This window comes from Streptomyces gottesmaniae, from assembly GCF_031845845.1.
GTDB lineage: Bacteria > Actinomycetota > Actinomycetes > Streptomycetales > Streptomycetaceae > Streptomyces > Streptomyces akebiae.
Genome location: NZ_JAVRFJ010000033.1, coordinates 56,444 through 111,972, shown reverse-complemented (window position 1 = coordinate 111,972; position 55,529 = coordinate 56,444). Strand labels below are relative to the sequence as shown.

At 71.8% G+C, this 55,529-nt stretch carries 58 protein-coding genes and 2 pseudogenes (2 of these 60 running past the window's edge); 34 read left to right on the top strand and 26 right to left on the bottom strand.

Annotated elements, in window-relative coordinates; translation table 11 throughout:
* The 7 genes and pseudogenes from RM704_RS31645 to RM704_RS31615 all read left to right on the top strand — a co-directional run.
* Positions 1-992: the 3' portion of an MFS transporter gene (locus tag RM704_RS31645; protein WP_052146504.1), read on the top strand. 643 nt of this gene lie to the left of the window's left edge; 992 of the gene's 1,635 nt are visible here — the last part of the coding sequence; its start codon lies beyond the left edge, outside the window; the stop codon is at positions 990-992.
* A 204-nt stretch (positions 993-1,196) separates the two neighbouring features.
* Positions 1,197-1,952, top strand: a pseudogene (locus RM704_RS31640) (DeoR/GlpR family DNA-binding transcription regulator); the annotation flags it as partial.
* A 176-nt stretch (positions 1,953-2,128) separates the two neighbouring features.
* The gene (pfkB, locus tag RM704_RS31635; RefSeq protein WP_033531910.1) at positions 2,129-3,076 is read left to right on the top strand and encodes a 1-phosphofructokinase; all 948 of its coding nucleotides are present in this window, start codon (positions 2,129-2,131) and stop codon (positions 3,074-3,076) included.
* A gap of 172 nt (positions 3,077-3,248) precedes the next feature.
* Positions 3,249-5,363, top strand: a complete 2,115-nt coding sequence (locus RM704_RS31630; protein WP_033531911.1) for a PTS fructose transporter subunit IIABC — start codon at positions 3,249-3,251, stop codon at positions 5,361-5,363.
* Positions 5,364-5,578: 215 nt separating this feature from the next.
* Positions 5,579-6,016, top strand: a complete 438-nt coding sequence (locus RM704_RS31625) for an NfeD family protein (RefSeq protein WP_033530402.1) — start codon at positions 5,579-5,581, stop codon at positions 6,014-6,016.
* Between the two features lie 52 nt (positions 6,017-6,068).
* Positions 6,069-7,178, top strand: coding sequence for an SPFH domain-containing protein (locus RM704_RS31620; protein ID WP_033530401.1), 1,110 nt, complete (start codon positions 6,069-6,071; stop codon positions 7,176-7,178).
* A gap of 318 nt (positions 7,179-7,496) precedes the next feature.
* A complete protein-coding gene (locus tag RM704_RS31615; RefSeq protein WP_052146335.1) occupies positions 7,497-7,946 on the top strand; it encodes a hypothetical protein in 450 nt (149 codons plus the stop codon).
* 214 nt (positions 7,947-8,160) lie between these two features.
* On the opposite strand, the gene RM704_RS31610 is transcribed toward RM704_RS31615, so the two are convergent.
* A complete protein-coding gene (locus tag RM704_RS31610; protein ID WP_033530400.1) occupies positions 8,161-9,507 on the bottom strand; it encodes a hypothetical protein in 1,347 nt (448 codons plus the stop codon).
* Between the two features lie 115 nt (positions 9,508-9,622).
* Here RM704_RS31610 and RM704_RS31605 point away from each other — a divergent pair, with 115 nt between their 5' ends.
* Complete coding sequence (locus RM704_RS31605; protein ID WP_033530399.1) at positions 9,623-10,933, top strand: molybdopterin-dependent oxidoreductase; 1,311 nt, start codon at positions 9,623-9,625, stop codon at positions 10,931-10,933.
* Positions 10,934-11,264: 331 nt separating this feature from the next.
* Here RM704_RS31605 and RM704_RS31600 read toward each other — a convergent pair whose 3' ends face one another.
* The 3 genes from RM704_RS31600 to RM704_RS31590 form a co-directional block, all read right to left on the bottom strand.
* Entirely contained in the window at positions 11,265-12,185 is a 921-nt protein-coding gene (locus tag RM704_RS31600) for a class I SAM-dependent methyltransferase (protein ID WP_078937349.1), read from the bottom strand.
* A 343-nt stretch (positions 12,186-12,528) separates the two neighbouring features.
* Positions 12,529-13,146, bottom strand: a complete 618-nt coding sequence (locus tag RM704_RS31595; protein ID WP_033530398.1) for a TIGR04282 family arsenosugar biosynthesis glycosyltransferase — start codon at positions 13,144-13,146, stop codon at positions 12,529-12,531.
* A complete protein-coding gene (locus RM704_RS31590) occupies positions 13,143-13,892 on the bottom strand; it encodes a glycosyltransferase family 2 protein (RefSeq protein WP_078937348.1) in 750 nt (249 codons plus the stop codon). The genes RM704_RS31595 and RM704_RS31590 overlap by 4 nt, the downstream gene beginning before the upstream one ends.
* 116 nt (positions 13,893-14,008) lie before the next feature.
* Here RM704_RS31590 and RM704_RS31585 point away from each other — a divergent pair, with 116 nt between their 5' ends.
* Positions 14,009-14,881 (top strand): response regulator transcription factor, encoded by an 873-nt coding sequence (locus RM704_RS31585; protein ID WP_078937347.1) that lies wholly within the window; start codon positions 14,009-14,011, stop codon positions 14,879-14,881.
* A 2-nt stretch (positions 14,882-14,883) separates the two neighbouring features.
* Positions 14,884-15,996 (top strand): sensor histidine kinase, encoded by a 1,113-nt coding sequence (locus RM704_RS31580; protein ID WP_033530396.1) that lies wholly within the window; start codon positions 14,884-14,886, stop codon positions 15,994-15,996.
* A gap of 99 nt (positions 15,997-16,095) precedes the next feature.
* On the opposite strand, the gene RM704_RS31575 is transcribed toward RM704_RS31580, so the two are convergent.
* Positions 16,096-17,223, bottom strand: coding sequence for an NAD-dependent epimerase/dehydratase family protein (locus RM704_RS31575; protein ID WP_078937346.1), 1,128 nt, complete (start codon positions 17,221-17,223; stop codon positions 16,096-16,098).
* Positions 17,224-17,444: 221 nt separating this feature from the next.
* Here RM704_RS31575 and RM704_RS31570 point away from each other — a divergent pair, with 221 nt between their 5' ends.
* Positions 17,445-18,011, top strand: coding sequence for a DM13 domain-containing protein (locus RM704_RS31570; RefSeq protein WP_033530395.1), 567 nt, complete (start codon positions 17,445-17,447; stop codon positions 18,009-18,011).
* Positions 18,012-18,114: 103 nt separating this feature from the next.
* On the opposite strand, the gene RM704_RS31565 is transcribed toward RM704_RS31570, so the two are convergent.
* Positions 18,115-18,486, bottom strand: a complete 372-nt coding sequence (locus tag RM704_RS31565; protein WP_033530394.1) for an ArsR/SmtB family transcription factor — start codon at positions 18,484-18,486, stop codon at positions 18,115-18,117.
* A gap of 126 nt (positions 18,487-18,612) precedes the next feature.
* Between RM704_RS31565 and RM704_RS31560 the strand changes: the two genes are divergently transcribed.
* Both RM704_RS31560 and RM704_RS31555 read left to right on the top strand, forming a co-directional pair.
* Positions 18,613-19,980 (top strand): NAD(P)-binding domain-containing protein, encoded by a 1,368-nt coding sequence (locus RM704_RS31560; protein WP_033530393.1) that lies wholly within the window; start codon positions 18,613-18,615, stop codon positions 19,978-19,980.
* Positions 19,981-20,008: 28 nt separating this feature from the next.
* On the top strand, positions 20,009-20,473 hold the full coding sequence (locus RM704_RS31555; RefSeq protein WP_033530392.1) for an ArsI/CadI family heavy metal resistance metalloenzyme: 465 nt from the start codon (positions 20,009-20,011) through the stop codon (positions 20,471-20,473).
* A gap of 45 nt (positions 20,474-20,518) precedes the next feature.
* Here the strand turns inward: RM704_RS31555 and RM704_RS31550 are convergent, their stop codons facing one another.
* The 6 genes from RM704_RS31550 to RM704_RS31525 form a co-directional block, all read right to left on the bottom strand.
* Complete coding sequence (locus RM704_RS31550) at positions 20,519-20,833, bottom strand: SCO5918 family protein (RefSeq protein ID WP_033530391.1); 315 nt, start codon at positions 20,831-20,833, stop codon at positions 20,519-20,521.
* A gap of 6 nt (positions 20,834-20,839) precedes the next feature.
* On the bottom strand, positions 20,840-21,145 hold the full coding sequence (locus RM704_RS31545; protein WP_438828965.1) for a CBS domain-containing protein: 306 nt from the start codon (positions 21,143-21,145) through the stop codon (positions 20,840-20,842).
* Positions 21,146-21,246: 101 nt separating this feature from the next.
* Positions 21,247-22,683, bottom strand: coding sequence for a DEAD/DEAH box helicase (locus tag RM704_RS31540; RefSeq protein WP_033530390.1), 1,437 nt, complete (start codon positions 22,681-22,683; stop codon positions 21,247-21,249).
* Positions 22,684-22,861: 178 nt separating this feature from the next.
* Complete coding sequence (locus RM704_RS31535) at positions 22,862-23,065, bottom strand: cold-shock protein (RefSeq protein ID WP_033530389.1); 204 nt, start codon at positions 23,063-23,065, stop codon at positions 22,862-22,864.
* A 296-nt stretch (positions 23,066-23,361) separates the two neighbouring features.
* Positions 23,362-23,778 carry an ATP-binding protein gene (locus tag RM704_RS31530; protein ID WP_052146334.1) on the bottom strand — a complete coding sequence of 139 codons (417 nt, stop codon included), beginning with the start codon at positions 23,776-23,778 and terminating at the stop codon, positions 23,362-23,364.
* A gap of 231 nt (positions 23,779-24,009) precedes the next feature.
* Positions 24,010-24,354 carry a hypothetical protein gene (locus RM704_RS31525; RefSeq protein ID WP_033530388.1) on the bottom strand — a complete coding sequence of 115 codons (345 nt, stop codon included), beginning with the start codon at positions 24,352-24,354 and terminating at the stop codon, positions 24,010-24,012.
* 486 nt (positions 24,355-24,840) lie between these two features.
* On the opposite strand from RM704_RS31525, the gene RM704_RS31520 reads away from it, so the two are divergent.
* Positions 24,841-25,257 carry a DUF5994 family protein gene (locus RM704_RS31520; RefSeq protein ID WP_033530387.1) on the top strand — a complete coding sequence of 139 codons (417 nt, stop codon included), beginning with the start codon at positions 24,841-24,843 and terminating at the stop codon, positions 25,255-25,257.
* On the opposite strand, the gene RM704_RS31515 is transcribed toward RM704_RS31520, so the two are convergent.
* On the bottom strand, positions 25,252-25,812 hold the full coding sequence (locus RM704_RS31515; protein WP_052146333.1) for a DUF5994 family protein: 561 nt from the start codon (positions 25,810-25,812) through the stop codon (positions 25,252-25,254). The two genes, RM704_RS31520 and RM704_RS31515, sit on opposite strands and share 6 nt — an antisense overlap.
* Before the next feature lie 156 nt (positions 25,813-25,968).
* Positions 25,969-26,220, bottom strand: coding sequence for a hypothetical protein (locus tag RM704_RS31510; protein WP_033530386.1), 252 nt, complete (start codon positions 26,218-26,220; stop codon positions 25,969-25,971).
* Between the two features lie 186 nt (positions 26,221-26,406).
* On the opposite strand from RM704_RS31510, the gene RM704_RS31505 reads away from it, so the two are divergent.
* On the top strand, positions 26,407-26,898 hold the full coding sequence (locus RM704_RS31505; protein ID WP_033530385.1) for a DUF5994 family protein: 492 nt from the start codon (positions 26,407-26,409) through the stop codon (positions 26,896-26,898).
* Between the two features lie 15 nt (positions 26,899-26,913).
* Here the strand turns inward: RM704_RS31505 and RM704_RS31500 are convergent, their stop codons facing one another.
* Positions 26,914-27,696 (bottom strand): hypothetical protein, encoded by a 783-nt coding sequence (locus RM704_RS31500; RefSeq protein ID WP_033530384.1) that lies wholly within the window; start codon positions 27,694-27,696, stop codon positions 26,914-26,916.
* 204 nt (positions 27,697-27,900) lie between these two features.
* Between RM704_RS31500 and RM704_RS31495 the strand changes: the two genes are divergently transcribed.
* The 5 genes from RM704_RS31495 to amaP are packed head-to-tail and all read left to right on the top strand — an operon-like array spanning position 27,901 to position 30,360.
* Complete coding sequence (locus RM704_RS31495) at positions 27,901-28,332, top strand: Asp23/Gls24 family envelope stress response protein (RefSeq protein ID WP_033530383.1); 432 nt, start codon at positions 27,901-27,903, stop codon at positions 28,330-28,332.
* A 38-nt stretch (positions 28,333-28,370) separates the two neighbouring features.
* A complete protein-coding gene (locus RM704_RS31490; RefSeq protein ID WP_033530382.1) occupies positions 28,371-28,598 on the top strand; it encodes a hypothetical protein in 228 nt (75 codons plus the stop codon).
* Positions 28,595-29,041, top strand: coding sequence for an Asp23/Gls24 family envelope stress response protein (locus RM704_RS31485; protein WP_033530381.1), 447 nt, complete (start codon positions 28,595-28,597; stop codon positions 29,039-29,041). The genes RM704_RS31490 and RM704_RS31485 overlap by 4 nt, the downstream gene beginning before the upstream one ends.
* Entirely contained in the window at positions 29,038-29,757 is a 720-nt protein-coding gene (locus RM704_RS31480) for a DUF6286 domain-containing protein (RefSeq protein WP_033530380.1), read from the top strand. Before RM704_RS31485 ends, RM704_RS31480 begins: the two co-directional genes overlap by 4 nt.
* A 9-nt stretch (positions 29,758-29,766) precedes the next feature.
* Positions 29,767-30,360 (top strand): alkaline shock response membrane anchor protein AmaP, encoded by a 594-nt coding sequence (amaP, locus tag RM704_RS31475; RefSeq protein WP_033530379.1) that lies wholly within the window; start codon positions 29,767-29,769, stop codon positions 30,358-30,360.
* 42 nt (positions 30,361-30,402) lie between these two features.
* Here the strand turns inward: amaP and RM704_RS31470 are convergent, their stop codons facing one another.
* From RM704_RS31470 to RM704_RS31460, 3 genes are all read right to left on the bottom strand, one after another.
* Complete coding sequence (locus RM704_RS31470; RefSeq protein ID WP_107072405.1) at positions 30,403-31,614, bottom strand: HTTM domain-containing protein; 1,212 nt, start codon at positions 31,612-31,614, stop codon at positions 30,403-30,405.
* Entirely contained in the window at positions 31,604-32,287 is a 684-nt protein-coding gene (locus tag RM704_RS31465; protein ID WP_311591496.1) for a DUF5819 family protein, read from the bottom strand. Before RM704_RS31465 ends, RM704_RS31470 begins: the two co-directional genes overlap by 11 nt.
* 222 nt (positions 32,288-32,509) lie before the next feature.
* A complete protein-coding gene (locus RM704_RS31460; RefSeq protein ID WP_438828964.1) occupies positions 32,510-33,550 on the bottom strand; it encodes an ice-binding family protein in 1,041 nt (346 codons plus the stop codon).
* Positions 33,551-33,750: 200 nt separating this feature from the next.
* On the opposite strand from RM704_RS31460, the gene RM704_RS31455 reads away from it, so the two are divergent.
* A complete protein-coding gene (locus RM704_RS31455) occupies positions 33,751-33,975 on the top strand; it encodes a hypothetical protein (RefSeq protein WP_192829808.1) in 225 nt (74 codons plus the stop codon).
* Positions 33,976-34,172: 197 nt separating this feature from the next.
* Here RM704_RS31455 and RM704_RS31450 read toward each other — a convergent pair whose 3' ends face one another.
* The 5 genes from RM704_RS31450 to RM704_RS31430 form a co-directional block, all read right to left on the bottom strand.
* A complete protein-coding gene (locus tag RM704_RS31450) occupies positions 34,173-34,676 on the bottom strand; it encodes a hypothetical protein (RefSeq protein ID WP_033530378.1) in 504 nt (167 codons plus the stop codon).
* A gap of 425 nt (positions 34,677-35,101) precedes the next feature.
* Positions 35,102-35,935, bottom strand: a complete 834-nt coding sequence (locus tag RM704_RS31445) for a PIG-L family deacetylase (protein ID WP_033530377.1) — start codon at positions 35,933-35,935, stop codon at positions 35,102-35,104.
* A 319-nt stretch (positions 35,936-36,254) separates the two neighbouring features.
* The gene (locus RM704_RS31440; RefSeq protein ID WP_052146332.1) at positions 36,255-37,988 is read right to left on the bottom strand and encodes a SpoIIE family protein phosphatase; all 1,734 of its coding nucleotides are present in this window, start codon (positions 37,986-37,988) and stop codon (positions 36,255-36,257) included.
* Positions 37,989-38,012: 24 nt separating this feature from the next.
* A complete protein-coding gene (locus RM704_RS31435) occupies positions 38,013-38,183 on the bottom strand; it encodes a hypothetical protein (RefSeq protein WP_157856769.1) in 171 nt (56 codons plus the stop codon).
* 36 nt (positions 38,184-38,219) lie between these two features.
* Positions 38,220-38,576, bottom strand: coding sequence for a PRC-barrel domain-containing protein (locus RM704_RS31430; RefSeq protein WP_033530376.1), 357 nt, complete (start codon positions 38,574-38,576; stop codon positions 38,220-38,222).
* 293 nt (positions 38,577-38,869) lie between these two features.
* Here RM704_RS31430 and RM704_RS31425 point away from each other — a divergent pair, with 293 nt between their 5' ends.
* The 8 genes from RM704_RS31425 to RM704_RS31390 all read left to right on the top strand — a co-directional run bounded on the left by RM704_RS31425 (position 38,870) and on the right by RM704_RS31390 (position 46,941).
* Positions 38,870-39,493: a DUF5994 family protein gene (locus RM704_RS31425; protein WP_033530375.1), complete on the top strand. Its 624-nt coding sequence runs from the start codon at positions 38,870-38,872 to the stop codon at positions 39,491-39,493.
* Between the two features lie 5 nt (positions 39,494-39,498).
* Positions 39,499-39,774, top strand: a complete 276-nt coding sequence (locus RM704_RS31420) for a hypothetical protein (protein WP_033530741.1) — start codon at positions 39,499-39,501, stop codon at positions 39,772-39,774.
* A gap of 650 nt (positions 39,775-40,424) precedes the next feature.
* Positions 40,425-40,514, top strand: a complete 90-nt coding sequence (kdpF, locus tag RM704_RS31415; protein ID WP_033530374.1) for a K(+)-transporting ATPase subunit F — start codon at positions 40,425-40,427, stop codon at positions 40,512-40,514.
* A gap of 32 nt (positions 40,515-40,546) precedes the next feature.
* Positions 40,547-42,211, top strand: coding sequence for a potassium-transporting ATPase subunit KdpA (kdpA, locus tag RM704_RS31410; RefSeq protein ID WP_033530373.1), 1,665 nt, complete (start codon positions 40,547-40,549; stop codon positions 42,209-42,211).
* Entirely contained in the window at positions 42,208-44,343 is a 2,136-nt protein-coding gene (gene kdpB, locus RM704_RS31405) for a potassium-transporting ATPase subunit KdpB (protein WP_192829785.1), read from the top strand. The genes kdpA and kdpB overlap by 4 nt, the downstream gene beginning before the upstream one ends.
* Positions 44,344-44,348: 5 nt before the next feature.
* Positions 44,349-45,020, top strand: coding sequence for a potassium-transporting ATPase subunit C (locus tag RM704_RS31400; protein WP_033530739.1), 672 nt, complete (start codon positions 44,349-44,351; stop codon positions 45,018-45,020).
* Between the two features lie 97 nt (positions 45,021-45,117).
* Entirely contained in the window at positions 45,118-45,801 is a 684-nt protein-coding gene (locus RM704_RS31395) for a response regulator (protein ID WP_033530372.1), read from the top strand.
* 423 nt (positions 45,802-46,224) lie between these two features.
* Positions 46,225-46,941, top strand: a complete 717-nt coding sequence (locus RM704_RS31390) for an aggregation-promoting factor C-terminal-like domain-containing protein (protein WP_033530371.1) — start codon at positions 46,225-46,227, stop codon at positions 46,939-46,941.
* On the opposite strand, the gene RM704_RS31385 is transcribed toward RM704_RS31390, so the two are convergent.
* On the bottom strand, positions 46,935-48,500 hold the full coding sequence (locus RM704_RS31385; protein ID WP_078937344.1) for an MFS transporter: 1,566 nt from the start codon (positions 48,498-48,500) through the stop codon (positions 46,935-46,937). The two genes, RM704_RS31390 and RM704_RS31385, sit on opposite strands and share 7 nt — an antisense overlap.
* Before the next feature lie 243 nt (positions 48,501-48,743).
* Between RM704_RS31385 and RM704_RS31380 the strand changes: the two genes are divergently transcribed.
* A complete protein-coding gene (locus RM704_RS31380) occupies positions 48,744-49,631 on the top strand; it encodes a helix-turn-helix transcriptional regulator (RefSeq protein WP_033530737.1) in 888 nt (295 codons plus the stop codon).
* A 962-nt stretch (positions 49,632-50,593) separates the two neighbouring features.
* On the opposite strand, the gene RM704_RS31375 is transcribed toward RM704_RS31380, so the two are convergent.
* Positions 50,594-51,046 carry a DUF5707 domain-containing protein gene (locus tag RM704_RS31375; protein ID WP_033530370.1) on the bottom strand — a complete coding sequence of 151 codons (453 nt, stop codon included), beginning with the start codon at positions 51,044-51,046 and terminating at the stop codon, positions 50,594-50,596.
* A gap of 400 nt (positions 51,047-51,446) precedes the next feature.
* Between RM704_RS31375 and RM704_RS31370 the strand changes: the two are divergent.
* A pseudogene (locus RM704_RS31370) lies at positions 51,447-51,800 on the top strand (ArsR/SmtB family transcription factor).
* A gap of 78 nt (positions 51,801-51,878) precedes the next feature.
* On the opposite strand, the gene RM704_RS31365 reads toward RM704_RS31370, so the two are convergent.
* Complete coding sequence (locus tag RM704_RS31365) at positions 51,879-52,976, bottom strand: DUF1152 domain-containing protein (RefSeq protein WP_078937343.1); 1,098 nt, start codon at positions 52,974-52,976, stop codon at positions 51,879-51,881.
* A 249-nt stretch (positions 52,977-53,225) separates the two neighbouring features.
* Here RM704_RS31365 and RM704_RS31360 point away from each other — a divergent pair, with 249 nt between their 5' ends.
* From RM704_RS31360 to RM704_RS31350, 3 genes are all read left to right on the top strand, one after another.
* Positions 53,226-53,810, top strand: a complete 585-nt coding sequence (locus RM704_RS31360) for a TetR/AcrR family transcriptional regulator (RefSeq protein ID WP_033530368.1) — start codon at positions 53,226-53,228, stop codon at positions 53,808-53,810.
* Between the two features lie 78 nt (positions 53,811-53,888).
* Positions 53,889-55,235, top strand: a complete 1,347-nt coding sequence (locus tag RM704_RS31355; RefSeq protein ID WP_033530367.1) for an MFS transporter — start codon at positions 53,889-53,891, stop codon at positions 55,233-55,235.
* A 25-nt stretch (positions 55,236-55,260) separates the two neighbouring features.
* Positions 55,261-55,529 carry the 5' portion of an SDR family NAD(P)-dependent oxidoreductase gene (locus tag RM704_RS31350; RefSeq protein ID WP_033530366.1) on the top strand. 490 nt of this gene lie beyond the right edge of the window, so 269 of the gene's 759 nt are visible here — the first part of the coding sequence; it begins with the start codon at positions 55,261-55,263; its stop codon lies off the right edge, out of view.

Genomic DNA, 55,529 nt, shown 5'->3' with positions numbered 1-55,529 from the left:
GGGCGATCTTCCTGATCAACCTGCCGGTCGGCGTCGCGGGCATGGTCCTGGGCCGCCGTTTCATCACCGAGTCCAAGGCCCCGCAGGCCCTGAAGCTGGACCTCGTCGGCGTCGCGCTCGTCACCGGCGGACTGCTGATGCTGCTCTACCCCCTCACCCGGGGCCACGAGACGGGCTGGCCGCTGTGGGGCCACGTCTCGATGGCGGGCTCGCTCGGCGTGTTCGCGGCGCTGGTGGCGTACGAGCGGCGCAAGTCGGCGCGCGACGGCTCCCCGCTGATCGAACTGTCCCTGTTCCGGGTCAAGAGCTTCGCGGCCGGTATCGCCGTCCAGACCGTGTTCGGCATCGCCCTCGGCGTCTTCTTCCTCGTCTGGACCCTCTACCTCCAGACCGGCCTCGGCTGGAGCGTCCTGAAGGCCGGCCTCACCGGCATCCCGTTCTCCCTCGCCGTGTCGGTCGCGGCCGGGCTGTCCGTCCAGAAACTCGTCCCGCGCTTCGGCCGCAAGGTCCTCCAGGCGGGCGCGCTGCTGATGGCGGCCGGTGTGCTCCTCTACCTGGCGGAGTCCGAACGGTACGGCCTCGCCCTCACCCCCTGGCAGATGGCGCTCCCGCTGACCGTGATGGGCGCGGGCATGGGACTCATCGTCGCCCCGCTGACCGACGCGATCCTCTCCGGGGTGCCGCGTGAGCACGCCGGTTCCGCGTCCGGGCTGATCAGCACGGTCCAGCAGATGGGCAACGCCCTCGGGCTCGGTCTGGTCGCCGTGGTCTTCTTCGGCGTCATGGACGACCGTCCGGCGCCGTCCGACCTCGGCCCCGCCTACGTCGACGCCTTCGAGTACGCGCTCGGCTGGGTGGCCGCGGTCCTGATCGCGATCTTCCTGCTGATGTTCGCCCTGCCGGGACGTTCCGCAGCGGACGCGGACGCGGGCACGGGCACGGGCGCGGGCACGGGCGCGGGCACCGAGGAGCCGGCCGTCGCGGCCGACTAGACCGGCCGGCGCGAGAGTGGGGCCCCGTACCTTCGTGGGTGCGTGGCCCACTCTCATGCCGTAGGGGCGAGCCGGAGGATCTCCCGACGCCCGATCATGTCCGAGTCGGCCCGAGTGTTGCCCGAACCTGTTTACTTTTTGGAAATCCGGGCGTAGCCTCCGAGCGAAACCACAGAATCGGGCATCAGTCGGAGGTGAACGGACATGTACGCACCGGAGCGGCAGCAGGAGATCCTCCGGCTCGCCCGTGACGGCGGCCGGGTGGACGTGGTGTCGCTGGCGGAGCAGTTCCAGGTCACGGCCGAGACGATCCGCCGCGATCTGAAGGCCCTCGACCGCGCCGGCCTCGTCCAACGGGTGCACGGCGGCGCGATCCCCGCCGGCCGCCTGGACTTCGAGCCCGACCTCGCCGAACGCGAGGGCACCGCGACCGACCAGAAGGACCGCATCGCACAGGCCGCCCTCGCCGAACTCCCGAACGACGGCACGGTCCTCCTCGACGCCGGTACGACCATCGCGCGCCTCGCCGCCGCCATCCCGCTGGAGGCCACGCTCACCGCGGTCACGCACAGCCTGCCGATCGCCGCCCGCCTCGCCGACCACCCCGGCATCCAGCTCCACCTCGTCGGCGGTCGCGTCCGCCACCGCACCCGCGCCGCCGTGGACGCCTGGGCGCTGCGGGCCTACGGCGAGATCCGCGCCGACGTCCTCTTCGTGGCCGCCAACGGTTTCTCCACCGACCACGGCCTGACCACCCCCGACCTCGCCGAGGCCGCCGTGAAACGGGCGGCGGTGGCCGCCGCCCGCCGCGTGGTGCTGCTCGCCGACTCCTCCAAGCACGGCCAGGAACACTTCGCCCGCTTCGGCGACCTGAGCGACGTGGACCTGCTGATCACCGACACCGGCCTGAGCCCCGAGGACGCACTCGCCATCGAACGCAAGGGCACCGAAGTGCTGCGCGTCCCCGGCACCGAGTCCCCCGGCGGCTCCGGCACGAGCCGGACCGCCGACGGGACCCACGACAGGACCCACGGCGCAACCCGCGGCCGGACCGACAGTCGGCCCGACGGTCGGCCCGACAACCGGACCGCCGACGCGATCAACGGCCGGACCGACGGCCGGAAAGAGCACCTCGCATGATCCTCACCGTCACCCCCAACCCCTCCCTCGACCGCACCTACGAGGTCCCCTCCCTCGACCGCGGCGAGGTCATCCGGGCCACCGGCGAACGCATGGACCCGGGCGGCAAGGGCGTCAACGTCTCCCGAGCGGTCGCCGCCGCGGGGCGCCGTACCGTGGCCGTACTGCCGCTCGGCGGCGCGCCGGGCGCACTGGTCGCGGACCTGCTCGACGCGCAGGGAATCGAGGTCGCACGCGTGACGGTGGCCGGGGCCACCCGTTCCAACATCGCCCTCGCCGAGGCGGACGGTGTCCTGACGAAGATCAACGCGCCCGGCCCCGAGCTCTCGGCCGCCGAGCGGGAACTCCTCCTGGAGACCGTCCACGCCCAGTCCGCCGACGCCTCCTGGATCGCCTGCTGCGGCAGCCTCCCGCGCGGCCTCGCCCCCTCCTGGTACGCCGCACTCGTCGCCCGCGCCCACGCCGCCGGCGCCCGCATCGCCCTGGACACCTCCGGCCCGGCCCTCCTCGCCGCGCTCCGCGAACGCCCCGACGTCGTCAAGCCCAACGCCGAGGAACTCGCCGAAGCGGTCGGCCGCCCCCTCGCCACGGTCGGCGACGCCGTCAAGGCCGCCGAGGAACTCCGCGAGATGGGCGCCGCCGCGGTCCTGGCCAGCCTCGGCGCCGACGGACAACTCCTCGTCAACGCCTCCGGCACCTGGTTCGGCACCGCCCGCGTCGACGCCGTCCGCAGCAACGTCGGCGCCGGCGACTCCTCCCTCGCCGGCTTTCTCATCGCCGGCGGCCACGGCCCCGAAGCCCTCGCCTCGGCCGTGGCCCACGGCGCCGCCGCCGTCCAACTCCCCGGCAGCGTCATGCCGACCCCCGGCGACCTCGATCCGGCAGCGGTGACGGTGACGGCGGAGGTACCGGCGGATCGTGCGCTGAGGGAGCCGGTGTCATGAGGGCCGTGAGCGGGCGGCCGCGAACGACCCTTCGTTTTTCCTTCCCCCTCGCCCCCCGTCCGCCCCTCCCCCCCCACCCTCGGTCGGCCCCCGTGGCCCACGCCCCCCACACTACCGTCCCCACCCCCGCCCACCCCAGCACCCGGGCGATACGCGTGCGAAGGAGCCCGCGATGAGCGAGATGATCACCGCGGACCTGGTCGACCTCGACCTGTCCGCCGATACGAAGGAAGCGGCGGCGCGTGCCCTCGCCGAGCGCATGGTGGCGAAGGGCCGGGTCACCGACCTGGACGGCTTCCTGGCCGACGTCGCGGCCCGTGAGGCGCAGATGCCGACCGGCCTCGACGGCGGCATCGGCATCCCGCACTGCCGCAGCGAGCACGTCACCGAGCCGACCCTCGCCTTCGGCCGCAGCGCGGCAGGCGTCGACTTCGGCGCACCCGACGGCCCCGCCGACCTGATCTTCCTGATCGCCGCCCCGGCGGGCGCGGACGACGCGCACCTGACGATCCTCTCCTCCCTCGCCCGCCAGCTGATGAACACCGAATTCACGGACGCGCTGCGCGCCGTGGACGACGCGGCCCGCGCCGCCGCCCTGATCCGGGGCGACGCCGCGACCGACGGCACCGACAGCACCGACAGCGGCGAAGCCACCGAGGGCACCGAAGACTCCGCGGCGGCGTCGGGCGGAACGGCCTCCCCCGACGCCGCCGCGGGCAGCACGCCCCCGGCGACGCCCGCCCCGGCGACCCCGGCCCCGACGGCGCCCGAAGCGGCGGCCCCCGCCGAGGCCCGTCCCTTCCGCATCGTCGCCGTCACCTCCTGCCCCACCGGCATCGCGCACACCTACATGGCCGCCGAGTCGCTGGAGAACGCGGGCCGCGACGCCGGTGACGTCGAGATCGTCGTCGAGACACAGGGCTCGGCCGGCTTCACCCGCCTCGACCCGGCCGTCATCGCCGCCGCCGACGGCGTGATCTTCGCCCACGACGTCCCCGTACGGGAGAAGGACCGGTTCGCCGGGAAGCCCACCGTCGACGTCGGTGTGAAGGCGGGCATCAACCGCCCCGCCGAACTGATCTCCGAGGTCCGCGGCAAGGCCGAACGCGGTGAGACCACCGCCGCCGCCCGCCCCGGCACCCCCGTCGACCGCGCGGGCGACTCCGGCGACGGCTACGGCACCAAGCTGCGCAAGTGGCTGATGTCCGGCGTGAGCTACATGGTCCCGTTCGTCGCAGCGGGCGGCCTCCTCATCGCCCTCGGCTTCGCGATCGGCGGCTGGGAGATCAACAACGCCAAGCCGGTCACCGAGCACTTCGACTGGCTGCAGGTCGACAGCTGGGCCGCCCTGCTGTTCCAGATCGGCGCCGTCGCCTTCGGCTTCCTGATCCCCGTCCTCGCCGGTTACATCGCATACGGCATGGCGGACCGGCCCGGCCTCGTCCCCGGCTTCGTCGGCGGCATGATCGCCGCCAACATCAACGCCGGCTTCCTCGGAGGCCTGGCCGCCGGTCTGATCGCCGGTGCGGTCGTCCTCGGTATCCAGCGGATCAAGATCCCGCCGGTGATGCGCGGCATCATGCCGGTGGTCGTGATCCCGCTGGTCTCGTCGATGGTCGTCGGCTTCCTGATGCTGGTGGTGATCGGCAAGCCCATCGCCGAGGCGCAGAAGGGCATGACGGACTGGCTGAGCGGCCTCTCCGGCAGCAACGCGATCCTCCTCGGCGTCCTCCTCGGCCTGATGATGTGCTTCGACCTGGGCGGCCCGGTCAACAAGGTCGCCTACGCCTTCGCCACCGCCGGTATCGCCGTGCAGGACCCCAGCGACTCCGCGATGAAGATCATGGCGGCGGTCATGGCGGCCGGTATGGTCCCGCCGCTGGGCATGGCCCTCGCCACCACGATCCGCAAGAAGCTGTTCACCACCGCCGAGCGCGAGAACGGCAAGGCGGCCTGGGTGCTCGGCGCCTCGTTCATCTCCGAGGGCGCGATCCCGTTCGCCGCCGCCGACCCGCTGCGCGTCATCCCCGCCTCCATGGCCGGCGGCGCGGTCACCGGCGCGCTGGCCATGGCCTTCGGCTCGACCCTGCGCGCCCCGCACGGCGGCATCTGGGTCACCCCGCTGATCGGCAAGCCGTTCCTCTACCTGCTCGCCATCGCGATCGGCACCGCGGTCACGGCCGGCCTGGTCATCGTCCTGAAGGGCATGCGCAAGACCCAGCCGGGCGCCGCCCCGCAGTCCGCTCCCGCCGCCACGGCGGAGACGAAGGAGCCGGTCGCGGCCTGAACCCGGGACCGGTACGACGGCCGCGGGGCCCCCCCCCCCGGGGGGGGGGCCCGACGCGGTCGCCACGCACCGGCCCGGGTGGGACGCGGTCGCGGCGGTGGGGTCCTCGATCAGGCCATGCGCTCCACCCGGCGAGAACCACGGTCGCCGTGTCTGTCTGCCCGGTGTTCCGGGAGGTAGCTTGGTGAGGAAAGCCCCTGAAGGAGGGCGATGCGATGCCGTGGTTCCTGTGGCTGCTCGCCGCCGCGGCGCTGGGCGCCGCGGAGTTCTTCACCCTGACACTGGTCTTCGGGCTGCTGGCGGGTGCCGCGTTGGTCGCCGCCGTGGTCGCCGGCCTGGGCATCGGCCTTCTCGGCCAGCTCGTGGCCCTCGGCGCGGGGGTGGTGGCGGGCCTCTTCCTCATCCGCCCCGTCGCGCTGCGGCACATGGCCCAGCAGCCCCTCGTACGAGAGGGCAGCGACGCCCTGATCGGCAAGCGGGCCGAGGTCATGCAGGAGGTCACCGGGACCCGTGGCCTGATCAAACTCTCCGGTGAGGAATGGTCCGCCCGCGCCCTCGACGAGAGCCTGGTGATCCCCGTGGGAGCGTTCGTCGACGTCATGGAGATCGAGGGCGCCACGGCCATCGTCTACCCCCGCGAACTCCTTCCGTGACCCCCCGCGAACTCCGTCCGTGACCGGCTGAACACACACCAACGGAGGCACTGTGGATCCCGTCGTCATCCCCCTCCTCGTCGTGGCCCTTGTCGTGGTCTTCCTCGTGGCCTCCAGCGTGCGGATCGTGCCCCAGGCTCGCCGCTACAACATCGAGCGGTTCGGCCGCTACCGCCGGACCCTGCAACCCGGGCTGAACCTGGTCGTGCCCGTGGCGGACCGGATCAACACCAAGCTCGACGTGCGCGAGCAGGTCTATTCGTCCGACCCCAGGCCGGTGATCACCGAGGACAACCTCGTGGTGAACATCGACACCGTCCTCTACTACCAGATCACCGACCCGCGGGCGGCGGCCTACGAGGTCGCCGACTACCTCCAGGCGATCGACCAGCTCACCGTGACCACGCTGCGCAACGTCATCGGCAGCATGGACCTGGAGGAGACGCTCACCTCGCGCGAGGAGATCAACTCCCGGCTCCGCGCCGTCCTCGACGACGCCACCGGCAAGTGGGGCATCCGGGTCAACCGCGTGGAGATCAAGGCCATCGACCCGCCGGCCACCATCAAGGAGGCGATGGAGAAGCAGATGCGGGCCGAGCGGGACAAGCGCGCGGCCATCCTGCACGCCGAAGGGGAGCGGCAGGCCAAGATCCTCACCGCGGAAGGCACGAAGCAGAAGGACATCCTGGAGGCCCAGGGCGCGCAACAGGCCATGATCCTGCGGGCGGACGGCGAGGCCAAGGCGGTGGAGCTCGTCTTCCAGGCCGTCCACCGCAACAACGCCGACCCCAAGGTCCTGGCCTACAAGTACCTGGAGACGCTCCCGCACCTGGCGAACAGCGACAACAACACGTTCTGGGTGATCCCGGGGGAGCTCACCGAGGCGGTTCGGACCGTCACCCGAGCCTTCGGCGACGAGACGACGGCAGGCCCTCCCACGCCTGGGCGACCCGCGGAAGCGGCCACCGCCGACGGTGACGGGACCTCGGGCGAGGCCGGGATCCCGCAGCTGGAGCGTGGCTCGACGGCGTCCCTCGACGCGGCCGCCGCCGCGGACGAGGCCGGGAAGCAGGCCGCCGCGGCGGTGAGCGACGCCAAGGCGGAGGCCGAGGCCGCGAAGTCGGCCCAGCTGCCGCGCCGGGCGCGGACGTCCGACGACTGAGCCGACTCTCCGCCGGCACCCTCACCCGTCACGTCGCCCGCATCGGCTGTCACGCCGCCCGGCGTGCGTGGCCCGGACCGTCGAGGGCGACGCGACGCCCTGACGATCTCCTGACGCCTTCTTGACGGGACACCGGCATGGACGCCCGGGTCAAGACTGCCGGGATCCGGCAATGCGGCGAGGCGCGGACGCGGGCAGCATGGGGGCCGAGGGGAGCACACGGGGGAGGCCTCGATGCCGGGCACCGGCAGGTGTCCGGCATCGAGGCCGCCGAGGCGTGCCGAGGCCGTCGTGTGACGGGTCGATCGGGGGTTGGGCATGCGGACGTTCCTGGAGGCCGCCACAGGCTTCCCGACCTTCCTGTTCACCGTCCCCCTGCTGGCGGCGGCGGGCTTCTGGCTGCTGGTCGCGATGGGCGTCGTCGGCTCACGCGCCTTCGACGAGGACGCCGACCTCGGCGCGCTGGGGCTGGGCGGGATTCCGGTCGCGGTCGCCTTCTCGCTGTGGACGGGCTTCTCCTGGGCCGGCAGCCTCGGCGCGGCCGTCCTGCTGGAGCCGTCGGCACCCTCCGGGCCGACGCGCGCGCTGACCGGACTCGCCGTCCTCGTCGTCGTTCCGCCGGTCTCCTGGTGTGCGACCCGGGCACTGGTACGGCTGCCGCGACGCCTTCGTCCCGATGCGCCGCCTGCTCACGGTCCGCGAGACGGTGCCGGCGGTGAACGCCGCGTACATCGCCGACAAGATGCCGGCGCGTCCAGCCGGTCATGAGCGACTTCGAGCCGGCCGCACCGATCGACGATCCCTACGCGGCCGAGGCCGCCCTGCCGACGAACCCGAACGCACGGCACACGGCCCACCCGGTGCGCGACACCGTGGGCCACTGACGCAGCCTCTGTCTCGCGGTCGCCGGGACGGTTCGACTGGCCGACGCAACCCCTCTGACCCGGCCCCGGCATGTGGGTGCGGTGCGCTCCGCCCCAGTTCACCACCCGGTCAGCAGCAGGTGGTTGAGGAGCAGGGCCAGGACCGCCTGGGCGGTCAGCCAGGCGCGGGGGCGGTCCAGGAACGCGCCGGCGCAGAGGAGCCAGAGCGCGAACGGCAGCCAGATCCGTTCCGTTTCCGCCTTGCTCATCCCGGACAGGTCGGCCGCGAGCAGCATCGTCAGGGCCGCGCAGAGCAGGAGTCCCAGTCGGCGCTCGGCGACGGGCGTCGCGTGCCGTCGGGCGAGGCGGGTGCCCGCCCTGCGGAGCCCCGCCACCGTGGCCGGTCCCACGACGAAGACCGTGCAGGCGAGGTTGGCGAACAGCCAGTAGCCGTACGGCCGGAAGCCGCCCGCGCCCTGGTGGTAGCGCTCGACGAGCAGGTGATACGCCTCCCACCAGTCGAACCCGGCCACGGTGAACGCGACCGGGACGACGAGGAGTCCGGCGACCGCGTAAGGCAGGACCGGCAGCCGTCGGGAGCCGAGCAGCAGGACGGTCGCGGCCATCGCGGCGAAGAGGGTGAGGCCGTACGACAGGTAGACGGTGAGGCCGAAGAGGAGTCCGGCGGTGAACGCGGTCGCCGCCGGACGGCGGCCCGTCACCGCCGCCGCGAGGAAGGCCGTGGCCCAGGCGGTGACCGCCGCGAAGTATCCGTCCGCCGACGTGCCCGCCCAGACCGCCGCGGGCGCGAGGACGAGGAACGGGGCGGCGCGGCGGGCCAGGGCCTCGCTCGCCAGCGTCCGGACGGTGAGCAGGACGGCGACCGCGGCGCTCGCGCCGACCGCGATGACGAAGACACCCGCCCACCCCCCGCCGCCCAGGCCGATCCGGTCGAGGAGGACGAAGGTGAGGGTGGCGCCCGGCGGGTGGCCGGCGACGTGCGGGGGCCAGTGGTCGGGGGAGCCCAGCAGGATGTGGTCGGTGAAGCTCCGCAGGGTGGCGGGGATGTCGTCGAAGCGGTCGACGACCTGGAGGTACTCGTACCTGGTCGTCAGCCGGCGGGCGATGCCGCGGTGCCAGCCGTCGACCAGGGCGAGGGAGAAGGTCCATGCCAGGGCGGTGGCCCACGCGCTCCACAGCAGTGACCGCCAGGGCAGTCCGGCGGCCAGTGGGGGGCCGTACGCCACGACGGCGGTGGCGACGGTGATCGCGGCGGGGGTGCCGGGGCCGACGTGGGGCAGCCAGTTGGCGTACAGGGGCGGCCAGCCGACGTGCAGGACGTCGTCGGCGCGCTTGATGGCGATGCCCACCGACGCGGTCACCACCACGAGCAGTGCGGCGGCCGAGACGGCGTAGAGGTCGCGGCGGAGATCGCGGCGCGGATCGTGGCGGAGATCGCGGTTCACGCTCGGAGACGTTAGGCCGGGTGGTGGCCCGCGGACTCCCGACAGGCGCGGACGTCAGCCTTTCGTCATGAGTCGCGCCCCCTCCCACCGGGTGCTCCGGGCCTAGCGTCGGGACATGGCACGGTCTCCTTCCTCTCCCGCCTTCTGGCGCAGCCCGCTGCGCGGCCCCTGGTTCACCTCCGTCCTCGGCGTCGCGCTGCTCGCCGGGATCACGGTGCTGTTCGTGACGGGGCTGCTGTCGTACGCCGCCTACAACCCGAACCTGTCACCGGTGAACGACAAGACCGGGGACAAGGGGATCCTCGGCTTCTACCTCTTCGCCTGGCCGACGGATCCGCCCTGGCTGTACCGGCTCACCCAGGGCGTCCACGTCACGCTCGGGATCGCCCTGGTCCCCGTGGTGCTGGCCAAGCTGTGGTCGGTGGTGCCGAGGCTGTTCCAGCTGCCTCCGGCGCGCTCGCTCACCCACGCCCTGGAGCGGATCTCGCTGCTCCTGCTGGTCGGCGGAGTGCTGTTCGAGTTCGTGACGGGTCTGCTGAACATCCAGCTCGACTACGTGTTCCCCGGCTCCTTCTACCCGCTGCACTTCTACGGGGCGTGGGTGTTCTTCGCGGCGTTCGGGGTCCATGTGGCGCTGCGGGCGCCGACGGCCGTCCGCAACCTGCGCCGGATGCGGGGGAGCGGGGAGGAGGAGCGGGGCGAGGACGCGAATGCGGGCTCGCGGCCGGCGGCCACGGAAGCGATTCCGCCACCGGTGTCCGCGGAGGAACCCTCGCTCGTGGCGCCCTACCCGGCCGAGCCCACCGTGTCGCGGCGCGGTGCCGTGTGGCTGGTCGGGGGCGGCTCGCTGCTGCTCCTCGCCACGAGCGCGGGGCAGAATTTCGACGGGCCGTTGCGGCGTACGGCCCTGCTCGCCCCGCACGGCGGTGCCGAGCCGGGCAGCGGGCCCGGCGGCTTCCAGATCAACAAGACGGCCGCGTCCCGGGGGATCGACCCGGCCGAGACGAGCGAGGACGCCTGGCGGCTGACCGTCACCGGTCCGTCGGGGACCGTCCGGCTGAGCCGCGCCCAACTGCTGGAACTGCCGCTGCACAGCGCGGCGCTGCCGATCGCGTGTGTCGAGGGCTGGTCCACCTCCGACCAGTGGTGGCGGGGCGTACGGCTGCGCGACCTCGCCGCGCTCGTCGGGTACGAGCCGGGGGCGGCGCCCGACGTCCTGGTGGAGTCCCTGCAGCGGCGCGGCGCCTTCCGCCGGGCCGCGCTGCGCGACAACCAGGTGCGCGACGCGCGTTCCCTGCTCGCCCTGGACGTCAACGGCGAGCCCCTGACCCCCGACCACGGCCACCCGGCGCGGATCATCGTGCCCGCCGCGCCCGGCGTCCTCAACACCAAGTGGGTGGCCCGGATGACGTTCGGAGACCTGTGATGAGAGCACCTGGGACGACAAGGCTTCGAGCGCGGGCCGGCAGTCCGTTCCAACTGCTGCTCCTGGCCTGCTCGTTCGCGCTGGCCGGATACGCGGGTGTGCGGTTGGTCTCCGACGACTGGTTCGCGGTCGCGCTGTGGTTCGTGGGCGCGGCGGTGGTGCACGACCTCGTGCTGCTGCCGCTGTACGCGACCGCCGACCGCGCGCTCGTCCGCGCGTCGGGCGAGGCCGGCCACCGGGAACTGGTGGCGTACGTCCGCGTGCCCGCCGTCCTGTCCGGGCTGCTGCTGTTGGTGTGGTTCCCGCTGATCAGCGGCCGGGTGGCGGACCGTTACGAATCCGCCACCGGCCTCTCCGCGCACGGCTTCGCCGCCCGCTGGTGGCTGATCACAGCCGTGCTGTTCGGCGGTTCAGCGCTGCTGCTGGCGCTGCGGGTGCGGCGGCGGGCGCGGCTGCGCAGCACGACGAAGGAGCGCCCGCCCGCCGTCCACTGATCGACCACGCGCCAGCCGAGCCGACGGGCGTGCCGCGACAGCGCCGGCGTACCGAGCCGGGCCCAGGGGAACACGCCCTCGTCCGCGTCCGCGACCTCGGCGCCGCTCACGAGGCGGACCTCGACGCGTTCGTCCACGTCCACGGGGACGGTCTCGGCGATCAGGAGGCCGCCGGGACACAGCAGTTCGCCCACGCGGGAGAGGAGGGCGTGGGGGTCGCCGCCGATGCCGAGGTTGCCGTCGAGGAGCAGGGCGCTGTTCCAGCGGCCCTCGCCGGGCAGCGGTTCGAACACGGAGCGCCGCAGCGCCTGGCCGCCGAGCCGCAGGGTGTGGGCGACGGCGGCCCGGCTGACGTCGATGCCGAGCACCGGCCGCCCCCGGGCGGCGAGTTCCGCGACCAGCCGCCCCGGCCCGCACCCCACGTCGAGGACGGCGCCCTCGCACCTCCCCAGGGCCTCCAGATCGACGGCGTCGGCACGGGCACACCAGCGCTCCACCTCCAGCGGCAGCAACCAGCCGTCACGGCGGCGCAGATAGAGCGGCCCGCGGCCGGTGCGCAGGGCGTCGGCGTACGGATCGTAGGGATCGTAGGGATCACTGGACCAGGTCCACGGGGTCTTCTGCCGGGTGCCGCTTGTCGGTGGGGTGAGTGCCGTGGGGCTGCGTGTGGGCGGGCTTGTGGGCGGGTCTTCCGTCGCGGGTCCGCTTGTCGGCTGGTCGACCGCCGTGGGCCTGCTCGTGGGCGGGTCTTCTGTCATGGGTCCGTTGAGCGGTCGGCCTTCCGTCGTGGGTCTGCTTGTCGGTGGGGTGAGTGCTGTGTGCCTGCTCGTGGGCGGGCCTTCCGCCACGGGCCCGTTGAGCGGCCGATCTCCCGCCACAGGCCCGTTCATCGGCCGGTCTCCCGCCAGGAGCCCGTCCACCAGCCGGTTCCCTGTCGCGGACCGACCGACGGCCGAGGCCCGTGCATCGGCCGCCCCCTCTCCCCACCACTCACCGGTGCTGTCCCCTCTCCCCTTCTCCCCGTCTCCCCGTGTGTGCCGTTCACCGGCGCTCCCCCTCTCCTGCCGCTCACCGGCGCCGCCCCCTCCCCGCATGCGCCGCTCACCGGCCACTGACCGCCCGCAGCCGGGCCAGTTCCGCCGCGAACCGGGTCCGGGGCGCGAGTGCGGCGACGGCCTCGGCGTCGGCTGCGGTGTCGACGTCTCTCAGGCGCGGCAGGTCGCGAACACGCAGCCCGGCGGCGACCAGACGGGCGCGCTGGACGGCTCCGGTGACGGGCGTCGACATGGGCACCCCGCGCAGCAGGGCCGGGTCCGGCTCGGCGAGTCCGAGGGCCCAGAAGCCGCCGTCCTCGGCCGGACCGAAGCACGCGTCGCACCCGGCGAGGTCCACGGTCAGCAACTGGGGGGTCACCTGCGGGGTGTCCATGCCGATGAGCAGGGCCGGTCCGTCGCAGCCGGCGAAGGCGGCGGCCAGCCGTTCGTCGAGGCCGCCCGCCACCTGCGGTACGACGTCGAAGCCGGGCGGCAGCCACGGACCGGGCCGGCCGTCCAGCACCAGGACGCGCCGCAGGGCGGGCGTAGCGGCCACCGCCCGCAGGGTGTCCGCGAGGGCCGCTTCGGCGAGCGCCGCCGCCCCCGACGGGGTGAAGGGCGGGGTGAGCCGGGTCTTCACCCGGCCCGGCCTCGGCTCCTTGGCGATGACGAGAAGCGTGGTCATCGACGGACCCCTCCCGCCGCGCCGTCCTGCCGTACCGCTGGTTCGTGCAGGACGCGGCTCATGTCCCGCACCGCCTGCCAGGTGCCCCGCCAGGTGCCGGTGACCTTGGAGGCGCCGGTGCGCGGCAGGTACGGCACGTCGTGCTCGGTGACGCGCCAGCCCGCGTCGGCCGCGCGCACCACCATCTGCAACGGGTAGCCGCTGCGTCGGTCGGTCAGCCCGAGGGCGAGCAGCGACTCACGGCGGGCGGCGCGCAGCGGGCCGAGGTCGCGCAGCCGCAGGCCGGTGCGGCGGCGCAGCATGCGGGCGAGCGCGAGATTGCCGGCCCTGGCGTGCGCGGGCCACGCGCCCCGCCCTTGGGGGCGGCGCCTGCCCAGCACCAGATCGCTGCGCCCGTCCGCCACTTCGTCGACGAAGGGGACGAGGAGCGACGGATCGAGTGAGGCGTCACAGTCGCAGAAGGCCACGATGTCGGCCGTGGCGGCGGTCAGTCCCGCGTGGCAGGCGGCGCCGAAGCCGCGGCGCGGTTCGTGGACCACGGTCGCGCCCAGCGCGCGGGCGATGTCGGGCGAGCCGTCGGTGGAGCCGTTGTCCACGACCAGGGCGCGCCAGCCGGCCGGGACACGGGCCAGCACCCAGGGCAGGGCGTCGGCCTCGTTCAGGCAGGGGAGTACGAGGTCGACGGAGGGGTGGGGACGCACGGCGTCGACGTCCGATGGGGGAGGAGAGGTCGTCACGGCTTTCACCCTACGAGGACGAAATTCGCAATTCGGCCAGAGCGTCCTTACGGAACGCGGACGTCTGGAGCCGGGGGTGTCCGCCGGGCGGCGCGCGGGCCCGGCTCGGTGCGACGCTGGGCCGCATGGAACAGCAGCCACACGAGCCGGGGCGACGGACGGCGGCGCGCGTCCTGGTGGTCGACGACGACCCCACGGTCGCCGAGGTCGTCGCCGGATACCTCGACCGCGCCGGACACGTCGTCGACCGGGCGGGGGACGGCCCGACCGCACTGGCCCACGCCGCCGAGCACTGGCCGGACCTGGTCGTGCTGGATCTGATGCTGCCCGGCATGGACGGCCTGGAGGTGTGCCGCCGCCTGCGGGCACGGGCCCCGGTCCCGGTCGTCATGCTCACCGCGCGCGGTGACGAGGACGACCGCATCCTGGGCCTGGAGGTGGGCGCCGACGACTACGTGACCAAGCCCTTCAGCCCCCGCGAACTGGTCCTGCGCGTCGAGTCCGTACTGCGCCGCGCACGCCCCACGTCCGGAGCGGCGGCTCGCGGCCCACTGCGCTCGGCGGGCCTGACCGTGGACCCGTCCGCTCGTCGCGCCACCAAGGACGGCGTCGAACTCGCCCTGACCCTGCGCGAGTTCGACCTGCTCGCCTTCTTCCTGCGCAACCCCGGCCGTGCCCACAGCCGCGAGGCCCTGATGCGTGAGGTGTGGGGCTGGGACTTCGGCGATCTGTCGACGGTGACCGTTCACGTCCGCCGCCTGCGCGGCAAGGTCGAGGACGACCCGGCGCACCCCCGGCTGATCCAGACGGTCTGGGGAGTCGGCTACCGCTTCGACGCCACCGCCACCGCCACCGCCACCGCCGCCACCGTCACCGTCACATCGGCCTCCACCTCCACCGACGGCGACCTCACCCGCCTCCGGACCGACGCCGCCCCCACCCGAACCCCGCTCGTCGCACCCGAACCGCCCGCCCCCCACCGGCTCGGGGAGGCGTGATCATGCGGGACACCCTGCTCATCGCCCTCATCGCGCTCGTCGGCGCCGGTGGGGCCGGGCTGCTGGGCGCGGTCGCGCTCCGGCTGCTGCGGAGCCGCTCGCTCACCGCGTCGCTCACCGTGGTGGCCGCCGTCGCGGTGACCGCGATGCTCGCCGGCACCCTGGCGGTGGCCTGGGCGATGTTCCTGTCGCCGCACGACCTGTCGGTCGTCACCACGGTCGTCGCGATGGCCGCGGTCGTCTCGCTGGCCACCGCGCTCCTGCTCGGCCGCTGGGTCGTCGGCAGCAGCCGCGCCCTCCAGCTCGCCGCCCGCTCCTTCGGCGACGGCGGTTCGTTCGACGCCCCCGCCGGCCCCGCCACCGCTGAACTCGCCTCCCTGAGCGCCGAGTTGGCGGCGACGAGCGCGAAGCTCACCGAGTCCCGACAGCGGGAGCGCGCGCTGGAATCCTCGCGGCGCGAACTCGTCGCCTGGATCTCCCACGACCTGCGTACCCCGCTCGCGGGGCTGCGCGCGATGGCCGAGGCCCTGGAGGACGGCGTCGCCGCCGACCCCGCCCGCTATCTGACGCAGATCCGCACCGAGGTCGAGCGCCTCAACGGCATGGTCGGCGACCTCTTCGAACTCTCCCGCATCCACGCCGGCGCCCTCGCCCTCACCCCGTCCCGGGTATCCGTCTACGACCTGGTCGGCGACGCCCTCGCCGGGGTGTCCCCGCTGGCGCACGAGCACGGGGTGCGGCTGGTCGGCGACCGCGTCGAGCCCCTGCCCGTGGAGGTGGACGGCAGGGAGATGAGCCGGGTGCTCGGCAACCTCCTCGTCAACGCGATCCGCCGGACCCCCGCCGACGGCACCGTCATGGTGGCCGCCGAACGGTCCCCCGAGGGCGTGTTGCTCTCCGTGTCGGACGGCTGCGGAGGCATCCCCGAGGAGGACCTGCCCCGCGTCTTCGACACCGGCTGGCGTGGCACCCACGCCCGTACGCCCCCCGCGGGCGCCGGGCTCGGCCTCGCCATCGTCCGGGGGATCGTCGAGGCCCACCAGGGCCGCACCACGGTCCGCAACATCCCCGGCGGCTGCCGGTTCGAGGTGGTGCTGCCCGCGGCCGCTTCCTGAACAGGGACGGCATCACCGGTACCTGAATGCGGGCGGAGGCGCCGTCGCGCCGGCCCACGCGCCCCCAACCCCCCGGCCTGCGCGTCCCTACACCCCGTTCTAGGCGCCCCGCATCCCGCCCTCCACGTCCCGCATCCCGCCCTCCACGTCCCGCATCCCGCCCTCCACGTCCCGCATCCCGCCCTCCACGTCCCGCATCCCGCCCTCCACGTCCCGCATCCCGCCCTCCACGTCCCGCATCCCGGCCTGCGCGAACTCCCGCATGCCCTCCGTGAACCCGACCTCCGGCTTCCACCCCAGCTCCGAGCGCAGCCGCGACGAGTCCGCCGTGATGTGGCGTACGTCCCCGAGCCGGTACTCCCCGGTCACGACGGGCTCCGGACCGCCGTACGCGTCGGCCAGTGCCGCCGCCATCTCCCCGACCGTGTGCGGCTCACCGCTGCCGGTGTTGTACGCGGTGAGCGCCCCGGGCCGGACGTCGGCCTCCAGAGCCATGACGTTGGCACCGGCCACGTCCCGTACGTGCACGAAGTCCCGCCGCTGTCGCCCGTCCTCGAACACCCGGGGCGCCCGGCCGTCCGCCAGGGCCGAGCGGAAGAAGGAGGCCACCCCGGCGTACGGGGTGTCGCGGGGCATCCGGGGCCCGTAGACGTTGTGGTAGCGCAACGACACCGCCGCCCCGCCCGTCGTCCGCGCCCACGCCGCCGCCAGATGCTCCTGGGCGAGCTTGGTGGTGGCGTACACGTTGCGCGGGTCGACCGGCGCGTCCTCCCCCACCAGCCCCGGCGCCAACGCGTCCCCGCACACCGGGCACAGCGGTTCGAAGCGGCCCGCCGCGAGATCGTCGAGCGCGCGGGGCCCGGGCCGCACCACACCGTGCCGCCCGCACTCGTACCGCCCCTCCCCGTACACGACCATCGACCCCGCCAGCACCAGCCGCCGCACCCCCGCGTCGGCCATGGCGGCCAGCAGCACCGCCGTACCCAGGTCGTTGCGGGAGACGTACTCCGGCGCATCCGCGAAGCCGGTCCCCAGACCCACCATCGCGGCCTGATGGCACACGGCGTCCACCCCGGCCAACGCCCGGTCGACCGCCCGCCGGTCCCGTACGTCCGAGCCCGGGTCCACGGCCACGTCGAACACGACGGGTTCATGCCCGCCCTCCACCAGCACATCCACGACATGGGACCCGATGAACCCGGCACCGCCGGTGACCAGTACACGCATACGGCCACGCTAGGGCGCACCGGACCGGCATCCCGCGCCCACGCCCGGCACGTCAGGCTTCCGTAAGAGTGTGCGAGAGCGAGAGCGAGACCGGGACGTAGATCGAGACCGAGACCGGGCGGACGTAAGGATTTCGTCATCGGCCCTTCCCACCCGAAGGGCCGCCCCTTGCGTTGAATGGAGGGAACGACACAGGCTCACGGAACGGGAAGAGGGACGACATGGGGCGCGGGCGGTGGGGGCCGTTGGCCGTAGGAGTGCTGGTGACGGTGGTCGCGGGGGTGGGCGTGAGCCTGTACTGGTTCCAGCCGTGGAAGCTCTGGCAGGACGAGACGGTGACGGAGTCCCTGCCCGCCGCCGTGGAACCCGCCGAAACCCCGGCAGCGACCCCCGGCACGGGGTCGTCGCCGTCCCCGTCGGCACCTGCCGCCGGGCCTGTGACGCTCGCGAGCGGTGAGCTGATCAGCCACGAGCACACGACCTCGGGCAGCGTGAAGCTCGTCCGGCTGGCCGACGGCGCCCATGTGGTCCGGCTGGAGAACCTAGACACCAGCAACGGCCCCGATCTGCGCGTGTGGCTGACCGACGCACCGGTGAAGGAGGGCCTCGCCGGCTGGCACGTCTTCGACGACGGCGCACACGTCAGCCTCGGCAAGCTCAAGGGCAACAAGGGCAGCCAGAACTACGTCGTGCCCGAGGACGTCGACCTGTCCCGCTACAGCAGCGTCAGCATCTGGTGCGACCGTTTCGACGTCTCCTTCGGCGCCGCCGAACTGGCCGACGTCTGACGGATCGCCCTCACGGGCGTGCGGATCTCACGGGCGTGCCGACCTCACGGCTGCCGGGGAGGTCGGCCGACCCGGATCTCGTCCCGGACGGGGCGGCCGGGCGTCACACCGCGGCCGGTGCGACGGTGAGCAGCCTGCCCATCGCGGCCAGGACCGACGGCTCGACCCGGTAGTAGACCCAGGTGCCGCGCCGCTCGGAGGTGAGCAGGCCGGCGTCCTTCAGCTTCTTCAGGTGATGGGAGACGGTCGGCTGGGAGACGCCGACGTCGGAGATGTCGCACACGCACGCCTCGCCGCCCTCGTGCGAGGCGACCGCGGAGAACAGCCGCAGCCGTACGGGGTCGCCGAGCGCCTTGAACATCCGGGCGGCGGTCTCGGCCTCCTCCGCCGTGAAGGGACGCTCGGTCAGTGGCGGGCAGCAGGGCGCCGCGGTGTCGGCGGGTTCCAGCAGCGGGAGCAGCTCGGGATTCGACATACATCTATGTTGACACATGTCGAAGCAGCTCACTGGATTCGATAGATGTCTATATTGACGCTCGCCGAATCAAGTGCCAAGCTGGCCCCACAAGCCATCGACACATGTCGAAGCAAGGGAGTCACCGTGAGCGCGTCCACCACCGACCAGCTGCCTGTCGTGGTCGTCGGGGCAGGCCCGATCGGCCTGGCCGCCGCCGCCCACCTCATCGGGCGGGACATCGAACCCCTGGTCCTGGAGGCGGGGCCGTCGGCCGCATCCGCAGTCCGCGCATGGGCGCACGTGCGGCTGTTCTCCTCGTGGGCCGAGGTCACCGACCCCGCCGCGGAGAAGCTCCTGGCCCCCACCGGCTGGGTCCGCCCCGACGGCGCCGCCTACCCGACGGGGGGCGACTGGGTCGAGCGCTACCTCCAGCCGCTCGCCGACGTCCTGGGCGACAGGGTCCGCTACGGCGCCACGGTGACCGGCGTCGCCCGCGCCGGACGAGACCGCGTCGTCGACTCCGGCCGCGAGGAGCAGCCCTTCACCGTCCACATCCGGACCGCGGACGGCATCGAGGAACGCCTCACCGCCCGCGCCGTGATCGACGCCTCCGGGACCTGGTCCACGCCCGGCCCGGCGGGCGCGAACGGCCTGCCCGCCCTCGGCGAGCGAGCCGCCGCCGACCGCGTCAGCTACCGCGTCCCGGATCTCGAGGACCCGACGGTCCGCGCCCGTTACGCGGGCCAGCGCACCGCGGTCGTGGGTTCCGGCGCCTCCGCCTTCACGGCCCTCGCGCTTCTCGCCGACCTGGCCGAGGAGGAAGGCGACGGCACGCACGCGGTGTGGATCCTGCGCCGGGGGATCACCGGTTCGACGTACGGCGGCGGCGCAGCCGACCAGCTCCCGGCCCGCGGCGCCCTCGGCCTGCGGGCCAAGGCGGCCGTCGAGGGCGGCCACGCGAGTGCCGTCACCGGGTTCCGTACGAAGGCCGTGGCACGCGAGGGCGACCGGCTCGTCCTGGTCGCGGAGGACGGCCGGCGTCTGGACCCGGTCGACGAGGTCGTCGTCCTGACCGGTTTCCGCCCCGACCTCTCCTACGTCAGCGAACTCCGCCTCGGTCTCGACGACCGCCTCCAAGCCCCGACCGCCCTGGCCCCGCTGATCGACCCGAACGTCCACTCCTGCGGCACGGTCCACCCGCACGGCGTGACCGAGCTGTCCCACCCGGAGAAGGACGTCTACCTGGTCGGCATGAAGAGCTACGGCCGCGCCCCGACCTTCCTCGCGATGACCGGCTACGAGCAGGTCCGCTCGGTCGCGGCCGCGCTCGCCGAGGACCGGGAAGCCGCCGAGCGCGTGGAGTTGACCCTGCCGGAGACCGGCGTGTGCGGCGGCGCCGGCCTCTTCGACGACCCCGACGCCGCCCAGGGCGGCAGCGGCGGCGGCTGCTGCGCCGCCCCGACCACCCAGCCGATCAGCATCGGAGCCCCGGCCTCGTCCGGCGGCTGCTGAACCACCCACCCGCAGCAGGAGGTTCGCCATGAACCGCGTACAACTGGCTCTCCGCGTCCCGGACCTGAAGGCGTCCGTGGCCTTCTACAGCAAGCTCTTCGCCACCGAACCCGCCAAACTCCGCGACGGCTACGCCAACTTCGCCATCGCCGAGCCCCCGCTCAAGCTGGTCCTCATCGAGGGCGCCGAAGGCGAGGCGACCCGCATGGACCACCTCGGCGTCGAGGTCGGATCGACGCAGGCGGTCCACGCCGCCACCGCCCGCCTGACCGAGGCGGGCCTGGCCACCGCCGTCGAGGACGACACGACCTGCTGTTACGCCCTCCAGGACAAGGTGTGGGTGCACGGCCCGGGCCAAGAACCCTGGGAGGTGTACGTGGTCAAGGCCGACGCGGACTCCCTGGCCAAGCGACAGGGCAGCGCGTGCTGCGCCACCGACGCGGCGGGCGCCGACACGAGGGAACCGGCGGCGGCCACGGGCGGCTGCTGCTGAACGCCGCTCCTCCCGCCGCCCCGTGGATCCGCGAGGGCCTCGCCTCTAGACCGCGGGGCCCCCGAGGGCTTCCGAGGCGGCCTGGAGGCGGCTGTGGGCGTTCGTGGCCGGGAGGGCGACCGCGACGGGACGAACGTGGCAGGTGAAGCCGAGCCGGGCCATGGCCCGGGTGACCTCGCCGCAGGTGAAGTCGCGGCGGTCCTGGCGGGTGATGACCGCGCCGACCTGCATCACGGGATAGCGGCGGCGGCCGATGGTCACGGAGTCACCGGTGACGATCTCGGGCCTGACACCCGCCATCAGGGCCATCACTCCGTGCTTGGTCAGGTCGAACGGGTAGCGGGCGATGACGCAGCGCATGGTGCCTCACAGGGAGAAGGAGGAAGGAAGGACGACGGGGTACGGTGCGTCGAGGACGTCCCGCAGCCGGATGCGGTCGGTGTAGACCGAGCTGCCGCGGTGCGCGGCGAGTTCGGCGCGGGTGACGGAGCCGGTGCGCTCGTCGTCCCCGTCGCACAGGATCAGGTGCTCCACACCGGCACCGGCCATGATGGACAGGGCCACCTCGACGGTCATGTCGTCGAAGACCCGCAGCTCGCTCGCGTCCGGGCGCTCGACCAGGGTCAGGACGTCACGCGTGGTCGGCTTTCGATGCATCTGGAGCGGTGTCACGACTGCCTCCTGCGGTACGGGCGGATTCTGGGAGCGCGACGACTTCGCGCAGGCCGTTCGCGCAGGCATCTCGTGCCGGCCGGCGACGGACGGGCGACCTGTCACGCGACGCGGCGATTCCCGCCGGCTCCGCTCCGAGCGGCGCGCCCTCGACGGCCCCGCGCGGAGGCCGAAGCACGGCCCGAGGACCGCCGGGGCGACTCCGCGGGCGGCGCGGCGATGACGACCGGGACACCGGACGGGGCCTGGGCCCCGGTGATGCGGTTCAGTTCCGCCTCTCCCGAGCGCACCGCGGTGATCATCGGGGTGATGCCGGCCGAGGCCATCAGCCGGCTCACCTCGCGGCGTTGGCGTGTCGTCACCAGGGTGACGACGCTGCCGGACTCCCCGGCGCGCGCCGTACGGCCGCCACGGTGCAGGTAGTCCTTGTGGTCGCCGGGCGGGTCCACGTTGACCACCAGGTCGAGGCCCTCGACGTGGATGCCGCGCGCGGCGACGTTGGTCGCCACCAGCACGGTCACCTGTCCGCTCTTGAACTGCGCGAGGGTCCGGGTGCGCTGCGGCTGTGACCTGCCCCCGTGCAGGGCGGCGGCACGGACTCCGCTGCCGAGGAGGTGGGTGGTCAGCCGGTCCACCGCGTGCTTGGTGTCCAGGAACATGATCACCCGGCCGTCCCGCGCCGCGATCTCCGTGGTCGTGCGGTGCTTGTCCGTCTCGTGCACGTGAAGCACGTGGTGCTCCATCGTGGTGACGGACCCGGCCGACGGGTCGACGGAGTGGACCACCGGGTCGGTCAGATAGCGGCGGACCAGCAGGTCGACGTTGCGGTCCAGAGTGGCCGAGAAGAGCATCCGCTGCCCCCCGGGACGCACCTGGTCGAGCAGCGCGGTGACCTGAGGCATGAAGCCCATGTCGGCCATCTGGTCGGCCTCGTCGAGGACGGTGACGGCGACCTCGTCCAGCCGGCACTGGCCCCGCTCGATGAGGTCCTTGAGCCGCCCGGGCGTGGCCACGACCACCTCTGCCCCGGCCCGCAGCGCGTTCGCCTGCCGGCCGATGGACATGCCGCCGACCACGGTGGCCAGCCGCAGCCGCATGGTGCGGGCGTACGGGGTGAGCGCGTCGGTGACCTGCTGGGCGAGCTCCCGGGTGGGGACCAGGACGAGGGCCAGCGGCTGCCGGGGCTCGGCGCGCCGTCCCGCCGTGCGGGCCAGCAGCGGGAGGCCGAAGGCGAGGGTCTTGCCCGAGCCGGTGCGGCCGCGGCCGAGTACGTCACGGCCGACCAGGGAGTTCGGCAGGGTCGCCGCCTGGATCGGGAACGGCACGGTCACGCCGTCGTGGCCGAGCGCGGCCAGCAGCGGCGCCGGCAGGGCGAGATCGGCGAACGACTCGACGGCGGGCAGCGCGGGCGTGACCGTCTTCGGCAGCGCGAACTCGCCGCGGGGCGCGGCCTGGCGGGCGTGGGGGCCCTGGGGACGGCGCCGGGTGCCGGAGCGGTCATAGGTGGAGGTGGTGCGTGACGGGCGTGCTCGGTTCATGCGGAACCTTCCTCGATGCGGGCGCGTATCAAGGAATTCCCGCAGCGCAAAGAACGGCGCAGAGAATTGCGAGAGCGTGCCGAATGGGACAGGGGAGAATCACCCTGAAAATGCAGCGAGCTGGGGCCCGCACCCCAAGGTGCGGGCCCCAGCTGCGAAGTATGCGTCAGTGCCGTGGTCAGGCCGGAACGATGTTCTCGGCGGTCGGACCCTTCTGGCCCTGAGCGATGTCGAACGACACCTTCTGGCCTTCCTGCAGCTCGCGGAAGCCCTGGGCGGCGATGTTCGAGTAGTGGGCGAAGACGTCGGCGCCGCCGCCGTCCTGCGCGATGAAGCCGAAGCCCTTTTCGGCGTTGAACCACTTCACAGTACCGGTGGCCATGTCATTTCTCCTTCGGAAACGGTGCTCGGAGTGCGCCTTGTGCGCTCTCCGTGTCGCCGTGATGATCAGCCCGTCGGAAAATGAACCTTTTGGCAACCACAACTGCAACTTGTCTCGACAGTAGCACGGAATGGTCGCGCGCCTGTCGCCGATAATTCGGCTCCACGGCCCGGCACGAGAAATTCTCCCGCGCCCGTTTCAGATTTTCTCCTGCGAACCGGCGGGTATTTCGTCACCTCAGCGGGTCGGGAGCGCGCTCACGAGGAGGCACGGTCCGAGTGCGCCGCCGGGGCCGGTCACAGGGCCAGCACCGCGCGCACTCTGTTGCCGCCCCCGGCGACCCGAACGATGTCGAAGCGCTGCGCCAGGCACCGCACCATGGCCAGACCCCGCCCGCTCTCGCTCCAGGTCGTCGGCGACCGCACGACGGGCCGGCCCGGGCTGCTGTCGTAGACCTCGACGGTCACCTGGGTGTCGGACACGCGCAGGCGCAGCCGACAGGTGCCGCCGTGCCGCGTGGCGTTGGTCACCAGCTCGGAGACGATGAGGGTCGCGTCGCCGATGTGCTCGGCGTCGAGCCCCGCCGTCCGGCGGTCCGACCGGGTGAGGAACTGCGAGGTCAACTTGCGTGCCCTGCCCGCCGATTCGGCCTCGTCGGGCAGCAGGTACTCGACTTGCGCGGAACGCCTATGGGTACGCCGATGCGTACGCATGGCGGATCACTTCCCCTCCTGGGCCATCCGACCACCGTGGCCGTGGCCGCTCGCCGGGCCGCGGCATGTCCTGCCCGGCCGGGCCTGCCCGGTGCTGATGCCCGGTGCGGATGATCGCCAACCGGAAAGGGCGAGCCGTTCACCGCCGACGCCGGCGGCCGCCGTCGGAAGGCACTGGGCAGGTGCCTGGCAGGCGAAGCTGTGGCTCTTCGAGCCCGGGTGCCGCCCGGTTCAGGCGCGCAGCAGCCGCCCGGTGATCTCCCGGTACTCCCGCAGCGCGATCCGGAGTTCGGCGGACTGCGTCTCGGGGTCCTGGTCCTGCCACCCCGCACGCATGGCGCTCCGCCGGTCCGCGAGGGCGTGCATCAGCGCGGCGGTGGCCTCGTCGAAGGCGGACTCGGCCTCTTCCAGGGCCTTGTCGGGAGCGTCCGCGAAGGTGTTCAAGGCGTGTCCCAGGCGCCGGACGATCTTCTCCCGCTCGTCGGACGGGAGCAGCGGTTCCGGGCCCGTGGTGCGGCTCCCGGAGACGCCCGGGGGCCGGTCGGCGGGCTGCTGGGCGCGTGTCTGGTCGTACATCGTCGTGTGTACCGCTTCCGTTGCGTTGGGGGTCGCCGCCCGAAGACGCCCTTGGTCTTCTCGGCGGCCTGTTTCAGGCTGCCGGCAACCCGGTCGGCCCTGCCCTTCACGGCCCTGAGCCGTCCCGTCAGTCAACGTCCGGCGACGATCCGTGTCAACGCGCACCGGCCCGAGCGCACCCCATCGGGGGGCCTGACCAGCGATCTCCGGGAGTTTCCCGGCTCGGGGAGTACGGTGGGGCGAACGAGGGTGCGTCGTGCCCATCCGACAGGTCGTCTCCAGCACACCACCCGTCCACCAGGGCAGTCCGTGACCCCGGCCGCACCTCCCTCCCAGCGGCCCACGCCGAGGTCGAGAAGCCCCTCCGAGGCATCCAGCTCCCCCACGCCTGTCCCACAACGCCCGGCACGGCGTGGACCGTCAGCCCGACCCCGTCGTGCTCGACGTCGACCACCCGACCGCGCACGGCAGTTGGCAGGAGCCATCATGACCACCGCAGTGCAAGCCCCGCTTCCCTCCCGGCCGGTCCCGCGTCTGCGCCTGGCCCCGCACGGGGACCTGTCCCGGGCCATCGACGGCGCGTGGTGGCCCCGTTCGTACGACCTGCTCGCCGAACTTCCGCACCTGCTGGCCGGGTTGCCGCGTGCGTGGGGCCAGATCACCAGCGTCACGGTCAGCGGGGCCACGTGGCCCGCGGTGCCCGGCCGGATCCTCGTCTCCAACCAGGTCGTACGACTGCGCAGAACCCCGGGGGAAGCCGCCCCGCGCACCGTCGTGCTGCTCGCAGCCGGCCGGGGACGCTGGGACCTGCTGGTCGTGCCGCCGGACACGACCGAGGAAGCCGCGGAACCGCTCATGTCGGCCGCCGCGGGCGGTCAGGTCCGGCCCGGCCCGTCGCTATAGGGCGGCGGCGGCCGCCTGCCCGCGGTCGGCTGTCGTGCGTCCGTCGCCGGCCGCACCGGATCCGGTCCCGTACGACGGGGCAGTGCCGTCCGGCTGTTCCGCGGCCATGAGGGCGGACGCGGTCGAACGCGGATCGCCGCAGGCACCCGCGGCGGCCATCAGCCGGGCGGCGGACGGGTCGACGGTCTCCGGCGGGATCACCAGGAGGTTCCAGCGGACGACCGTGCCGGACAGCAGCAGGATCTGGTGCGGATCCAGCTCCGAGGTGAACCAACCGACCTGCACCACACGGCCGTTGACGTAGATCCTGCGCGGAATGATCGGCCAGTAGCGGGGATTGACGCCGATCCGGGTGACTCTTCCTCCCAGCGGGTCCAGTACGTCGGCCAGTGGGGGGAGTTCCTGTGTCAGGTCACGGGTGCGGGGCCACCAGGCGCCGTGCGGTCGCGCTGGGACGTCTCCTCGGGGAGGACCGTCGGGTGCGAGGGCGAGGCGTGCGGGCGGGACCCTGAAGGGTGTGGCGCTCAGCAAGGCACGGTCGGTGGTCGCGGACATCGTGCGGACCCGTCTCCGGACCCCCTGCGCGGAGGCAGTCGTCCGGCGTCGTCGCTCACCAGGAACGACACCGGTATCGGTGCCGGCGCGCGAAGTGCTCCCGATGACCTCACGCTACTCCCCGAACAGGCCGAACGCACCGCTCCGACCGCCGCCTCACTCGTGCCGACGGCCCTCGTCGGGGGAACGGCTGGTCTCCAGCCAGGAGCGCGCCGGTTCCGCCGTACGCGTGGTGTCCACGACGAGTTCGAGGCGCGTTCCTCCGCCGTCGCCCGCGGGATAGCTGCGCTGCTCGGTGGCGTCGAAGCAACGGCGGAGAACCTCCGCGACGCGACGGGCGACGTCGGGCGAGGCGGCGACGACGCGGACCTCGGCGTATCCGTCCGAGGGTGTTTCCATGGACCGCATGGCGACCTCGGAGCTCGATGTCCCCGTACGAGACGGGCCGGATCCCTCACTCTACTCCCGCGGCCGCCACGGTTCCCGCAGCTCCCGCGCGTGATCGGCGGGCTGCCCGGCCGCTGTCGGGGTCGGGAGTACTGTGAGAACGACGAGCCACTCGGTCCCCTCATTCCAGGTAGGCAGGCGAGTGCGATGGCCGACTCCGACTCCCCGAGGGCGACCAGGCTCCTGCCGGACGCGGTGCACCGGGCCGTGCGGCCCGGGACGGTCGTCGTACGGCTGGAGACGACACATGACCGGCAGGGCGTGCTCGACGGGGTGTGGTGGCCCCGCTCCCGCGACATCGCCGCCGAACTCCCCAGCCTGATCAGCGCATTGACCGAGCACCTCGGCCCTGTCACGCGTGTCGGTCTGGACAGCGGAGCCTGGGAAGGGCTGCCGACGCGGATGACCATCGACGACCGCGTCATCCACATCGACTCCTTCCCGGTCGGCGACGGCACCGTCCTCGTCACCCGGGGCGAGCAGGATCTCTTCTCCCTCCTCGTGGTCCCGCCGCACGCGACGCCCGAGGCCGCGCGCGCCGCCATGGCCGAGGCCGTCCGCGCGGGCAGCGGGAGGCGGGCCGAACAGATCCTCATCGACACCGGCGCCGGGCGAGCGGAGCCGGACGAACAGACCTGAGCGAGCGCACGGTCTTCAGGCCGCGGTCTCCGTGACGAGGACGGCGACGGTGACCGGGCGCGGGGCGTCAGTGCTGGCCGCGTCGGCCATGGCGTCCCGGACAGCGCGGGCGACGTCCAGCGGATGGTGACCGAGGGCGACCGCGAGGTGGACTTCGAGGTGTCGGCCGGGCGGATCGTCATGGTCCGCCACCATGACCGGGCGGCTTCCCCACACGGCGGCGAGGCGGGCGACGCCCGGAACACCCGTCGCGACGTCCGCCAGCTGCGCGGCGAACCCCCGCAGGGACTCCGTTCCGGTCATCGGGAGTGAGGCTCGTGCGTCGGGGGCTTCCGGTGCGGGCGTCGTGGCCCTCGCCGCGGTCCGGGACGCCACGCCTGTCTCCGGGGCACCTGTCTCCGGGGCGTCATGAAGATCAGTGATGCGCAGGTCGGCTGTCACGGTGGCCAGGCCGAGCCGTTCGCGGGCCGTGTCGAGCAGCGCGCTCCTCAACCGGTCGGCGGTCTCGGCCAGCGGCTGCGCGAGCGATGCCGTGCAGGCGGCTTCGATCCTGAGCGGGCCGGGCCGTAGCGCGCCGGCCGGCGGCCGGACGGCCGGCTCGGAGACGGGCTCGTGCGGTGCCGGCCCGATGCGCAGGGCCTCCAGCCGGACACCGGGAACCCCGGCGGCCGCGCGCCCGAGATCACGGACGGCCGCCTGCTCGGTGATCCAGGTCCCGTCCTCGGGCCCGCCGAGCGGGAGGAACCGGCCCAGGGCGAACCGGTGCCGTACCGCCTGCTTCCCCGCCTCGGCTTCCACCGGCCTTCCACCCTCCTTCTTCCAGGGACGCGTTCCTCCCTGCCCGCGCTGCGTCCGGAGTGTCCGCGAGGGCTGCGGGCAGGGGCCCGGGGCACCCCTCCGACCACTCGACCTCACGATCTGCAATACCATTAAAAGGTATCAAAATGGACGGTAATCTTGAGGGTGAGTCCGGTCTGGGCCTCATGAGGGAGGAATGTCCCGATGACTGAGAACACCGGCGTTGGACAGGGCGGTGCGCCCGGCACTCGCGGCCGGACGACCGTCGCCGATGTGGTGGTGGAGAAGATCGCCGGGATGGCGGCACGGGACGTGCCCGGTGTCCATGCCCTGGGCAGTGGATTCGCGCGCTCGATGGGGTCCGTGCGGGAGCGGATGCCTGGCACGGACAGCGGCAGGTCTGTCACGCGTGGGGTCAGTGTCGAGGTCGGAGAGCTGCAGGCGGCCATCGATCTGGAGGTCGTCGTCGACTACGGCGTATCGATCCCGGACGTGGCCGGCGCGGTGCGGGAGAACGTGATCTCCGCGGTGGAGCGGATGGCGGATCGGGAAGTCGTGGAAGTCAACCTCATGGTCAGCGACGTGCAGCTGCCCGACGAGGAGGACGAAGGGGCGGGGCGGCAGCGGATCCAGTAGCCGGGGCGGAGCAGCCCGCTTGAGTGAAGGAGCGCGTGATGAACAGGGCCGTGGTGGGCTTGATGGCCGGAATGGCGCTGGGTTTCGCCGCGTATTTCGGTGACTTCTGGGCTTTCGTGCTGGTGCTGGGGCTGGGCATCGTCGGTCTCGTGATCGGACGGTTCATGGAAGGTGATCTCGAACCGGGCGACTTCGTCCGCCGCCGCGACCGGCAGGAGCGGATCCGCGACGACCGGCGACGGGCTCGGGGGGACCGGCTGCGGTGACCGGTGAAGCGGAGCGCCGTCAGGCCGTCCCTCGCGGGGAGCGCGGCGCGATCACCGTCGCCGACCGGGTCGTCGCGAAGATCGCTTCCCGGAGCGCGCGCGAGGCGCTGAGCCGGTTCACCGAGTCGGCCGGCCACGTACCGCCCGGCCGTCGGACGCCACACGTGACCACGTCCGTGCGGCGGGCACCGGAGCCGGACACCACGAAACCGGACGCCGAGTCCGCCGCCGGACGGCAGGCGGTGCTCGGCGAGGCACGGCTGCGCATCACCGTCGAGCTCGGCTATCCGTCCGACATCGGGGCGCAGTGCGCCGCGGTGCGCCGGGAGGTCACCCAACGGCTCAGCACGTGGGCCGGCATGGAGGTGTCCGACCTCGTGGTGTCGGTCGAGAGGCTGCACTCGGCGCACACGCGCCGCACGCGTCAGGAGAGGGTGAGATGAGCGCGAACACCTGGCGGCGGCCGACCGGCGACAGCGCCCCTCCCTCCGCACCCCGACCCGCGGCTCGGTCCGCCGATGGCACCCCGGGGACGGAGGCGGAGACGCGGACGGAGGCCGGGACGGGCGCGGGTACGACGACGGCGACGGACGAACCAGGTCGGCCGACGCGCCGTTTCTGGTCGGCGCGGCGGATTCCCGCGGCGTTGGTGGCCCTGCTGTCCGCCGTCGCCGTCGGATTCCTCCTGTACGACGTGGTCGCGGTCCGCGCGGGCCGGTCTGCGATGCGCTGGCGGCGGCGGCTCGCCGAGGAACTGGCCACCCGGCCACTGGACGACATCTGGATGATCGTCGGGGCCGCGGTGGCGATGGCCCTCGGCCTGTGGCTCTTCCTGCTGGCGGTGACGCCGGGACTGCGCAGGCTGCTGCCCATGCGCCGGCCCACCGGTACCCCCGGGGCGGAGGAGGTCCATGCCGGGCTCGACCGCCGCGCGGCCGCCCTGGTTCTGCGCGACCGGGCCGTACAGGTGCCCGGTGTCCAGTGGGCACAGGTCTCTGTCGGCCGCCGGAAGGTCAAAACCCGGGCACGAGCCCATTTCCGAGACCTGGAGGAGGTCCGCGCGGACCTCGACGCCGCACTGGGCCAAGCCGTGACGTCCTTGTGTCTCGCCCGTCGACCCACGTCGACCGTGCGTGTCCGGCGCCCGAAGAAGGGCTGAGGTGATCCGATGCTCAGGACAGTGAACCGGGTGCTGCTGGGGCTTCTCGGCCTTGGACTGTTCGCCCTGGGCGGCGGCGTGCTGCTGGGTGGGCTGGATCTGCAGCGCCGCTGGGACTTCGGCATGCCGGGCTGGTGGCCCTTCCGCGGGCCGGACGACGTGGTGCTGGGCACCGAGGGACGCACCCGGTGGCGGGAGGAAGGCTGGTGGTGGCCGACCGTCATCGCGGTGCTCGTGGTGCTGCTGGTCCTGCTGCTGTGGTGGCTCCTCGCGCAACGCAGGCACCGCCTGGACCGGGTCCTCGTCGACAGCGAGGACGGCACAGCGGCCCGACTCGACGGCCGCACGCTGGAGGACGTGATCGAGGAAGAGGCACAGGCCCTGGACGGGGTCTCGCGCGCTCAGGTACGGCTGACGGGCCGGCCTGCCGCTCCGACCGCGCGCGTACGGCTGCTGCTGGAGCCCCACGCCGATCCGGCGCGGACTCTGGGGCGACTGAGCCGCGAAACACTCGCACACGCGCGGGACTCGGCCGGCCTGGACCGCCTCCCCTCGAAGGTCCGACTCCGGGAAGCCCGTCACAGCGCCCGACGCACCCTGTGAGAGCAGGCTTCCCGGTGCTGCCGGAATCGTGGACGTCGGCGTTCAGGGTCCCGTGGCGGGGCAGCGCGGGGCCGGGGCCGAAGGGGACGGGAGCCGCGGCCCGGATGACGACGGTGAGGCCGAGGGAGGTGAAGGCGGCCCGGTGGGCGTGCTCGCTCCGGATGCCCCTCTCGTCCTTCCGGCACCCACCCGCTGAGCCGCACGCCGCCACAGTCGTCCCAGAGCGCGGTAGAAGCGGTCCGGCAGGAAGACGGCGTCGGCGATGATCATCGCGCCGGAGAACAGGGGCAGCCCCATGAGTACCGCGATACCCAGGTGCATGCCCAACAGCAGGGCCAGAACGGGGTACTTGAGCCGCCCGAACAGGACGAACGGGAAGGCGACCTGCAACAGGACCGTCAGATGGCAGGCGATGGCGAGCAGTACGTCGTGCTCGTCCGCCATGAGCGAGAGGCCGGGCCAGGGCCGGAACAGGTCGAGGTTCAGGGCGTAGTGAAGGGCGGTCCCGTTGCCCCAGGATCCGCCCTGCGCCTTGTACAGGCCCGCGGACCCGTAGAGGAGGCAGACCTGGGCCGCGATGACGAACATCCCGCAGTTGTGCAACACGGCGACCAGGGTCCGCCGGGACGTACGGAGGTGATGCCCGAGCCCGCCCGCCGTCCGGCGCACCGGCAGGCGCGTCTGCGTACCCGCGTGTGCTCGGAGCCTGGCTCTGCGCGCGTCGAGGGAGCAGCGACGGCCGCACGCGGTGAAGACGAGGTAGACGGCCATGAGGAGGATGAGGTTGTCCCCGCCGTCGGTCATGAAGATCGCCCTGCCGTGGAACGACGCGACCACGACCGCGAACAGCACGGACACCGCTCTGGTCCGCCACCCGAGGGCGAACAGTGCCGATGTGGCGACGGCCAGTGCGTAACAGGCCTCGAAGTAGGCCCGGCTGTCCGACAGGGTGAGGAGGCTGATCCACCCCGTCTGGTCGAACAGCTGCCTCGCCAGCTCCGGCGTCCACGGTGATCCCGGACCCCAGATCTCGTCGCGGTGCGGGAACTCGCGCAACAGAAACACGAGGTAGACGAGCCCGTATCCGATGCGCAGGACGGCCGCGGCGTACAGGGAGACGGGCCGCTCCGTCAGGACGCCGAGGCCCGCGTGCCACCGGTCGCGTGTGCGGTGCGACGCGCCCGCCGCCCTCTCGGCCGCACGCGGGTCATGCGGCTCAGGCGGGCGGGGTGCGGGTACCTGCTCAGTTTCCAAGGGAGTCCACCTTCACCTTCCACCAGGGCAGATACCGCGTGTCGGACGCTCTCGGCGCGGCCGCGCCCGCGCCGCCCGCTGAGGCGGGCGCGGCGATGGACACGGTGACCACCCGTAGCTGGATGGCCTCGAAGGGCCCGCCACGATGGGCGGCGACGCGCTTCGAGGCGATGTTGGTCAGGTACTGCTGAGTCATCAGCGCCCGCTGCGAGCGAGGCCGGTCGTCGCCACCGTGGTGATCGAGGTAGGAACTCCAGGCTCGTCGCAGCATGTTCTGCGCCGTGTGACTGGGGAAGGGGTTGTGCTTCACCGCCGAGTTGTCCACGGCGGTCAGGTCGAACCAGTCGCTCACCTGCTTGGCGCCGTCCGGGCCGGTGTGCTCGGTCCTCACCGAGATCTGCCGGTTGACCGATTCCGGATCCGGGGCGAAGAGCCGCCAGTTCTGCTCGAACAGCGGGTGCACCCATGCTTCGACCTGTCGGCCGTACTGCTGGGAGAGCGGGTTCGGGGGCGCCACGTGCAGAAACACGAGGAGCACATGGGCCAGGGCCGTCGCCAGGCAGAGGGCCGCGGCAGTACTCGTCAGCGCTTGCAGGAGGATCGGCGGAGGCTCCGATGGTGGCGGGGGCATTTCCACGGACACCTGCTTGAATTCGCCGGCGGTTCTGTCCATGGGCGTGTCCATGGGCCTGTCCGCGGTTCTGTCCGCGGTTCTCTCTGTGGATTCTGTCGTGGATTCGTCCGCGCCCGTCGATACAACGCCATCCAACACGGCCTCACCCGGCCTTTCGATCCCGGCTTCTCTCACTGCTTCTCCTGAAGCTCGTCGGCGGCGCGCGACGGAAGGAAATGATCCGCCGCGCGCCGCCCGTCCTCTCAGGGACGCACGCAGGACTCAGCTACGAACGCCGCCGTGGCCGTTGCCCTCGCCGGACTTGCTGTCGTGCTCGCCGTGACCGCCGTGCTCTTCGGGATTCCCGCCGTGGTCGTGACGACCGTGCTCTTCGGAATGCCCTCCGGGGCCGTGCTGGTCGTGTTCGCCGGGGCCGTGCTGGCCGTGCTCCTCGGGGCCGTGCTGGCCGTGCTCTTCGTCCTTTCCGCCGTGGTCGTGCTCGTCACCGGGCCCGCCGTTCACGCCGCCGTTGACACCGCCGTTCACGCCGCCGTGCACGCCGCCGTTGGCACCGCCGTTCACGCCGCCGTTGACACCACCCACGGTCCCGCTTGTCGTGGCACCGGCGACAAGGCCGCCGAGCGCTCCGCCAGTGGTGCCGCCCGTCGTCAGGACGCCGCCGAGGAGACCACCCAGGGCCCCACCGGTTCCGCCGCCCGTCGGCACGCCGCCGATGACGCCGACCGTGGTGCCGCCCGTGGTCGTGCCGCCCGTGGTCGTGCCGCCCGTGGTGGCCCCGGCGATCACACCGCCGGTGACCAGACCGCCCGTGGTCGTGCCGGTCCCGCACGGCCCCAGGAAGATGTCGTTGGTGTCCAGCGTCACGGCGCCGTCACCCCGTGCGCCCGCGTCGGCCAGCAGTCGGCCGTTGATGTCCGCTCCCGTGGTGGCGGTGATCGAGGTGTCGGCCATGATGGTGCCCACGAAATCGGTGTTGGTGCCGAGCGTGGCCGAGCTGCCGACCTGCCAGTACACGTTGCACGGCGAAGCACCGTTGACGAGGCTCACCGTGCTGTTCTGGGCTGCCGTCGTCAGGGTGGAACCGACCTGGAACACCCAGACGGCGTTGGGGTCGCCCTGGGCGTCCAGGGTGAGGGTGCCGGTGATCTGCGCGGAGCTGTTCGCCCGGTAGAGGCCCGGCGTCAGTACCTGGCCGCCGTACTCGTGGGGAGCGTCGTTGTACACCGCGTCCACCAGAGTCTGCCCGGCGGCCTGGTTGTACGCCGTGGTCAGGTCGATCTTCGCCTGGGCCCGCGTGGGCATCGGCGGAGTGCAGGGTTCCGGGCGGGGTCACGATGCCGGGCGGGAACCCGGTGATCTCCGTACCGGGGCTCACGCCTACGTTGAGGCCCTGGACCACTGTGGGGCCGGTGTTGGTGACCGCCGCACCGGCCAGTACTCCGTAACTGGCTGCCGTGCCCAGAGGTACGGGGGTGGCGATCGCGTGTGCGCGTGGCGGTGTCATGGCCACGACGGCGGCGGCGATCACCACAGCCGTCACCGCCGCGATCCACACCGAAAGGGTGCGCCGTGCAGGCGCGTCAGGAATATGCATCGTCATTGAGGTGGCCAGCTCCTTGAGGAAGGATCTCGGCGATTCTCGGCAGAATGGAATCGCCCGTATTCTGCCTTCGGCATATTACGCAGATAAAAAACGAGCCGGTGGAAACGGGAGCTGGTTTCGCTGAAGTGGAAGATGTTTGTGGAAGGTATGCAGGAATGATTAATGGGCCGAATGGCGCTGTGATCGCTCGGCCTGATGAAAGGGCCGAACCGGCATCGGCCGGTGAGTTTCGCGTCGCCGAGGTGTCGCGATGAGCGGACGGTCCGTCTTTCCGGCGTTGCTCCTGGCCGCCTGTCGGGGAGCCGGGCTCCGCGGTGGCCGTCAGCGGAGGTTGCGCCGCTTGGCGCGCCGGGGTTTCCGCACCGCGACGAAGGTCGCTGTGGCCGCGAAGAGGACGATGCCGATGACCAGGAGATAGCCCAGGCCGTCCCCTGTGACGCCGATGATTCCCAGAACGGCGGCCACGAGGATGAGCAGCACGGGGAGCGCCACGACGAACGCCTCCATCGGGCCGGTGGGCAACGGCCCCGGCGTATGCACGCCGGGGTCGCCCTTCCGGGTCGCGGCACGTGAGAGTGCGTTGACCCACTTGTCATTGTATGCCTGGTATGGGGGGAGATGTTGTCTGGTGCCGGGAGCTCTCGGGAGCCGTCCGTCCACGCCGGACGGCCGGATGCGGCCGCCCGGTAGAGGGTCGAAGATGCGTGCGGCCACCGGGGTGCCGTCGGCCAGGCGCAGGGCGAGCATCGCCTCGTGGCCGTAAGCGATGAACGTGTCGACCGATTGTTCCGAGGACGGATCGTTCGCCTTCGACGCCCTGGTCACGGCCGTGCTCGACGAGCAGGGCACGGTGCTCGGGTGGTCCCGGTCAGTCGCGGACCTGGTGGGGCGTTCCCGATGCCGGACTGCGCCACTCCACCGCCGCCCTCCCCGCGCTCTGCCGTTCCGACCGGCCTCTGGCAAAGACCGGCCGCGCCCTCCTCGCCGGGCTCGGCGAGGAGCCGCCCAGGGACGACATCACCTGTCTGCTGGCCCGCACACGCGCCGTCCCCGCAGAGGACACCGCCTCCTGGGAGTTCTCCGCCGATCCGGCGCGTGCTGGTGACCGACGCCATCCGCTTCGGCGGCGAACCGTCGGACCGCGCCTGAGCCGGGGGCGACGGGTGAACCGCTCCAGGGCTGACGGAGGCCCGGGAGTGCCCCGTGTTCGGGGACGAGCGGGGTGCTCCCGGTCGGCCGGAAGGGGTGGATCAGCGCAGTCCGGCGAAGAGGTCGTTCTCGGGTACGGCCGCGCCGGTGGCGTCCTGGACACGGAGGAAGGTCTCCATGCCCATCAGCTCGCCGAACCTCTCCTTGCCCATCTTGAGGAAGAAGATGTTCTCGCCCTGACTGGCGTGCGCGGCCAACGCGTCGAACTTCTGACCGCTGAACGCGGTGGTGTCCACCCACGTGGTGATCTCGTCGTCGGGGAGGCCGATCTCGGCGAGCGCGGCGGCCTCGGCGGGGTCCGGCTCCGGCATGTCCTCACCGAACTCGCGCATGATCTCGCCGAACCGCCCCATCATCGAGCGGGGCATCGTGGTCCAGTACACCTTCGGTGTCAGCCCCGTCATCTCCAGCGCCGCCATCGTGATGCGATGGGCCTGGATGTGGTCGGGGTGGCCGTAGAAGCCGTTCTCGTCGTAGGTGACGACCACATCGGGCCGGTAGTGCCGCATGAGTTCCGCGAGCCGGGCCGCGCCCTCCTCCACGGGTGTCTGCCAGAAGGAGTCCGGGGCGTCGTTGGTCGGCCAGCCCGTCATTCCGGAGTCGGCGTAGTCCAGCATCTCCAGATCGCTGATCTTCAGGACGTCACAGCTCGCCTGGAGTTCTCGACGGCGCATCGCGGCGACGGCCGAGGGATCGTGCCCGGGGTCGCCCGGCTTGACGCCTCCCGGTCCGTCGCCGCAGCCGCCGTCGGTACACGTCACGAGCACCGTGCGGATGCCTTCCGCCGCGTACATGGCGAGGACCCCTCCGGTTCCCGTGGCCTCGTCGTCGGGGTGTGCGTGTACTGCCATGAGCGTCAAAGGCCGGTCGGTCACGAAACAGTCCTCCTGCGGAATCACGTCTGGGTCCGAGTGCGCGGCGGGCGAACCGCGGTCTCGGGGACCGGATCCCGGTGGGGCGGACGACCCCTGGCCCTCCGTGTTCCCCGCCCGTGCGACGCCGCTCCCCGGTCGATGCAACCCGCCGGCCGTGCTGACTGTTCCCGGCGCGGCCGCTCGTACGGCGTTCATCGGGCTCTTCGGCTCGCGCGGTGCGGGGCGCGGCCTTCTCCGGCGACGACAGTCAGCAGCACGCTGCTGCCGGACTCGACGCGACCGTCACAAGGCACGCACGGAAGGCACGCAGGGAAGGACGTCACGGCGTCGGCAGACGCAGGGCGAGGAGGGCCACGTCGTCGGTGCTGCCGGGTGGCATGCGGGCCAGTAGTTCGTCGCACAGCGTGTCCAGCGGCGCGTCGGCGAGCGCGAGGGCGTGCCGGCGCAGCCGGCCCAGGCCGGTGTCCAGGTCGCTGCCGGGGATCTCGATCAGGCCGTCGGTGTAGAGGAGGAGGGTGGCGCCCGGCGGCAGGGCCAGCGTGGCATTCGGCCTGCTCGGGCCGGTGGCCGACGGAGCGCCGAGGACGATTCCCTGCCCGGCTTCGAGGTAGTGCGCCCGTCCGCCGGGGGTCAGGAGGAGGGGCGGCGGATGTCCGGCGCTGGTCCACCGCAGTGTCCAGGGGCCGGTCTGCGGGTCGCCCTCGACCCGGGCGAGGACGAGGGTGGCCATCGGGACGGTGGTGATGGCGGGCATCGCGTCGTCGAGGCGGTCGACGACCGCGCCGGGCGGTTCGGTGTGGTCCCAGGCCAGGGACCGCAGGATGCCGTGCAGTTGGGCCATCCCGGCCGCCGCCGTCAGATCGTGGCCCACGACGTCCCCGATGATCAGCGCAAGCGCCCCGTCCTTCAGCTCGAACGCGTCGTACCAGTCGCCGCCGACCTGGGAGCCGACCGGAGCGGGCTGGTAGCGGGCGGCCAGCCGCAGGCGGCCCGGCTGGGGCAGCGGGGCGAGCAGATTGCGCTGCATGGCCTCGGCGACGGCGCGCTGACGGCCGTACCGGCGGGCGTTGTCGATGACCAGGCCGACCCGACGGCCGATGTCGCTCACCACGTCCAGATCGGCGGTGTCGAAGGGGTGCGCCGGGTCGGTGCGCACCAGCGTCAGCGCGCCGGTGATCTGCCGCCGGGAGCTCAGCGGCACCGTGATGACGGACGTCGCGCGCACCTTCCGCAGGAAGTCGCTGTCGAGGGCGGACAGGGGAGAGCCGGGCGGGGCGGGCGGCGTCCCCGTGTCGTGCGGTTCCTGCCGCAGAACAGGGGGGCCGCCGTTCAGCACCCGGACAAGAGGCGAGGGGTCTCCCTCGGCGGCCTCGGGAAGGTGCTCGCGCCCGCCCTCCAGCGCGGCGTCCCGGCCGGCGGGACCGGTCACCGTCACCCGGTGGATCTGCCCGGAACCGGTCCGGAGGTCCACCGCCGCCCAGTCGGCGAGGCGCGGAACCAGCAGGCGCCCCAGCCGGGCGAGTGCCTCGTCGGTCTCCAGGGTCTGGCCCAGTACGTCGGTGATCTCCGCGATCAGCGTCAGCCGCTCGTTGAGGTCTTCCAGAGCACTCGTGTAGGCCGCACGTTCCCGGCGCGCGCCGTGGTCGACCGTGGCGTCGGTGAAGAGGACGGCCATGCCCTTGACGGAGCCGTCGGCCGTCAGGGGAGAGGCGGACCAGGAGATCGTGACCAGCCGACCGTCACCGCGCATATAGCTGTCGCCCTCCCCGCGCGCGGCGGTTCCCTCGGCCAGCGACTGGAGCAGCGGGCACCGCTTCCGCAGGAGCGTGCTGCCGTCCGCGTCCCGGTGCAGCATCTCGTGCGCGTCCGCGCCGCGCATCGTGCGGGCGGCCCGGCCCAGCAGCCGTTCGGCGGCCGGGTTGACGTCGACGATCCGTCCGGCCGGATCCAGCACCATCAGGGCGGTGCCCAGCTGCTCGACGACCTGCGGCCAGAAAGCCGGCTCGGCCGCCGTCCGCGACGGCCCTGCGCCTCCCGCACCCTGCTGCACCATGCCGCCCTCCAGTCATGGCGACCGTCAGCGGACAGGACGCCGTCCGGCGCGCCGCGCCGGCCGTACCGCGAAGAAGGTCAGGTCGGCGACGAAGAGCACGATGCCGATGGCCAGAAGATAGCCCAGGCCGTCGGCTGCCGTACCGATTCCCGGCAGGACGGCCACGAGGACGAGCAGAAGGACCACCGCCACCATCGACCCGATCACCTCCCGCGGACCGCGTGTCCAGGGTCAGCGGCGCGCGAGCTGACGTTCGCCCCCTGCTCCCGGCCGGTACGTCATGTCGTAGTGCCGGAAGATCTCTTCCTCCTGTTCGGCCGGCAGCACGTCGTCCGTCCCGATCGACGGGGCCTTCCGCACCCGCCCCCTGTCGTAGGGGACCTTGACGTAGCCGGGTCCGAGGACCGCGTCGTCGAGGGGGACGAAGACCAGGCGGTGGCGGGTGGGCAGCCCGGTCCGGACGGTGGCCATGGCCGGTTCGTCGGTGGCCGTGTTCACATAGACCGCTTCGAGCATGCCGATCCTGCGCTGTTTCGGGTCGACCACGTCCTGGTTGCGCCACTCGCGGATGTCGGCTGCACGGATCATGCCCCGCTCCTGTCTGTGTGCTCCGCCGGTGGTGAGAGGGCCTCGGCGGACCCATCTGTCATCGTATGACCGAAACACCCTGCCGTCATGGGTGGTGCTGTGGGGCGCTGCGCGCCTGGGGCTGTTGCTCCGTGGGCCGATCGGTCTGTCCGCCGATCGGTCCGGCGGACCTGTCCGAGGAGTACGCTCGGAACCACCGAGGATATTTCGCACACCGGCTCTCAGGCTCGTGTCGTTTTCGGCGATCCAATATGCCGGGCCGGTTGCGGTCGGCCCGGGGCAGGGTTCGCGTCATGACTGCGACCATCTCCTTCCCGCCGAGGGCCGAAGCCGAAGACGGATCCTCCTCGTCCTCGTTCTCCTCCTCGTCGTCTCCCCGTCTGTCGCTGGCTCCCGTGGGTCCCGCACCGGCTCTGCTGGACGGCGCCTGGTGGCCCCGCACCCGCGATCTGGTGGCGGAACTCCCCTCCCTGATGGCCGTGTTGGATCCGCTGTGGGGGCGGATCACCCGGGTCACGGTGAATCCCACCCACTGGCCGGTCGTTCCGCGCCACGTGCCCGTCGCCGGGCACGTGGTGAAGGTGGGCTGGTTCCTGTCCGAGCAGGACCCGCACGAACTGCTGTTGCTCTCCTACCGCACGGGCCGCTGGAACCTCCTGGTGGTGCCGCCGCAGACGCCCGCAGGCTCGGCCGCCTGGCTGATGGCGGCCGCGAGCGACCCCCTGGGCACGTCGAGCGCGAGCCGGTTGATGGAGGAGGCCGCGCGCCTGCGGGCGGTGTCCGAGACGGACCGGGTCGTGGAGGCGGTCTGGGACTCCGAAGGAGGACATGAGGCCGGCGACCCGGTCGCACGTCCAAGGGTCCCGGCCGTGACCGCCGTGACCGCCGTGACGCCGCGTCGGCAGACGGGAAGGTGAGCACCGTGGAGACGTTCGTGACCGTGCTCGTGATCCTCGCGATGATCGCCCTCGGGGCGTACCTCATCCACCAGCTCAACTCGCAGCACGGCGAGCGCACCGCCGGCTTCCACTACGGCCGCTCCGGGATGCCCGTCGGGGGGCCGACACCGTCGGCTCCGCGCAAGGGCCACGGCCGGGGCAGGGCGGGGACGAGCAGCGCCGACCGTCGCCGCGACCATCGCGAGGGCGGGCGGGGGCGGCTCCGCACCCGGCGCCGCGTCCGTGACGGGGCCGGGTGATCTCCTTCTTCCGGCAGGACTCTCCTCCGGACGGACTCCCCGCCCGTCGCCGGGAGTCGAGGAGTGGGCGAAGGGGAGGTAGCTGCGCGGGGTGCGACCGGTGCTGTCGCGGCCGGGCAAGGGGTGGGCACGGCCCCGGGCGCCGGGGCGCCGTACGGCGTGAGACCGACGCGGTGAGCTGCCGACTACGACTGCCGACTACGACTGCCGCTCGGCTGTCGTCAACCCGCGCCGCTCGGCTGCTGTGGGCACGCGCCGCTCGGCTGTCGTCAACCCGCGCCGCCCGGCTGTCGTCAACCCGCGCCGCCCGGCTGCCGTGAGCACGCGCCCCCCGGCTGCTGTCAACCCGCGCCGCCCGGCTGCTGTGACATGAGTCCGTCGGCTGCTCTGCACGCGTGCCGCTCCGCCGTGTGACGTGACCTGGACCACCGACGAGGCCCAGGGCCGTATGGATCCCGTCAAGGGAGCGAGTCCCGACGTCAGAGAGGCGTCAACGGTGGCCGATTCCGGCCGGCGGAGCGGTTTCCTCGGATCGTCCGTTCTTCCCGAATCTCACTCCAGGAGTTCGCGATGGCCGATGTGGCCTTCGTCGTCACCACGATCGCGGTGTTCGCGCTGGTGGCTCTCGTCGCCAAGGGGGTGACGAAGCTGTGACCGTCGAGAACGTCGTCGGCCTGGTCGTGGCCGTCTCGCTGCTGGGCTATCTCGTCCTCGCCCTGATCTTCCCGGAGAGGTTCTGACGGTGACTTCAGCCGCCACCGCAGCGGGCGACATGGGTCCTGTCCTCGCCGGCGTGCTGCAACTGCTGGCCCTCATGGGCGCGCTGGCGCTCGCCTACATCCCCCTCGGCACCTACATGGCCCGGGTCTACTCCTCCGACCAGCACTGGCGCGTCGAGAAGTGGGTCTACAAGGGCATCGGCGCCAACCCCGACACGGAGATGCGCTGGCCCGCGTACCTGCGCGGCGTCCTCGCCTTCTCGGTCGTCGGCGTCCTCTTCCTCTACCTTCTCCAGCGGCTCCAGGGTGTCCTGCCCGGCTCGCTGGGCTTCGCCTCCATCGACCCGGACCAGGCGTTCAACACCGCCGCGTCGTTCGTGACCAACACCGACTGGCAGTCGTACTACGGCGAGCAGGCCATGGGCCATGTGGTGCAGGTCGGCGGGCTGGCCGTGCAGAACTTCGTCTCGGCTGCCGTGGGCATGGCGGTGGCGGTCGCGCTCGTACGTGGCTTCGCGCGCTCCCGCTCCGGTGAGCTGGGGAACTTCTGGTCGGACATGGTGCGCGGGGTGACCCGGATCCTGCTGCCGCTCGCGTTCGTCGCGGCGGTCGTGCTGGTGGCCTGCGGGGTGATCCAGAACCTCTCCGGCATCCACGAGGTCGGCCAGTTCATGGGCGGCTCGCAGCAGTGGAACGGCGGGGCGGTCGCCTCGACGGAGGCCATCAAGGAGGTCGGCACGAACGGCGGCGGCGTCTTCAACGCCAACTCCGCCCACCCGTTCGAGAACCCGACCCCGTTCACCAACCTCTTCGAGATCTTCCTGCTGCTGGTGATCCCCTTCGCGCTGACCCGCACCTTCGGGATCATGGTCGGCAGCGTGAAGCAGGGGTACGCGATCCTCGCCACCATGGCCACCATCTGGGTCGGGTTCGTGGCGCTGATGATGTGGACCGAGTTCGCCCACCACGGCCCGGCGTTGGAGATCGCGGGCGGCGCGTACGAGGGCAAGGAGGTCCGGTTCGGAGTCGGCGGTTCGTCGATCTTCGCCGTCTCGACCACACTCACCTCGACCGGCGCGGTGGACTCCTTCCACTCCTCCTTCACCGGCCTGGGCGGCGGCATCACCCTGCTCGGCATGATGCTGGGCGAGATCGCGCCCGGCGGCACCGGCTCCGGCCTCTACGGCATGCTGATCATGGCGATCATCGCGGTGTTCATCGCCGGACTGATGGTCGGCCGTACCCCCGAGTACCTGGGCAAGAAGATCGGCACCCGCGAGATCAAGCTCGCCGCCTGCTCCATCCTCGTCACCCCGGCTCTGGTACTGGTGTTCACCGCCGCCGCGATGGCCCTGCCCACCCCCGGCCACTCGATGACCAACAGTGGCGCGCACGGCTTCTCCGAGATCCTGTACGCCTACACCTCGGCCTCGAACAACAACGGCTCGGCCTTCGCCGGACTGAACGCGGACACCCAGTGGTTCAACAGCACGCTCGGCATCGCGATGCTGCTCGGCCGGTTCGTGCCGATGGTGTTCGTGCTGGCGCTCGCCGGCTCGCTCGCCGGGCAACGGCCCGTGCCGGTCACGGCGGGCACCCTGCGCACCGAGAAGCCCCTGTTCACCGGGTTGTTGGTGGGCGCGATCCTGATCATCACCGGGCTGACGTACTTTCCGGCGCTCGCGCTGGGCCCGCTGGCCGAGGGGCTGGCGTCATGACCACCGACACGGCGAAGCAAGAGGACGCGATGTCCACAGCCACCACCCCGACCCGGGCGCCGCACAGCGACGTACCCACCGGGCACAAGCCCGCCGAGGGCCGCGTGGGCGCGGGCCTCTTCGACCCCAAGCAGCTGCTGAAGTCGCTGCCGGACGCCTTCCGCAAGCTCGACCCGCGGGTGATGATCAAGTCGCCCGTGATGTTCGTGGTGCTGGTCGGCTCGGTACTGACCACGGTCTTCTCGTTCAAGGACCCGACCGACTGGTTCGGCTGGACCATCAGTGCCTGGCTCTGGCTGACGGTCGTCTTCGCGAACCTGGCCGAGGCGGTCGCCGAGGGACGGGGCAAGGCGCAGGCCGACACCCTGCGCAGGGCCAAGACCGACACCATGGCCCGACGCATGACCGGGGACGCCGAAGAGCACGTCCCCGGCACCGAGTTGAGGATCGGCGACCTGGTCGTCTGCGAGGCCGGCGACGTCATCCCCGGTGACGGTGACGTCGTCGAGGGCGTCGCCTCCGTGGACGAGTCGGCCATCACCGGCGAGTCGGCCCCGGTCATCCGCGAGTCCGGCGGCGACCGCAGCGCGGTGACCGGCGGGACGAAGGTCCTCTCCGACCGCGTCGTCATCAAGATCACGACGAAGCCGGGCGAGACCTTCATCGATCGGATGATCAACCTGGTCGAGGGCGCTGCCCGCCAGAGGACGCCCAACGAGATCGCGCTGAACATCCTGCTCGCGTCCCTCACGATCGTCTTCCTGCTGGCCGTCGCCACGCTCCCGCCGTTCGCGGGCTACGCGGGCACGCACCTCACGATGGTCGTACTGGTGGCGCTGCTGGTCTGCCTGATCCCGACCACGATCGGCGCCCTGCTGTCCGCCATCGGCATCGCGGGCATGGACCGCCTGGTCCAGCGCAACGTGCTGGCCATGTCGGGACGGGCCGTCGAGGCCGCCGGTGACGTGTCCACGCTGCTGCTCGACAAGACGGGCACCATCACCCTGGGCAACCGTCAGGCCGCCGCGTTCGTGCCGGTCGAGGGCGCCACCGAGGCCGAGGTCGCGGACGCGGCCCAGCTGTCGTCGCTGGCCGACGAGACGCCCGAGGGCCGTTCCGTCGTCGTACTGGCGAAGGAGAGGTACGGCCTGCGCGAGCGCGTGCAGGGCGAGCTGTCCGGCGCCGAGTGGATCGCGTTCACCGCCCAGACCCGTATGTCGGGCGTGGACGTCGACGGGCGCAAGGTCCGCAAGGGCGCGGCCGGTTCCGTCATCGCCTGGGTCCGGGAGCAGGGCGGCACGGTCGCCGAGGACGCGGGCACCCTCTCCGACCGGATCTCCGAGGCCGGCGGCACCCCTCTGCTGGTGGCGGTCGAGGACGCCGAGGGCGCGCGGATCCTGGGGGTCGTCCACCTCAAGGACGTCGTCAAGGAAGGCATGCGGGAGCGGTTCGAGGAACTGCGCCGCATGGGCATCAGGACCGTCATGATCACGGGTGACAACCCGCTGACCGCCAGGGCGATCGCCGAGGAGGCGGGCGTCGACGACTTCCTCGCGGAGGCCACTCCCGAGGACAAGATGGCCCTCATCAAGCGGGAGCAGGCCGGCGGCAAGCTGGTCGCGATGACCGGTGACGGCACCAACGACGCGCCCGCGCTCGCCCAGGCGGACGTCGGCGTCGCGATGAACACGGGCACGTCGGCCGCGAAGGAGGCCGGCAACATGGTCGACCTCGACTCCGACCCGACCAAGCTGATCGAGATCGTCGAGATCGGCAAGCAACTGCTGATCACTCGGGGCGCGTTGACCACGTTCTCCATCGCCAACGACGTGGCGAAGTACTTCGCGATCATCCCGGCGCTGTTCGCGGCCGTCTACCCGGGGCTGGACAAGCTCAACATCATGGGCCTGTCCTCGCCCGACTCCGCGATCCTCTCCGCTGTCGTCTTCAACGCGCTGATCATCATCGCGCTCGTGCCGCTCTCCCTGAAGGGCGTGCGGTACCGGCCGGTCAGCGCCGACAGGATGCTGCGGCGCAACCTCACCGTCTACGGCCTCGGCGGACTGATCGCCCCCTTCATCGGCATCAAGCTCATCGACCTGCTCATCTCGCTCATCCCCGGGATCGGGTGAAGGACATGAACGCCTCTCTCACGAACACCGTCCGACTGCTCGGGGCGGGCCTGCGCGCCCTCCTCGTCCTCACCCTGGTGACGGGCGTCGTCTACCCGCTGCTCGTCACCGGCTTCGCCCAGGCCCTCTTCCACGACAAGGCGAACGGCTCCGAGATCAGGGACCACAGCGGGAAGGTCGTCGGCTCCTCGCTCATCGGGCAGTCGTACAACCTGCCGCTGGAGAAGGGCCAGGAGACCCCGGAGCCCGACCTGAAGTGGTTCCAGGGTCGTCCGCAGAACGGCCTGGGCAGCAACAGCGTCAACACCCAGTACAAGCTCATCCTGTCCGGCGCGACGAACCGGTCCGCCGACGACGAAGAGCTCATCCAGTGGGTGAAGGAAGCCAAGGACGCCGTCGTCAAGGACAACTCCACCCCCGGCCACAAGGTCGAGGCGTCCGAGGTCCCCGCCGACGCGGTCACCTCCTCCGGCTCCGGCCTGGACCCGGACATCTCCCCGGCCTACGCCGACCTCCAGGTCCACCGGATCGCGGAGCAGAACGGCCTGTCCGTCGCCCAGGTCGGGAAACTGGTGGAGAACCACACCGAGAACCGCACCCTCGGCTTCATCGGTGAGCCCCGGGTGAACGTCCTCGAACTCAACATCGCCCTCAGGGAACTCGTGGCGAAGGGCTGACGGCGTCACGTACGGCACACGCGCACATAGGCACGCACCGCACGCACCGCACGCACCGCACGGCAGTCCGGCACGTACGACACGAAAGGTCACACCCATGGCACGGGTGCTGGTGGTGGAGGACGACCCGCAGCTCTTACGGGCGCTCATCATCAATCTCCAGGCACGCCGGTACGGCGTGGACGCGGCCCCCGACGGCGCGACCGCGCTCCGGCTCGCCGCCACGCGGCAGCCCGACGTGGTCCTGCTCGACCTGGGGCTGCCCGACATGGACGGCGCCGACGTCATCAGAGGGCTGCGCGGCTGGACCCGCGTACCGATCCTCGTCCTCTCCGCCCGCCAGGCGTCCGAGGAGAAGGTCACCGCGCTCGACGCGGGTGCCGACGACTACCTCACCAAGCCGTTCACCATGAACGAGCTGCTCGCCCGGCTGCGGGCCGCCGTCCGCCGCACCGAGGGGGCGGCGCTCGATTCCGGTACGACGTTCGTCGCGACGAACGGGTTCACCGTCGACCTGCTGGCCAGGAAGGCCGTACGGGACGGCCGCGACGTACGCCTGACCCCGACGGAATGGCATCTGCTGGAGCTCCTGGTGACCAACCCCGGACGGCTGGTCACCCAGAAGCACCTGCTCCAGGAGGTCTGGGGCGTCACCCAGACCCACAAGACCAACTACCTGCGCGTCTACATGGCCCAGCTGCGGCGCAAACTGGAAACGGACCCCGCCCACCCCCGCTACCTCATCACCGAGCCCGGCATGGGCTACCGCTTCGAAGCGTGAACGAAAGGCCGCAGACGAACCCGGCACGCGGCACACGCAACGCGGCACACAGCGCCCGGCGCGGCGGACGGCCGGTGAACGGGCACCGACAGCCCCTACAGCGCGGAGCACCACGACTGGTGGCACGCCACGCTCCGCCGCGCACTGGAGCAACTGCCCGGATCCGAGGGCGCCGACTTCACCGCGCACGCACTGCTCGCCGCCGTCCGCGCCGACCTCGTCGACCACCTGGTCGACCGGCATGACATGCCGCGCGAGCGACTGCGGCGGAACGGGCCGCCTTCGCCACCCGACTCCTGAGCGACGCGGGCCCCGTCGGGCGATGATCCGATCTCGCGTGCGTTGCCACCCGTGCGGCCGATCAACCCTCTTAATCCTGCGAAGGCTCCACCTCTTGATCTGACGAAACGGGAAGGACAACGAGTGAGCGGGAATTTAGTCCGGGAACTCGCGGTGGTCTCGGCCACCGCGGTCACCACTGTCGGTGCCGTCGTGGGAGTCGGCCAGAGCAGCACCGGCCAGGCGGGGCACGACGCCGAAACGACGGCGAGCGGCTCGACCCTCCTCGCGGACATACCCATGGGGCAGCAGGCCCGGATACAAACGGCCTCCTTGACCCAACAGGCCGACGCGCAGTCCATCGCCGCGGACAGCAGCGCGAGAGAAACCGCGGCGGAGGCGGCCCGCAAGCAGGCCGCCAAGGACGCGATCGCCAAGCAGAAGGAGGCCAAGCAGAAGGAGGCCGAACGGAAGGAGGCCGAGCAGGCCGCCAAGGACCGCCAGGAGGCGCGGCAGCAGGCCGAACGCTCGTCGACGAGCTCCTCCACCGTCGCGCCGCAGTCCTCGTACACCGTCGCCCAGGTCCAGGCCATCGCACGGCAGATGGTGCCCGGCGATCAGTTCCAGTGCTTCAGCAACATCGTGGACCACGAGTCCGGCTGGAACCACAAGGCGGTCAACCCCTCTTCCGGGGCCTACGGTCTCGTACAGGCCTATCCCGGCTCCAAGATGTCGTCCGCCGGAGCCGACTGGCGGACCAACCCGGCCACGCAGATCAAGTGGGGCCTGAACTACATGAACGACCGCTATGGCAGCCCCTGCGAGGCCTGGGCGTTCTGGCAGGCCAACGGCTCCTACTGAGCCGACACCGGGGGCGCTGGGGTCGCTCGACCCCGGGGCGGTGCCTCACGGTTCCACGGTGAGGCCCCGCCCCGGGTGCGACTTGCCCGTACCGCTCGCCGTAACCCCGTACTCGACCGGGCGCGCAGGAACAGCACACTGGTGAGCGTGCCCAGGAGCACGATGGCGGCGTTCACCGCGATCGCGACCTTCAGACCGCCGAGGATGGCCGTGGCTCCGGCGCCGGTCATGGCGGCCGTGGCGACGGCGCTCATGATCGGCGTGCCCATGGTGATGCCGACCTGCTGGGTCATGGTGGCGAGGCCGGTGGCCAGACCCTGTTCGTGATCGGCGAGTCCCGAGGTGGCGGTGACCATGAAGCCCACGATGACGAGCATGTTGCCGACCCCACCGGCGAAGGTGCCGATCAGCAGCAGCCACATCCACGAGCGGTCGTCGCCGAGGCCGAGCAGCGCCGCGGTGAAGACGGTCTGCAGAATGCCGCCGGTGATCAGCGTCGACCTGCTGCCGGTCCGTCCGATGACCTTCGGGGCGATGGTGCCGCCGACGACCGTTCCGATGCCGAGCACGCCGAAGGACAGACCGGCGGCGAGCGGGGAGAAGCCGAGCACTTCCTGGAGGTAGAGGGTCAGCAGGAAGACCAGGGAGGTCTCGGTGAGGAACGCGATCAGTCCGGCGATGTTTCCCCAGGCCACCGACCGTTTGCCGAGCACTCCGAGCGGTACGAGCGGCGCAGATACCTTGCGTTCCACGGTGTGGAACACCAACAACAGGGCCGCACCCGCGGTCAGCGACAACAGGGCCTCGGCCGAACCCCACCCCTTCTCGCCCGCCTGGGTGAGCCCGAAGACGATGGCCAGCAGCCCGAGCGTGACGCTGACGGCACCGGGCAGGTCCAGCTTGGGACGCTCGTCGGGGCGGGACTCCTTGATGACCGTCGGGGCGATGACGAGCACGGCGAGGGCGACCGGCACATTGATGAAGAACGCCCAGCGCCACGACAGCAGGTCGGTCAGCAGGCCGCCGAGGACGGCGCCGGTGGTGAAACCGGCCGACATCAGTGCCCCGTTGAGACCGAGCGCCTTCTCCCGCAACGGGCCCTCCGGGAACGAGGTCGTCAGCAGCGAGAGTCCGGCAGGGGTGACGGCGGCGGTGGCCAGCCCTTGGAGAACACGGGCCGCTATCAGCACCTCGGGGTTCTGCGCCAGACCGCCCACGAGCGAGGCCACGCCCAGGACGACGAGGCCGCCGAGGAACAGCCGACGGCGGCCGAACAGGTCCGCGACGCGGCCGAACAGCAAGGTGAAACCCGCCGCGCACAGGGCGAACGATGTGGCGATCCACTGCAGATGCGACAGCGAGAAACCCAGGCCCTCACCGATCACCGGCAGCGCCACGTTCAGGATGGAGAAGTCCACGGCCAGCATGAACTGGGCCGCGAGCAACAGCACCAGCACCAGCCGAAGCCGGGGGGTGAGCGCCGCCGGGGCCGTGCCGGCTGCGGTGCCGGCTGCGGTGCCGGAGACGGCACCGGCCGCCTCCGCATCAGTGACGGACATGATGTCGATCCCTTTCCTCTTCCTCGCGTTTCCTGACACCCGGCGCGCTCGGTCACGTCACGCGCGGTTACGGAAGAAGAGGCTCGTCGACACCCGGAATCCCAGCCAGCACCCTGTCGCGCACAGCCGACGCGAGGGTAGTCATGACAGGACCACCCTTACGGCCTCCGGCCTTCGGGAGGGGCGGGCATCATGGGACGTCAGTGGCCACGGCCTGTCGCACACCGCCGACCTGGAGGCATGGTGGACGCCCCGTCCGAGCTGGGAGACTTCCTCAAGTCGCGTCGCGCCGCACTGCGCCCCGAGGATGTCGGCATCACCCCGCACCCGACCCGCCGCCGCGTCAGCGGTCTGCGCCGGGAGGAGTTGGCGATGCTCGCCGGGGTCAGCATCACCCACTACACCCGTCTCGAACAGGGCCGTGCCCTCAGCGCCTCCGACGGTGTGCTGGAAGCGATAGCGCGTACGCTGCGCCTCTCCGACGACGAGACGGCCCATCTGAAGGACCTCGCCCGCCCCACCGCCGCTTCGTCCCGGCCCGCTCCGCCCCGGGTGACAGCCCATGTCGGCGCCTCGACCCGGCAGTTGCTGGCGGCCATGAGCGAGGTCCCGGCCCTGGTCCTGGACCGTCACAACGACATCCTCGCCTGGAACCGTATGGGGCACGCGCTGCTCGCCGGACACCTGGCGCCCGAGAGCCCGGACAGCCCGGCCACCCGCCCCAACCTGACCCGGATGCTGTTCCTGGACGAGCAGTACCGGGAGCTGTTCACGAACTGGAACGAGGAGGCCCAACTCGGCGTGGCCTCCCTGCGCCTGGTGGCCGGTCGCCATCCCCACGACCGTGCCCTCGCCGAACTCGTCGGCCAACTCGCCATGAAGTGCGACGAGTTCGCCACTCGCTGGACCCGACACCCGGTGCGCACCTGCACCTCCGGGGTGAAGCACCTGCGTCACCCGCTGGTCGGCGCGCTGGACCTCAGCTTCGAGAACCTCGTCATACCCGGCGCCTCGGGCCAGCGCCTCATCGCCTACACGGCCGAGCCCGGCTCGCCGTCGGAGGCCGCGCTGCGGCTCCTGGGCAGCGTGACGGCGCCGGTGGCGGAGGACCCGGCGACGGTACGGCGCTGACGTCCCTGCGGTGGAACGGCGCCGAAGCCTGGCGGGCGGCCCTCACTTACCGCACTCCGCACGCCGCCGCCCCGCCCACCGGGACATTCTGGAGTGCGGGTGGTCCTCGCCGAGGTGGTTCCGAGCGGCTGTGGAACGGGCCCGACCGCTCGTCACCGAGGAGGCGTGAACACCCCTGGCTCCGCGGCCGTTTCGCTCCTCGGCGGACCACCCACCGGTCGATCGCGGTGGGAAGGCCCGCGGGTGGGCGCCGCCGCGATGGGCGTCGTCGGGGTGTGGGCGGCTTGCGTACGCCAGGCGTCGGCGAGTTCGGCGGGGAAGCGTCGGCCGCTGCGCGTGAGGACGACGCCGGGTGCGAGTTCGACCTCGTCGCCGGGGCGGAAGGGACGGTCGGTCCGTGGGGACAGCGCCTCCCAGGGGGCTGAACCGGCCGCGCTTGCCGGTGCGGCGCATCCGGGTGCCGTAGGTGCTGATGTCGCGGATCAGGGTCGTTCCGTTCCGGGCGGGACTGCCAGATGTCTGCGGCTCACCTGCTGGGCGACCCCGGGGGACAGCAGGCTGTGCAGGGCGATGCCCGACGGACCCGGCAGTCGGCCGACGTATGCCTCGGAGCCCTCGTCGAGGGTGTAGCGGCCCCGAGCGCATGCGCAGATCGACCGGGTCGGATGTCGACCGTGATCGGGCGCCGGCCTCCCGCGCACAGGTCTCGGGGTCGGTTGCCCTCTGGACGTCACCGAACGGTTCACCGAACGGTTGAGCGTCAACGGCGTTGCGCCCATGGGATCGCGTTTTCGGGGGTGCGGCACCCGTGGGCTCATGTCCTCGATGTTGTGCGAGGTTGGCGGCGGAGCGTGCGCCGTGAAGTCCGGCACCGCGGAGAAACGGGCTCACAAGCAGGAGCGGTCTGCCGGAAGCCGCGCTTCCGACAGACCGCCTCACTGAACGACGGTTCGACCGGCGTGTCAGCGTGTGACGTCGAACGTGGCGGCGCGGGGCACGAACGTCGTGCCGCCGTCCTTGGCCGTCGCCAGTACCGAGATGTACCAGGTGCCCTTGGCCATGTCGGCCGCCTCCTGCTTCGTGGCCTTCAGCCGGTAGGTGCAGCGGGAGGTCTCCTCCGAGGTGCTCCGGCACGTGGCGCGCTCATCCGCCGAGCGCAGCTCCGCCGCGGTCGGGTCGAGCTTCGAACTCGCGGGCCAGGCAAGGACCTTGACGCTCCGGATGCCTGAGTCGTCACTCACGTCCACGGTGTAGGTGAGCGAGCCCGCGCTGCCGTCGGACGGAGCCGTGTAGCGAGCCGAGCCGTGCTCCAGAGTCGGCTCCGTGGGGGTCGAGGCCAGAGCGAGGCCGCCGACGGCCACTCCGCCGAGGGCGACGGCGCCGATGAGAGACGAGACGAGAATGCGCTTGGACATGGGAGATCCCCCTGAGTTCGTTGGAGAGTTGGACGGATACGCGGAAGCGCGTGGATGAGCGTGGAAGAGTGCTGAAGAGTGCTGAAGAACCGCGGGTGGAGCCGGTCTTGGAAGCCGTCGTAGAAGCGGTGGCCGACCGCGTTCTCGATGTGATCGAGCCTATGGCCGGGGGTATGGAGCCGTCCTCGCGCTGCAGGACGAATGGCGCCTCGAACCACAGGTAGAGACTCTGCAACCCACGTAAGAGGCCGGACTCCGCCTCCAGCCGGAGCCGGGCCGCCCGCCGGCTGGTCCCGCCAATTGGCTAGACGCTGAGGTCGGCTGCGCATGGTCCGGTAGTCGCGGGCACAGCCTGGTGCTCGCCCCCACGGGGTGGGGTTCGCGGGGAGACCGAGGGGTTGTGTCTGTTTCGCTCTACCAGGCCAAGGCCGAGTTCTTCCGGATGCTGGGGCATCCGGTACGCATACGCGTCCTGGAACTGCCGCAGGACGGGTCATAGCCGGTGCGGGACCTGCTCGCCGCCAGCGAGGTGGAGCCGTCCGGCCCGTCCCAGCAGCCGGCGGTGCTGCGGCGTTCCGGGATCGTCACCTCGACCCGGGACGGCTCGACGGTGGTCTACGAGCTGGCGGGCGGGGACGTCGCCGATCTGATGAGGGCCGCGCGCCGCATCCTGACCGAGATGCTCGTCAGGCAGGGCGAGCTGCTGACAGAGCTGCGGGAAGCCGAGGGCGCGGCGCGCCACGACGTGTTCTGACCCCATGCCGCCGACCAACCCTCACCAGGGCGCGCGTCGGCGCAGCGCGGCCGGGGCTTGAACCCGTGCAGAAGGTTGTCACTCAGCAGTGGACGTGATCCGCCACAGGGGCGCGTCGTACTGCTCCGGACGGCTGGTGATCAGCAGTTGGCGCAGGTCTTCGCGTAGGGAGCCGTTGAAGTTCAGTGCCTCGGTGATGCGGCGGAACGTCGTGTGGGTGACTTGGCGGCTTCGGGCCTCGGTCTCGAACCGATCGAGCTGGGTCAGTACGGCCTCGGGGTCGAGCTTCGCCGGGGGCTGGTCCTTGAGCCGCGTGGCCGTGTTGCGCTCGTAGTCGATCTCTGAGTATCCGCAGATCTCGCGGCTGTGTGCCTCTACTTCGTCCAGGGTGGCGGTCGCCGTGATGGCGCGGGCCAGCTGATTGCGGCTCAGCGCTTCGTCCAGGTCGACCTCATGGACGGTCGGCCCTTCGTCGGTGAGAGGGACGGGAAGGCCGGCGTCCCGCATCTCGCACGTGCCGCGTACGCCTCGGGCCGTCGCCGCGAGCATCCCGGTCGCCTCGGACGGGTGCCACTCCAGGACCGAGCTGATCGGCTCCACGTCCTTGGCCGTGAAGGTGTGAACGAGCGGGCCGAGCACGCCGCGCAGTTCGTCGACAGGCAGTTCGCCGTCCAGGCCGGGGCCCGCCACCAAGAGGCGGATCGGTGCGTTCACTTGGCAGCACGCGGCGAGCGTGACGGCGTCGGCGAGCGGGCTTCTGAGCGTCGGCTCATCGCCTCGGGCGAGGATGTCTCCGCCGACGTCCAGGAGATCGATCGATTCCGGCGAGAAGTGGCGTACCAGCTCTTCGAGTTGGCGGGTGATGCCTTCGACTCCGTGGTGTGGGTCGATCAGCGCGAGGGTGTGCGGGAGCTCTGCCGCGAGTCGGGGGAGAGTGGAGCCTGCTGGAGCGATCGGGCGGGCCTCGGCCGGCACTGCCCGCACTGCTGGGGTGAGGTGGGGGAGGCCGGTGAAGTTGTTCGGCCCTCGGGGACCCGGTACCGAGTCGATCAGGAGGCGGTCCCACGCGTACGTGAGGATCACCGCCTGGTCCTCGTCGCCGTAGAGGGCGGCGTGAAGCATTGCGGCGGCGACCGCGTCGCCCCCTCCTCCTGCTGCGACGATCAACCGCTTCATGCGGTTCAGCCTACGGGGTCGGGGGTTGACCGAAGGTGAAGGCGGCCGAGCGGCGTATCGCGACCGTCGCCCAGGTGGATGTCCTCGCCGAAGCGGTGGGGAAGCGGTGGGGACGAGTTCCTCGCATGCGGTGGCCACCGCGTCGCGGCGGCGGAGAACTGGCCGCCGCCCCGGAGTGCGCCGGAAGACAGGAGCCCACGGCACGCATTTATTTGACCGATCGTTCTTGATAGGTCTAGGGTCTTCGGTGTGGCCAGGACCAAAGAATTCGATCCGGACGCCGCGCTGCAGTCAGCCCTTGAGCTGTTCTGGCGGCGTGGCTACGAAGCGACGTCGATGGCGGATCTCGTCGAGTACCTCGGCATCGGCCGCGCCAGCATCTACGCGACCTTCGGTAGCAAGCACGAGCTGTACTTGAAGGCTCTGGACCGGTATTCCGAGACGCGCGACCCGTTTCTCCTCGCCGAGCTGTCCCAGCCGGGCCCCGCACTGCCTTCGGTGCGGGCGGTGGTGCGTCGCTTCGCCGCGGAGGCAGCCTCCCCGGAGGGGCGGCTGAACGGCTGCTTCATCACCAACACCGCGGCCGAGCTGGCGCCGCACGACCCCGCGGCGGCCCGGCGGGTCGAGATCAGCTGGGGGCACGTCGAAACCCTGCTGCACTCCGCGCTGGTTCGGGCCCAGGCCCAGGGTGAGCTGCCCGAGGACCGGGATCCGCGCGCGCTGGCCCGCATGCTGCTCGTCCTGTTGCAGGGCGTGCGGATCGTCGGCAAGGCGTCGAACGATCCTGCCCGGGTACGGGACGCGGCCGAACAGGCGCTGGCCCTGCTGGACTGAATCCCACTCGACGGAGCCAACGGGTTCCCTTTGGCATGCCCAAATACTGAATCGATCGGTCAAATATCAGGGGGAGGTATGACCGTCACGGGCCCCGCTCGCGTCGCCGCCACACAGCATCGACACGCCTTCACTCTCCTCGGCAGTGTCCAGATGACGCTGATCTTCACGCTGGCCGCGCTCGCCGTACCGATGCCCCTCATCGGACGCGAATTCGATCTGGAGCGCGCCGACTTGATGTTGCTCAGCGCCGCCTACGGATTGACCTTCGCCGGACTGCTGCTCTTCGGCGGACGCCTCGCTGACCGCTACGGCGGCCGGCGCGTCCTCACCGCGGGCCTTGTCCTCTTCGCCTCCGCCTCGGCCGTCGCCCCGCTCGCCACCGGCATCGGGGCACTGCTCGCGGCGCGTTTCGCCCAGGGCGCGGGAGCCGCTCTGACCGCGCCGGCCGCCATGGCCGTACTGCGCGCCGTGTTCCCGTCCCCTACCGCGTACGGCAGGGCGATGGCCACCTGGGGCGGCCTTTCGGTACTCGGTGCGACTACGGGCAATCTGGTCTCCGGCGTCATCTCGGCGCTGCTTTCTTGGCGTTGGACTTTCGCTGTACCGCTCCTGGTGGCGGTCGCAGCTCTCGTCCTCACGCCCCGGCTGCTGCCGGACACCGCGCCGAGCCGGGACAGGACTCCGGACCTGCCGGGTGCTCTGCTCGCCACCGGCGGGATCACCCTGGTCAGCTACGGGCTCGTCGTCACCGACGCCCGCCCCTGGCTGTCGGTCGGCGTGCTCGTGCCGCTGCTCGGCGGGACCGCATTGCTTGCCGCGTTCCGGTACGCCGAGCGCCGCGCCCGCGACCCGCTGCTGCCGCCCCGCTTCCTGCTCGACCGGCGGCGGGCCCTCGCCCTCACGGCCACCGCACTGAGCGCCTGCGGGACCGCGATGACCTTCGTCGTCCTCTCGCTCCACTTCCAGCTGACGCGAGACTGGTCTCCCCTACAGACCTCGGCCGCCTTCGCGCCGTTCGCCGTCGCGCTGATCGCCTCAGGACGGGCGGCAGGACCGCTCATCGGCCGGTACGGGGCCCGAACCGTCACGGCCGCCGGGCTGGGTACAGGAGCGGTCGGGCTCGTCCTCCTCGCGTTCACAGGGCTCGATGCGCGTACCTCGTACGCCTCTGGACTGCTGCCGGGCCTCGTGCTGCTGCCGGTCGGCGCTGCGGCCTCATTCGCGGGAGCCGCCGTGCTCGCTACACACGGCGTGCCACAGCGGCAGACCGGTCTTGCGGGCGGCGTGCTGAACACCGCGATGGAGATCGGCCCGACCGTTGTCTTTGCCGTCCTGCTCACGCTCGGCAGCGACGCCTGGTCTCTGGCCGTGACGGGGGCCGCCCTGGCCGTCGTCGCCCTCCTGTGCCACCGCACCAAGTAAGCCATCACTCAAGGGAGTCAGCGAAATGAACCGCTTCACCGGCAAGACCGTCCTCGTCACCGGAGCAGGCTCCGGCCTCGGCCGTGCGATCGCGCTCGCCTTCGCCGCCGAGGGCGCGTCCGTGGTCGCCGCGGGACGCACCGCGGCCTCCCTGGACGAGACCGTCCGCCTCATCCAGGCAGCCGACGGCACGGCCGCCGCTGTCACCACCGATGTGACCGACTCCGGCCGGCTCCAGAACCTCGTACGCGAGAGCGTCACGCGATTCGGCGGACTGGACATCGCGGTCAACAA

Coding starts and splice junctions, on each gene's coding strand:
- RM704_RS31425 (WP_033530375.1), top strand. CDS start 38,870: ATGACTGCGACCATCTCCTTCCCGCCGAGGGCCGAAGCCGAAGACGGA.
- RM704_RS31395 (WP_033530372.1), top strand. CDS start 45,118: ATGGCACGGGTGCTGGTGGTGGAGGACGACCCGCAGCTCTTACGGGCG.
- RM704_RS31505 (WP_033530385.1), top strand. CDS start 26,407: ATGGCCGACTCCGACTCCCCGAGGGCGACCAGGCTCCTGCCGGACGCG.
- RM704_RS31430 (WP_033530376.1), bottom strand. CDS start 38,576: ATGATCCGTGCAGCCGACATCCGCGAGTGGCGCAACCAGGACGTGGTC.
- RM704_RS31570 (WP_033530395.1), top strand. CDS start 17,445: ATGGGGCGCGGGCGGTGGGGGCCGTTGGCCGTAGGAGTGCTGGTGACG.
- RM704_RS31490 (WP_033530382.1), top strand. CDS start 28,371: ATGAACAGGGCCGTGGTGGGCTTGATGGCCGGAATGGCGCTGGGTTTC.
- RM704_RS31480 (WP_033530380.1), top strand. CDS start 29,038: ATGAGCGCGAACACCTGGCGGCGGCCGACCGGCGACAGCGCCCCTCCC.
- RM704_RS31600 (WP_078937349.1), bottom strand. CDS start 12,185: ATGACAGAAGACCCGCCCACGAGCAGGCCCACGGCGGTCGACCAGCCG.
- RM704_RS31355 (WP_033530367.1), top strand. CDS start 53,889: ATGACCGTCACGGGCCCCGCTCGCGTCGCCGCCACACAGCATCGACAC.
- RM704_RS31400 (WP_033530739.1), top strand. CDS start 44,349: ATGAACGCCTCTCTCACGAACACCGTCCGACTGCTCGGGGCGGGCCTG.
- amaP (WP_033530379.1), top strand. CDS start 29,767: ATGCTCAGGACAGTGAACCGGGTGCTGCTGGGGCTTCTCGGCCTTGGA.
- kdpB (WP_192829785.1), top strand. CDS start 42,208: ATGACCACCGACACGGCGAAGCAAGAGGACGCGATGTCCACAGCCACC.
- RM704_RS31375 (WP_033530370.1), bottom strand. CDS start 51,046: ATGTCCAAGCGCATTCTCGTCTCGTCTCTCATCGGCGCCGTCGCCCTC.
- RM704_RS31495 (WP_033530383.1), top strand. CDS start 27,901: ATGACTGAGAACACCGGCGTTGGACAGGGCGGTGCGCCCGGCACTCGC.
- RM704_RS31515 (WP_052146333.1), bottom strand. CDS start 25,812: ATGTCCGCGACCACCGACCGTGCCTTGCTGAGCGCCACACCCTTCAGG.
- RM704_RS31385 (WP_078937344.1), bottom strand. CDS start 48,500: ATGTCCGTCACTGATGCGGAGGCGGCCGGTGCCGTCTCCGGCACCGCA.
- RM704_RS31440 (WP_052146332.1), bottom strand. CDS start 37,988: ATGGTGCAGCAGGGTGCGGGAGGCGCAGGGCCGTCGCGGACGGCGGCC.
- RM704_RS31555 (WP_033530392.1), top strand. CDS start 20,009: ATGAACCGCGTACAACTGGCTCTCCGCGTCCCGGACCTGAAGGCGTCC.
- kdpA (WP_033530373.1), top strand. CDS start 40,547: ATGGGTCCTGTCCTCGCCGGCGTGCTGCAACTGCTGGCCCTCATGGGC.
- RM704_RS31580 (WP_033530396.1), top strand. CDS start 14,884: ATGCGGGACACCCTGCTCATCGCCCTCATCGCGCTCGTCGGCGCCGGT.
- RM704_RS31455 (WP_192829808.1), top strand. CDS start 33,751: ATGGCCACGACGGCGGCGGCGATCACCACAGCCGTCACCGCCGCGATC.
- RM704_RS31630 (WP_033531911.1), top strand. CDS start 3,249: ATGAGCGAGATGATCACCGCGGACCTGGTCGACCTCGACCTGTCCGCC.
- RM704_RS31510 (WP_033530386.1), bottom strand. CDS start 26,220: ATGCGGTCCATGGAAACACCCTCGGACGGATACGCCGAGGTCCGCGTC.
- RM704_RS31460 (WP_438828964.1), bottom strand. CDS start 33,550: ATGCCCACGCGGGCCCAGGCGAAGATCGACCTGACCACGGCGTACAAC.
- RM704_RS31435 (WP_157856769.1), bottom strand. CDS start 38,183: ATGGTGGCGGTGGTCCTTCTGCTCGTCCTCGTGGCCGTCCTGCCGGGA.
- RM704_RS31535 (WP_033530389.1), bottom strand. CDS start 23,065: ATGGCCACCGGTACTGTGAAGTGGTTCAACGCCGAAAAGGGCTTCGGC.
- RM704_RS31565 (WP_033530394.1), bottom strand. CDS start 18,486: ATGTCGAATCCCGAGCTGCTCCCGCTGCTGGAACCCGCCGACACCGCG.
- pfkB (WP_033531910.1), top strand. CDS start 2,129: ATGATCCTCACCGTCACCCCCAACCCCTCCCTCGACCGCACCTACGAG.
- RM704_RS31530 (WP_052146334.1), bottom strand. CDS start 23,778: ATGCGTACGCATCGGCGTACCCATAGGCGTTCCGCGCAAGTCGAGTAC.
- RM704_RS31595 (WP_033530398.1), bottom strand. CDS start 13,146: ATGACCACGCTTCTCGTCATCGCCAAGGAGCCGAGGCCGGGCCGGGTG.
- RM704_RS31585 (WP_078937347.1), top strand. CDS start 14,009: ATGGAACAGCAGCCACACGAGCCGGGGCGACGGACGGCGGCGCGCGTC.
- RM704_RS31575 (WP_078937346.1), bottom strand. CDS start 17,223: ATGCGTGTACTGGTCACCGGCGGTGCCGGGTTCATCGGGTCCCATGTC.
- RM704_RS31550 (WP_033530391.1), bottom strand. CDS start 20,833: ATGCGCTGCGTCATCGCCCGCTACCCGTTCGACCTGACCAAGCACGGA.
- RM704_RS31625 (WP_033530402.1), top strand. CDS start 5,579: ATGCCGTGGTTCCTGTGGCTGCTCGCCGCCGCGGCGCTGGGCGCCGCG.
- RM704_RS31615 (WP_052146335.1), top strand. CDS start 7,497: ATGCGGACGTTCCTGGAGGCCGCCACAGGCTTCCCGACCTTCCTGTTC.
- RM704_RS31525 (WP_033530388.1), bottom strand. CDS start 24,354: ATGTACGACCAGACACGCGCCCAGCAGCCCGCCGACCGGCCCCCGGGC.
- RM704_RS31605 (WP_033530399.1), top strand. CDS start 9,623: ATGGCACGGTCTCCTTCCTCTCCCGCCTTCTGGCGCAGCCCGCTGCGC.
- RM704_RS31465 (WP_311591496.1), bottom strand. CDS start 32,287: ATGGACAGAACCGCCGGCGAATTCAAGCAGGTGTCCGTGGAAATGCCC.
- RM704_RS31365 (WP_078937343.1), bottom strand. CDS start 52,976: ATGAAGCGGTTGATCGTCGCAGCAGGAGGAGGGGGCGACGCGGTCGCC.
- RM704_RS31520 (WP_033530387.1), top strand. CDS start 24,841: ATGACCACCGCAGTGCAAGCCCCGCTTCCCTCCCGGCCGGTCCCGCGT.
- RM704_RS31540 (WP_033530390.1), bottom strand. CDS start 22,683: ATGAACCGAGCACGCCCGTCACGCACCACCTCCACCTATGACCGCTCC.